This window comes from Streptomyces sp. NPDC002773 (genome assembly GCF_040295605.1).
In the GTDB taxonomy this organism is placed as follows: domain Bacteria; phylum Actinomycetota; class Actinomycetes; order Streptomycetales; family Streptomycetaceae; genus Streptomyces.
Map to the genome: position 1 here is coordinate 55,444 of NZ_JBEOVO010000023.1, position 56,533 is coordinate 111,976.

A 56,533-nucleotide genomic window follows, 5' to 3' on the forward strand; every position below is an offset into this window, starting at 1 on the left:
TCGGTCTGCACCAGACCGGCATCCCCGACGAGATCGAGCCCAGCCTCTCCGTCCGCTTCATGGGCATCGACGAGCAGGCGATCATCTCGTACCTGGTCACCGCCTACTACTCGGCCGCGGTCCTCGTCCCGGACGCGCTCGGCGTCCTGGAGAACGTCGAGGTCAGTCGCTGGCGCTGAGCCGACGACGTCCGGGGGCGGGGACCGAACCCTCCCGCCCCCGGGCGTTCCCGGCCCGTCGCCGGGCCGTATCCACACGGAGGACACGAAGGAAGTGACCGTCACCATGACCAGCGCGGACGCCGTCACCGACGGTCAGGGGGCCGTGATGCTCCTGGACCGGACGCGGACCACCGTCGATCCCCATCTGCGCTCGACCGTCGAGACCCTGCCCGGCTCCATGCGGCGGGTCGCCATGTACCACTTCGGCTGGGAGCACGCGGACGGCTCCCCGGCCACGGAGCGGGCGGGCAAGGCGATACGCCCGGCCCTGGTCCTCGCGGCGGCCCGCGCGCTCGGCGCCGACGAGGCCCGGGTCGTGAAGGCCGCGGCCGCGGTGGAGCTCGCGCACAACTTCACCCTGCTCCACGACGACATCGTCGACGAGGACGTGACCCGCAGGCACCGGCCCACCGCCTGGACCGTCTTCGGCGTCCCGGACGCGCTGATCGCCGGCGACGCGATGAGCGCCCTCGCCCTGCGGCTGCTCGCCGAGGACCCGCATCCGGCGTCGGCGGCGGCCTCCGCGCGCCTGGCGGCCTGCATCATCGAGCTGTGCGCGGGGCAGCAGGCGGACTGCGCCTTCGAGCAGCGCGGCCCGCGCGAGGTGTCTCTCGACGAGTGCCTGGCCATGGCCACCGCCAAGACCGGTGCTCTGCTCGGCTGTTCCTGTGCCCTCGGCGCGCTCTACGCGGGCGCGGGGGAGGAGCAGGTCGCGGCGATGGACGCCTTCGGCCGGGAGGCCGGCCTCGCCTTCCAGCTGATCGACGACCTCATCGGCATCTGGGGCGACCCCGACCGTACGGGCAAGCCGGCCGGGGCCGATCTCGTGGCCCACAAGAAGTCGCTCCCGGTGGTGGCGGCGCTCGCCTCGGGCACCCCGGCGGGCGAGGAGCTGGCCGAGCTGTACTCCCGTCCGGTCCTCGACGCGGGGGCCGCCCGGGCGGCCGCGGACGCGGTCGAGCGGGCCGGTGGGCGCGACTGGGCCCAGGCCCAGGCGGCCGAGCGGATGGGCCGCGCGGTCGAGTACCTGGCGCAGGCGGTCCCGGACCTGGAGGCGGCGGGGGACCTGCTGGCCCTCGCGGAGTTCGTCACCCGGCGTACACGCTGACGGACCGGGGTCGTACGGACCGGGGTCGTACGGGCCGGAGTCGTACGAGCAGGGCCGGAGTCCCAGGGCCCGGGGTCGTACGGCCACCGGGTCTTACGGCAGCGCGGGTCTCACGGCCCCGGGTCTCACGGCGGCGCCGGGTCTCACGGTCCGGGGACGATGCGGGTGACCACCGTCTCGATCAGGTCGTCCAGGTCCCGGTCACCGTGCAGACCCGGCACCGTGAAGTGGTCGAACAGCAGCCCGGTGAGGGCGAAGTAGAGCAGCCGGACCGTGTCGGCGTCCCCGGGCATCCCGGCCGCGAGGTGGATCCGGACGTTCTCGTCGAGGTCGGCGCGGAGCACCTTGGTGAGCTGGGTCCGCAGCTCGGGGCGGCGCACGGCTTCGAGGCGGAGCTCGAAGAGGCCGAGGTAGCAGGTGCGTTCGGCCGCGAGCCGCTGGGCGAGCCGGCGCATCAGCTCGACGACCAGCGCGCGGCTCGGCGGCGGCAGCAGGGCCGTGTCGATGTCCCCGGGCGCGGGGGTGAGGCGCTCGAAGATCCGGTCGGCGACCTCGGAGAGCACCTGGTCCCGGTCGCGGAAGTAGTTGGACGAGGTGCCCGTGGGGACACCCGCCCGGGAGTCGACGGCTCGGAAGGTGAGCCCACGGGCCCCTTCGTCCGCCAGGACCTGGATCGCGGCGTCGAGCAGCGCCGTACGGCGTTCCGGGTTTCTCGCCATGTCGAGCTCCTTTCTTGAAAATAGGTCTTGCGTAACCACTACAGGTGAAGCACTATAGCCGTCGTGGTTGCGATCGCAGCCGCGCTCCGAAGTAGAAGAGGACCGGCTTGCGCAAGCTCACGTACTACATCGCCTGCACCATCGACGGCTTCATCGGCGACCCCGAGGGCGACGCCACGTCGATGTTCAAGTACTCGACCGGCTCGTACATGCAGGAGATGAGCGCCGAGTACCCCGAGACCATCCCGACGCACGCTCGGGAGATATTCGGGATCGACGCGGAGAACAAGCACTTCGACACCATCGTCCAGGGCCGGAAGTCGTACCAGCTCGCCCTGGACATCGGCATCACGAGCCCCTACGGCCACCTGCGGGAGTTCGTCGCCACCCGCTCGCTGGCCGAGTCGCCCGACGCCAACGTGGAGCTGATCGCCGAGGACCTCGTCGGCCGCGTCCGCGAGCTCAAGGCGGAGGACAGCCCCCTCGGCATCTTTCTCTGCGGCGGCTCCACCATCGCCGGCGAGCTCATCGAGGAGATCGACGAGCTGGTCATCAAGACCTACCCCGAGGTCTACGGCACCGGCATGCCGATGTTCGGCGCCGGCTTCCAGCCCCGCGAGTTCGAGCTGGGCTCGGTGCGCGCCTTCGACAACGGCGTGATCGTCCGTACCTACACCAGGAAGCGGTAGCGGCGGGAACGGCTTCCGCGACGGCGCGCACGTCGCGAGCGCGCGCATGACGGGCGAGCCGTGCGCATGACGGGCGAGCCGTGCGCATGACGGGCGAGCCGCGCGGGTGACCGGCAAGAACGGCGAGATCGGGAGAAGTCCGGCCTCCGGGTGACCGGCCGCGCGCCGGAGCCGGTCATACCGCTACAGTCCGCGCATGTCATCGGAGTCGACGGAAGTCTGGACCGGCTGGTACCGGGACCGCAGCGGCGCGGAAGCGATCGTCATCACGGCCGACGGGCGGCACGTCGCCACCCGGATCAGGGGGATCGAGTACACAGGTGAGGGCTTCGCCGCGCTCAGTGCGCCCGACGAGGGCGGGCGGCCCCTCACCGGCTGCGTCCTGGAGTGGGACCTCCCGCTCCCGGTCGTCGTGGACGGCGCCACCCAGCCTGCCACGCTGAGCTGTCTGCTGACGCTCGGTGAGCGCGCGGACCTCAGTCTGACGCTGCACTGCGGGGGCGCCGCCTTCGAGTCGTGCGTCGCCGGGGGTGACTTCGAGGGAGCCCTGGAGCGGGTCAGGCGGCAGCTTCCGCCCGGCGCGGACTTCGCCCGCCGGCTCCTGCAGACGGCCTGAGACGAGGACGCCTGAGGTGAGTACGGCCTGAGACGAGGACGGCGGCCGCCCCCGGGAGAGGGGCGGCCGCCGCCGCGTGTCATCGTCCCGCCATCAGCCCTTGAAGGCCGAGGCGAGCCCGTAACGCCAGAGCTGGTCGACGCGGGACCGCTCCTGCGCGTTCGGCTGGGCGTTCTGGCAGGACGTGCCGGGGCCGCCGCCCGACATCAGCTCGCTGCACGGCCCGCTGTAGTGGTCCGGAAGCCCCAGGACGTGCCCGGTCTCGTGGGCGGTCACCCGGGTCGAGTTGTACTGCTGGTTCTGCCGGTAGTCGAGGAAGATGTAGCCACTGCCGTGACCGTCGGTGCTCGCGTACGAGCCACGGGAGTCGTTGCCCTCGTAGTAACGGAAGTCCGGGTTGCTGCCCTCGACGAGCCGGACGTTCACCACCGAGCTGTTCCATATCTGGGTGGAGCGAGCGATCTGGGTGCGGAAGCTCGGCGCGTTGGCGGCGCTGTAGACGACGGTGACGGCGGCCGCGCCGGGATTGGCGGCCCGCTTCTTCGCCACCGACTTCACGACGGCGTCGAAGAAGGCCTTGTTGGCCTTGGCATTCTCCGCCGAACCGGCGTACGCCGCGACGGTGTTGCTCGTGCGAGGGACACTCTCCGCCGCCGCCGGGGCCGCGCCGAGGGAGGCGGCGAGACCGAGACCGAGGGTGGCGGTCAGTACGGAGGTGAGGACCTTGGGGTGACGCATGGGGGGCTCCTCCTCTAGGGGACTGGAGAGAGTCTCGGGGCAGCCGGAGCCCACGGGGATGATGTCAACAGCCGATAGCTCCACCGCATCACCCTGCGTCGCCGGGCCCAACCGCCTTGAAAAGCAAGGTGGTTGCGGGCATCCGGCTATCTGGTGCGACTCAGGGAGCCGCCCTACCCTCGGGGCATGGAGCTGGAGGTGAGACACCTGCGCGCGCTCTGCGCCATCGCGGACGCGGGCAGCCTGCACAAGGCGGCCCGTCAACTCGGCATGAGCCAGCCCTCGTTGACCACCCAACTGCGCCGCATCGAGAACTCCCTCGGCGCCGAACTCTTCTCCCGCGGCCGCACCGGCTGCCTCCCCACCCCACTCGGCCGTTCCCTGCTCAGCCGGGCCCGCCCCCTCGTCGCCGACATGGCCGCGCTCGTCACCGAGACCCGGGCCGCCGCGGCCCGCACCGACGGCCCCGGACTCGGCGTCGGCTCCACCGCGAGCCGGGCGCTCCCCGGCTGGCTGCGCCGGCTCCGCCAGCGGCTGCCCGGCACGGACATAGGCCTCCGGATGGACGTCTCCGCGAGCGCCCTGCTGCGCACGGTCGCCGCCGGCGGGCTCGACGTGGCCTTCGTCCACGAGGTGGAAGGCTGCCCGCTGCGCGTCCCCGAGGGCCTGGAGCGCCGGGTCCTCGTCGCCCGCGAACCGCAGTTCGTCTCCATGGCCCGCGACCACCCGGCCGCCGCCCGGCCCGTCGTGGACCTCGCCGACCTGGCCACCGACCACTGGATGGTCGACCCGACCGTGGACGGCGAATGGGACGGCCTCCGCCGGGTCCTGGACGCCGCCGGCATCGACCCGCCCCTGCTGCACGGCGACTACCACACGGCCGCCTCCCTCATCGTCCTCGGCGAGGCCGTCGCACCCTGCCAGCCGACCTCGATCCCCCACGAGGACATGGCCGTCCGCCCCCTGCGGGGCGACCCCCTGGCGGTCCGGCTCCTGCTGTACGCGCGCCCCGGGGCGCCCCTGGACACGCTGTACGGGGAACTCGCCGCGGCCTACCGGGAGGTGGCCCTGCGCGCCGCCCCGTACCGCGAGTGGTTACGCCGCCAGGGAGCGGAGGCGGGGCTGTCGGTGGGGCCGTGCATGATGGCGGTATGAACGAACGTGAGGGCACGCGCGAAGGGGCGACGGTACGGCAGGCACGTCCCGAGGACCTCACCCGGCTCGTGGAACTGATCGACGAGCACGCGGCGTACGAGAAGGCGGCGCCCCCGGCCCCCTGCCTGGCGGACCGCCTGGCCCGCCTCCTCTTCGTCCCAGCCGAGCCCCGGCTCCGCTGCCTGCTCGCCGTCCTCCCCGACGGCACCGTCGCGGGCTACGCCACCTGCGCCCCGGAGCTCTCCACCTGGGACGGCACGGAGTACCTCCACATGGACTGCCTCTATCTCACGGAATCCAGCAGAGGCCACGGCCTGGGCCCCCTCCTGATGGCGGCGGTCCGCACCGAGGCCAGGATCCTGGGTCTCGACGAGATCCAATGGCAGACGCCGGCCTGGAACGAGAGCGCGATCCGCTTCTACGACCGCCTGGGTGCCACCTCCAAGGAGAAGCGCCGCTACACCCTCTCCACGGAGGACTGACCCCCGGGCCAGGGCCCGGCGAGCAGCCGCTCGGCCTCCCGGACGATCGCACCCGCGAGTTCCTCGCGGGCGTCGCCGCTCCGGACGGCGGCCCAGTCGTTGTACGCCTCGACGGCGTCGAACAGCGGTCTGAGCACCTGCGGCCGGGCCAGCGACGCCCAGCCGTCGTACGTGATCAGGTCGCCGCCGGCCCCCGGGTCCAGACTCCCGCGCACGATCAGCAGGAGCCACCACCGCACGAGCTCCCAGCGGGCCGCCTCCCACGGCACGTCGGTGTCATCGACGGGAAGGCCTTCGACAAGCCCCAGTTCGTCCAGGACCCGGTCGAAGAGCGCACCGGCCTGCTCGTGCTCGGCGCGCGTCAGCCCGGCGAGCAGCGGCAGCGACTCCGACTCGACATCGAGTACGAGCGCGGTGAGCCCTGCTTCGATCAACTGCTCCGGGAAGTGCCGCCGGCCGATCAGGCGCTCGACCGCCAGCATCCGAAGGCACTCGACGGCCTCCTGGGCGGTGACGGCATAGGGGGTGAACGGCGTGGGCGCGGTGACGTCGATGCCCGGACCGCCGTTCACGAAGTACGACCAGAAGTCGACGGTCGCGCGGGGCATGAGGCTGCTGGCCCCGCCGGTGAACTCGTGCCGGACGTAGTCGGCGAGGTCGTTCCCGTAGAAGATGATGTCGGTCTGGTGGACGGACAGCACGGGGTGGCCCCACTCGCCCGCGGTGCCGGGCAGGTAGCGGTGGCTGTAGACCGGGACCAGCTGGGGGACGGTCGCCAGCTCGGCCCGTGCGACCCGCAGCGCCTCGGCCGTCCCCGAGGGCTTCGGAGGCCAGGAGGGATGCCAGAAGCCGTTGCGCTCCACGTCGAAGAGCACCCCCTCGACCGGCCGCCGGAGCCGCTCGGCCAACTCCTCCGGGTCACCGTCCCGCCAGTCGGGCCACCCGCCCCCACGGGGCAGCCCGGCGCCGAGGAACACCCGGTGATCCGCCGCGAACGCGAACCCGAACCGCGCCTCGACCGCGTCGAGTTCCTTCTCGCTGAGCCCCGGCCCGACCTTTGCCCGCAGCATGCCCTGAAGGGCGCGGGCGTCTTCCGGAAGCAGCGGCGGGGACGAGGGCGTGATCATCCCGAAAGCCTACGACCACCCCGACCGGCCCCGGAACGGCATTTCACGAACGCCGAAGGGGCACGACCGCCAGGCGGCCGTGCCCCTTCGGACGGGGAACGAGAAGATCAGGCCTTCTTCGTCTCCCAGAAAATGCGGTCGATCTCGGCGATGAGCTCCAGCGCCTTCTCGCCCGTCTTCGGGTCCGTCGACGCCTTGGCGGCCGAGAGGGCCTTCAGGGTGTCGTTGACCAGCTGGTTGAGCTCGGGGTACTTCTCGAAGTGCGGGGCCTTGAAGTAGTCGCTCCAGAGCACCGAGACGTGGTGCTTGGCGAGCTCCGCGCGCTGCTCCTTGATGACCGTGGCGCGGGCGCGGAAGTGCGCGTCCTCGTTCGCCAGGTACTTCTCCTGGACAGCCTTGACCGACTCGGCCTCGATGCGGGCCTGGGCCGGGTCGTACACGCCGCACGGGAGGTCGCAGTGGGCGCTGACCTTCACCTTGGGGGCAAACAGGCGGGAGAGCATTGTGCCGTCCTTCCTCGTGATCGTCTTCTCAGGTGGGACATTACTCGGTGAGAAGGGCGTTTTCGCGGGCGCCCCCTGGGGCTTAGGTCAAAAGTCCAGGGTCACCATGGGACTCGTGTACGAGTGGACGAGTGGACGCGCGGGCGGATCGGGAGGTGCCGGATGACGGAATCGGGGCGGGAACGGGGTGCGGAGGCCGGGGCTCCGTTCGGGGTCGCCGAGGTCACGGGGGTGTCGATGGTGCCCACGCTGCTGCACGGTGACCAGCTGCTCGTGCAGTACGGGGGACGTTTGCGGGCCGGCTGTGTGGCTGTGCTGCGGCATCCGCTCCAGCAGGATCTGCTGATCGTGAAGCGGCTGATCGAGCGACGCGACGGCGGCTGGTGGGTGTTGGGGGACAACCCGGACGCCGAGGGGGACAGCCGGGTCTTCGGCGCCGTACCGCCCGAGCTGGTTCTCGGGCGGGTGCGGGCGCGGTACCGGCCGGTGACGCCGGGCCGTCAGCGGTCGGCCGGGGTGATGCTCTCCTGGCTGGTCTCGTCGGTCAGGCCCGTGCGGTCCGTCCGGTCGGCCTCCAGGCGCTTGCGGGCCCGGTAGGCGGCCACGTTGGCGCGGGTCGCGCAGCGGTCCGAGCAGTAGCGGCGGGAGCGGTTGGTCGAGGTGTCCAGGTAGGCGTTGCGGCAGGGCGGTGCCTGGCAGAGGCCGAGGCGGTCCGCGCCGAACTCCGTCAGGTGGAAGGCGAGGCCCATCGCGGCGATCGCCGCGTACCCCGCGGTCGCGTTCGAGGGGTGGTCGGCGAGGTGCATGTGCCACCGCGGCCGGCCGTCCTCGTCGAGGATGTCGTGGCCCGAGATCTGCGGGCTCACCGGGAACTCCAGGAGCAGGGAGTTCAGCAGGTCCACGGCTCCCGTGTGGTCGCCCTCGTCGGCCGCGGCGAAGACCGCCCGCAGCCGGGCGCGTACCGCGCGGAAGCGGGTGACGTCGGAGTCGGTCGCCCGGCGGGCCATCTGGGTCGCGGGGCCGAAGAGCTCCCGGATGACCTCGACGGAGGTGAGGGCGTCCTTGCTGCGGGCCGGCTCCTCGGTGTTGACCAGACGCACGGCGTAATCCGAGTAATAGGCCAGTTCCACTTGTAGTCCTTACTCCGGCGGGCTAGTGTCTCGGTCGAAAGGGGTAACGACTGTTATCCCTGTCAGGGTATTACGTGAGGGGGAGGAGCGGCGATGACCGGAACCGACTGGGCGGCCTGGCAGCAGAGCTGGGACCGTCAGCAGGAGTGGTACATGCCGGACCGTGAGGAGCGGTTCCGGGTGATGCTCGACATGGTCGAGGCCGTGGTGGGGCCGAAGCCCCGCGTCCTCGACCTCGCGTGCGGTACGGGAAGTATCACGGACAGGCTCCTCAAGAGGTTCCCCGAGGCGAGCAGCGTCGGCGTCGACCTCGACCCCGCCCTGCTCGCCATCGCCGAGGGGTACTTCGCCGGCGACGAGCGCGTCACCTTCGTGACCGCCGACCTCAAGGACCCCGCGTGGGTCCGCGAGCTGCCCCACGACTCGTACGACGCCGTCCTCACCGCCACCGCGCTCCACTGGCTCCACAGCGAGCCCCTGACCGCCCTCTACGGGCAGGTCGCCGGTCTCGTCCGCGACGGCGGCGTCTTCATGAACGCCGACCACATGATCGACGACGCCACCCCCCGTATCAACGCCGCCGAGCGGGCGCAGCGCCACGCCGTCATGGACCGCGCGAAGGCCGGCGGCGCCCTCGACTGGGCCGAGTGGTGGGCCCTCGCCGGCAAGGACCCCGTCCTCGCCGAGCCCACCGCCCGCCGCTTCGAGATCTACGGCGAGCACGCCGACGGCGACATGCCCTCCCCGCGCTGGCACGCCGACACCCTCCGCGCCGCCGGATTCGGCGAGGCAAGGGCCGTCTGGGCCTCGCCCTCCGACACCCTGCTCCTTGCCGTGAAGTAGACGCCGGGACAGGAGAAGGGGCGGTACGGGAATCCCGTACCGCCCCTTCCTCACGTACCGCCGCCTACAGCACCTTCGACAGGAACGCCTTCGTCCGGTCGTGCTGCGGGTTGCCCAGGACGTCCCGCGGGTTGCCGGACTCGACCACCACGCCGCCGTCCATGAAGACCAGCGAGTCGCCGACCTCGCGGGCGAAGCCCATCTCGTGCGTGACGACGATCATCGTCATGCCCGATTCGGCGAGGTCCCGCATGACGTCGAGGACGTCACCCACCAGCTCCGGGTCGAGCGCCGAGGTCGGCTCGTCGAAGAGCATCAGCTTCGGTTCCATCGCCAGCGCGCGGGCGATGGCGACGCGCTGCTGCTGGCCGCCGGAGAGCTGGGACGGGTAGTTCCCCATCTTGTCCCCGAGGCCGACCCGGTCGAGCAGCCGCACGGCCCGCTCGTGCGCCACGGCCTTGGACTCGCCCTTCACCTGGATGGGCGCCTCCATGACGTTGCCGAGGGCCGTCATGTGCGGGAAGAGGTTGAAGCGCTGGAAGACCATGCCGATGTCACGGCGCTGGACCGCGACCTCGCTGTCCTTCAGCTCGTAGAGCTTGTCGCCCTTCTGCCGGTAGCCGACCAGCTGGCCGTCGACCGAAAGGCGGCCGCCGTCGATCCGCTCCAGGTGGTTGATGCACCGGAGGAAGGTCGACTTGCCGGAGCCGGACGGGCCGACGAGGCAGAAGACCTCGCCGTTCTGCACTTCGAGGTCGATGCCACGGAGGATGTGGGCGGCGCCGTACGACTTGTGGACGCCCTCCGCCTTGACCATGGGCTGGCCGGTCATGCCGATGCCTCCGGGGAGCGCTTGAACGTGGTCATGTTCGTCTTGATCCGCTGCCACGGGGTGGGCGGCAGGCTACGGAGCGAACCTCGGGCGAATCGGCGCTCCAGGTAGTACTGGCCGACGCTGAACACGCTGGTCAGCGCCAGGTACCAGATGGAGGCGACGAAGAGCATCTCCATCACGGCACCGGCGGTGTTGCCGATGTTCGAGGAGGCCCGGAGCAGCTCGGTGTACTGCACGGCCGAGACCAGCGACGAGGTCTTCAGCATGTTGATGAACTCGTTGCCCGTCGGCGGCACGATCACCCGCATGGCCTGCGGAAGGACGATGCGGCCCATGGTCTTCGTCTGGGACATGCCGAGCGCGTGCGCCGCCTCGGTCTGGCCCTCGTCGACCGACTGGATGCCCGCGCGGACGATCTCCGCCATGTAGGCGCCCTCGTTGAGGCCGAGACCGAGCAGCGCCACCATGAACGGCGTCATGACGTCCACGGTCTCGTTCTTGTAGATCGGCCCGAGGTCGATGTACTCGAAGATCAGCGACAGGTTGAACCAGACGAGCAGCTGCACGTAGACCGGTGTGCCGCGGAAGAACCAGATGTAGAGCCAGGCGACCGCACCCGTCACCGGGTTCTTGGAGAGCCGCATCACCGCGAAGACGACGCCGAGGACCAGGCCCAGGGCCATGGACGCGACGCTGATGATGATGGTGTTCCACAGGCCGCTGATGACCGAGGTGTCGAACACCTTGTCCCACACCGTGTCCCAGAGGATGTTGCCCTGGGAGAAGGCGTAGACGAGCCAGCCGAGCAGGGCGACGACCACGACGGCGCTGACGTAGCGCCCGTAGTGCCGCACGGGGATGGCCTTGATCGCCTCGTACGGGTTGCCCGAGGCGCCGGGCCCGGCCGGAGCGGCGGCCGGGTCCTTGCTGATCTTGTCAGTCACGACGACTGCCCTTCAGTGGAGCGGGGAGGTCACTTGCCGGCGTTGACGGTGGCCGACTTGACGGCGCTGTCCTCGACGTCCCACTTCTTCAGGGCCTCGGCGTAGGTGCCGTCCTTGATGATGGCGTCGAGCGCCTCCTTGACGGCGTCGCGGAGCTGGGTGTTCTCCTTCGAGACGCCGATGCCGAAGAGGCCGACGTCGCTCTGGCTGCCGACGACCTCGAAGTCGTTGCCGCCGCCCGAGGTCTTCGCGATGTACGCGGCCACCGGGTAGTCGTTCAGGTCGGCCACGGCGCCGCCGGCCTTGACGCGGGTCTGGGCCTCGGCGTCGCTGTCGAAGGCCTGGATCGTCAGCTTCTTCGCGCCGCACTTCGTGGCCTGGGCCTTGAAGGTGTCCTCGTAGATCGTGCCGCGCTGGACGGCGACGGTCTTGCCGCAGAGGTCGTCGAGGGAGTTGACGTTCTGCGGGTTGCCCTTCTTGACCAGGAGGGAGACGCCGGAGCTGAAGTAGTCGACGAAGTCGATGCCCTTGCCGATCTTCTTCCCGCTGTCGTCCAGGCCCTCCTGGCGCTTCTTGTTGTCGGTCATCGAGGACATGATCAGGTCCTGGCGGCCGGTGTAGATCGAGGTGATCAGGCCGTCGAAGGTGCCCGAGGTGAACTTGAACTCGACGCCGAGCTGCTTGCTCAGGGCCTGGGCGATGTCGGGGTCGACACCGACGATCTTGCCGTTTTCGGTGAACTCCATCGGAGCGTACGAGGCGTCGGTGCCGACCTTGATGACACCGGCCTTCTGGATGTCGGCGGGCAGCTTCGAGAAGAGCGGGGCCGCGTTGGCGGAGCCGCCGTCCTTCGTCGGGGTCGCGGAACCGCCCTCGGTCTGGTCACCGCAGGCGGTCAGCAGCACGGAGCCGACGACCGCGGCGGCGGCGACCGCGGCAAGACGGGACGTGCGGGTCTTGGCGGTCGTACAGCGCGTGGAGCGTGCGGTCATGATCGGGTTCCTCCGGCGTGTGAGGGAGTTGCCAGCAGGCACGTACATCTCTTCGAGTGTCGTGACCTCGTGTGATTACGGCATCTTGCCATTCGGACCGCCCCAAACCGACGGCCTCGGATGTCAAAATCGGGTAACGGGTGACGGCCGAATGCCGACAGGCCGGTACATCAGGGCCGGATCTTCTCCTGGATCCCTTCCCCGCCACCGAAGAATCTTCTGTTGATCTCGCCATTCGGACGATCCGAAAACCGCCAATCGGGTGGGGGAAGCATCTATCGGGACATCGGGTGACGTGTCGTTCTCCGTCCCCGTCCGGATGCGCTCGGTATGAGTCGCGTCACCGAGCGGATATGGACTCGTCTGCGGTGCCGTCCGTCCGGTAAGAAGGATCCTTACACCCCTCATCCGGGGCTCAGGGCGCGTTGTGCGGCGCGCCCGAGCGGCTGCCAGACACGGCGGCCGCGGTGCCTCCCCACCCCTCCTCAACCAGGAGTGGCCACCCTCAAATGAAGCAGACTTAAGGGGTTCAACCCAATGGCAGCGGAGATCGTCAATCCTCGCAACGACAGTGGTACGGAAGGAGCTCCGGAGGAGCTCTTCGATCCTGTCTTCGCCCTCCACAGGGGCGGCAAGATGGCCATCCAGGCCACCGTCCCCCTGCGGGACAAGGACGACCTGTCCCTCGCGTACACGCCCGGCGTCGCCAAGGTGTGCACCGCGATCGCCGAGCAGCCCGAGCTGGTCAACGACTACACCTGGAAGTCCCAGGTCGTCGCGGTCGTGACCGACGGTACGGCAGTGCTCGGCCTCGGCGACATCGGCCCGGAGGCCTCCCTCCCGGTCATGGAGGGGAAGGCCATCCTCTTCAAGCAGTTCGGCGGCGTGGACGCGGTCCCGATCGCCCTCGCCACCACCGACACCGACGAGATCGTCGAGACCGTCGTCCGGCTCGCCCCGTCCTTCGGCGGAGTGAACCTGGAGGACATCTCGGCGCCGCGGTGCTTCGAGATCGAGCGCAAGCTCCAGGAGCGCCTCGACATCCCCGTCTTCCACGACGACCAGCACGGCACCGCCATCGTCACCCTCGCCGCCCTCCGCAACGCGGCGAAGCTGACCGGCCGGGGCCTCGGCGAGCTGCGCGCGGTCATCTCCGGCGCCGGCGCGGCCGGAGTCGCCATCGCCAAGTTCCTCCTGGAGGCGGGCCTCGGAGACGTGGCCGTCGCCGACCGCAAGGGCATCGTCAGCCGCGACCGTGAGGACCTCACGGACGTCAAGCGCGAGATCGCGGAGCTCACCAACAAGGCCGGCCTCACCGGCTCCCTGGAGAGCGCCCTCGCCGGCGCGGACGTCTTCATCGGCGTCTCGGGCGGTACGGTCCCCGAGGCGGCCGTCGCCTCCATGGCCCCGAACGCGTTCGTGTTCGCCATGGCCAACCCGAACCCCGAGGTCCACCCCGACGTCGCGCACAAGTACGCGGCCGTCGTGGCGACCGGCCGTTCGGACTACCCGAACCAGATCAACAACGTCCTCGCGTTCCCCGGCATCTTCGCCGGCGCGCTCCAGGTCCGGGCCTCCCGGATCACCGAGGGCATGAAGATCGCCGCGGCCAACGCGATCGCGGACGTCGTCACCGACCAGCTCGCCGCCGACTGCGTCATCCCGTCGCCGTTCGACGAGCGGGTCGCCCCGGCCGTCGCGGCCGCGGTCGCCGCCGCCGCCCGCGCCGAGGGCGTCGCCCGCCGCTGACGCGCGCGGACGGCGGTGTGCCCGGTGCGCGGGCACGCGCCTGGTGCTGTGCCTTGTGCGGGTACGGCGCCTGGTGGTGTCCTCGCGTCGGTACGTCTGCCGGTACGTCGAAGGGCCCTGTTCCGTACGTCGGGACGGGGCCCTTTCGTGTGGGGCGGGGCGGTGGGGGCGGGCTCCGGGCGACATGGGTCACACCGGGGCGTGGTTCCCCTCGCCGTCCGCGGCGCCCTAGGGTCGGGGCCATGTTCGCTGCCTACGCTGCCCGAATCGACCGCGACCAGCCGCTGAACGGCCTCGAATTGGGCGAACGCCCCGAACCCGAGGCGCGGCCGGGCTGGACCACCGTCACCGTCAAGGCCGCCTCGCTCAACCACCACGACCTGTGGTCGCTGCGCGGGGTCGGGCTGCCCGAGGAGAAGCTGCCGATGATCCTCGGCTGCGACGCCGCCGGCATCGACGAGGACGGCAACGAGGTCGTCCTGCACTCCGTGATCGGCCAGACGGGCCACGGCGTCGGTCCGGACGAGCCCCGGTCCATCCTCACCGAGCGCTACCAGGGCACCTTCGCCGAGCGGGTGACCGTGCCCCGCTGGAACGTGCTGCCCAAGCCGAAGGAGCTGTCCTTCGAGGAGGCCGCCTGCCTGCCCACCGCCTGGCTGACGGCGTACCGCATGCTCTTCACCAACGCCGGGGTACGGCCCGGGGACTCGGTGCTCGTCCAGGGCGCGGGAGGCGGTGTCGCCACCGCCGCGATCGTCCTCGGCAAGGCCGCGGGCCTGCGGGTCTTCGCCACCAGCCGCGACGAGGCCAAGCGCAAGCGGGCCGTCGAGCTGGGCGCCGTCGAGGCGTACGAGCCGGGCGCGCGGCTTCCGCAGCGGGTGGACGCGGTCATCGAGACCGTCGGCGCCGCCACCTGGTCCCACTCGGTCAAGTCGCTGCGGCCGGGCGGCACGCTCGTCATCTCGGGCGCCACGAGCGGTGACCGGCCCGCGCACGCCGAGCTGACCCGGATCTTCTTCCTGGAGCTGAAGGTCGTCGGCTCCACCATGGGCTCCAAGGACGAGCTGGAGGACCTGCTGTCCTTCTGCGCGGCCACGGGCGTCCGGCCGGTCGTCGACGAGATCCTGCCGCTCGACCGGGCCCGGGAGGGCTTCGAGAAGATGGCCTCCGGCGAGCTCTTCGGAAAGATCGTCCTGAAGACATCCTGAAGTCCTCGTGACAACCCCTTGATGACTCGTCAGTAGTACTGATGGGATCTCCGGCACGCGAAACATGAGCGATGTTCACCTCGTCGTGCCGGAGGTCCTCCTTGTTGCGAACCACCCTTGCCGTGGGCGCCGTCGTCGCCGCGCTGCTCGCCCCGACCGGCGCCGCCCACGCCGAGAGCCCCGGCGGTGACCGGATACCCGCCCTCACCGACGAGCACGGCCGCGCCCTCACCCTGCGCGGCTGGAACGTCGAGGACAAGGCGAACCGCGGCGACGCCGCCCTCTCCGCGATCACCGAGCGGCACTTCCGCGACATGCGGGCCAAGGGCTTCAACTTCGCCCGCCTCCTGGTCTTCTGGGACGATCTGGAGCCCCGGCCCGGCCAGTACAGCCAGGGTTATCTGCGGAAGATCGAACGGATCCTGGACTGGGCCGAGAAGCACGACGTCAAGGTCCTGATCGACGCCCACCAGGACGTCTTCGGGCCCGCGTTCGGCCACAGGGGCGTGCCCGCGTGGGCCACCAGGACCGACGGGCTGCCCTTCACCCCGCACCCGGACGACTGGTTCTCCGAGTACTTCGAACCCGCCGTCCAGCGCGCCTTCACCCACCTCTACGAGGACGAGGACCTCCGGCGCGCCCAGGCCCGCATGTGGCGGCTGCTCGCCGACCGCTTCGAGGACCACCCGGCCGTCATCGGCTACGACCTGATCAACGAGCCGATGGGTGAGGTGCGGGAGGGCGAGGACCTGGCGACGGCGGCCCGGCGCATCGAACGGGACCAGCTCACCCCGATGTACAACCGCCTCGCGGACGCGGTCCGTTCCGTCGACCCGTCCACCTGGGTCTTCGTCGAGCCGACCCCGATCGTGGGCGAGGGCGTGCCCACCGGCCTCGGTCGCATCGACGACCCGAAGATCGTCTACGCGCCGCACTTCTACAACACCGGCATGGAGGCGGGCGCCGACTACGACCCCGCCGCCCGCTGGATCGAGACCTACGAGCAGGCCGTCACCCAGTACCCCCAGGAGTACAAGGTGCCCGTCGTCGTGGGGGAGTGGGGGCCGCTCAACAACTCCCTTCCGCTCATGAACCGCTTCTACCGCGAGGCCATGGCCTCCCTGGGCCGCTACGGCTCGGGCTGGGCGGGTTACGTCTGGTGCTACGGCGGCGGCTACTGCGCCGTGGACGGCGCCGGGGCCTTCCGTACGAACAAGGAGCTGACCGCGGAGCCGTACGCCGAGGCCGTCGCCGGGACGGTCCGCTCCGCCGTGTACGACGCGGGGACCGGGACCTATCGCCTGTCGTACGACTCCGCCGGGCGGCGCGGCCCCCGGGCCACCGAGCTCTCCCTGCCGCCCGGCACCTGGCGGGTGACGGCCGGGACCGGGGCGCTCGTGCTCCGCACGTCCCCGGGCAGGGCCCTGGTCCTCGCGGCCCCTGGCACCCGGGTGACGGTGACGGCCACCCGAGGCTGAGGCCCAGCGCCTGCGGTCATGCGGAGCGGCGCGGGGCTCGGCAGCCCCGTGACGCCGACCGCCGCCGCCCCTCCGGCTCACGCCGAGGGGCGGCGCGACCCCAGCAGGCCGGTGATTCTGATGGCCGCCGTGGACAGCTGGTCGCGGGCCTCGGCCAGCTGGTCCCGGCTCACCCCGTGGTCCCGGGCCGCGTCCCGGATCTCGTCGCGGAAGCGGTCGAGGAGCCGGTCGAGGTCACGGGCCGGGTCGCCCGAGCCGTCCGTGTCCCGCGCCCACTCCGGCACCTCGCCGACCGGGGCCGTCGTGAACGGCGGCTCCTGACCGGCGGCCTTCGGGTGGGTCGTGCCCGTCACGAGGTCGCCGAGCTGGGCCGTGATGCCGGAGAGACCCTCCCAGACGCCCTTGGGCCAGTCGCCCCGCGAGAAGCGGTCCTGGACCTCCTCCTGCACCTGCTGGGCGATCCGCTGGAACTCCTTCGCCTGGTGGCGGGCGGACTTCGCCTCGGCGCGGGCCTGGCGGGCCTGCTCCTTCCACTCCTGCCCGACCCGGCGCAGCTCCTCCTTGGCGTCGGCGAACGAGGTGGACTCCGCCGTCCGGGTCCGGCCCGCCGCCGCGCGCATCTCGCTGCGCACCCGGCCGGCCGCGCCGCGCACGTCGTCGCGGATCTCCGCCGCGAGCTCCGACACCGATTCGCGGATCTCCCGCTCCAGGTCGTCCAGTTCGGCGCCGCGCCCGGCCAGCTCGGCGCGGCCGGCGTCGGTGATCGAGTAGACCTTCCGGCCTCCCTCGCTCGCGTGGGTGACGAGGCCCTCGGCCTCCAGCTTGGCGAGGCGCGGGTAGACCGTGCCCGCGGAGGGCGCGTAGAGCCCCTGGAAGCGCTCCTCCAGGAGGCGGATCACCTCGTAGCCGTGGCGCGGGGCCTCGTCGAGCAGCTTGAGCAGATAGAGACGGAGGCGGCCGTGCGCGAAGACGGGCGGCATGTCAGAGCACCTTTCCGGTCGCGGAGGGGGTGGGGGAGGAGGGGGAGTCGGTGTCGCCGTCCGGCTCGGGGCGCCGGAGCAGGGCGATGGAGCCGGAGACGGTCGTCGCCTTGAGGGTGCCCCGGCCTGAACCGAGGGTGCCGGTGACGGACTTGGTGCCCCACTGGCCCCCGACCCGCAGGTCGTCGAAGGCGGTCGCCAGGGAGCCGCTCGTGGTGCTCGCCTCGACCCGGGCGTCCCCGGAGTGCGGGAGTCGGATGGCGACCTCGCCGGAGACGCTGGCGAGCCGGATGTCGGCCGGCGGCCCGTCGAGGTCGGCCGGGTCCAGGTCGATGACCATGTCGCCGCTGACCGTCTCCGCCTTCACTGAGGCGCCCGCGCCCTCGATCACCGTCACGTCCCCGGTCACCGAGTTGACCCGGAGGGCGCCGGTGACCGACTGGGCCTCCAGGTTGCCCGAGACGCTCTCGGCGCGGACCGGGCCGGAGAGGCCGAGGAGGGTCGTGTCGCCGGTGACGCCGCGCACCTCCGTACGCCCTCTGATGCCGGTGACGACGGCCTCGGCGCCGACCACTCCCACCTCGACGTCGACGCCCGCGGGGACGGCGACGGAGACGACGGCCCGGCGCCGGTACTCCTTGCGGTCGAGCCACTTGAGGATGCTCTTCCACTGCAGGTCCTCGTAGCTCACGGTCAGGGTGGAGCCGTCCTGCGACACGATCAGCGGCGGGCCCTCGATCTCCGAGATCTCCACGCGGGCGGAACTCTCGTCCGTCCCCACCACGTTCACCGTGCCGTTGACGATGCGGACCTGGAGGCGGGTCACGGGGTCGGCCGGTGCCAGCTTCGTCGGCTCGGTGACGGACCACTCTGTCATGGTGCTGACCTCCCGTTTCGGCAACGCAACATATCGCGTATCTCGCTAGACACGATATATCGCGCCAAAGGGAAGTCAACCCTGACTCTCCCCTGACCGGCCCCCTGACAGGGTGCGTAATCACCAACGAATGCGGACAAACTGCCCTAGCGTGGGGGCCATGAACGCGACATCCGGACCGAGCCCCGCCGGCGCGCTGCTGCTCTGCCGCGCCGATCCCCCCGCGGTCCGCCCGTCCGCCCAGCTGCTCGGGGAACAGCTCCTCCTCGCCCCGGCGGGCGACGGCTGGAGCGTGGTCGTCCCGGAGGGGAAGCCCTGGCTCCACGGCGGCGAGGCCGTCGAACAGGTCGTCACCGGCTGGGCCACCGCCCTCGCCGTGTCGGCCGCGACCTGGCCCGTCGTCGCGTTCTGGTGGGACCGGGACAGGGCCGGGCTCACGCTCGCCGCCGGCTTCCGCCGTACGGTCGGCTACACCTGGCTCGCGGACGGCACACCCGTCGGCGAGGACGAGGCCATGCGCACCTTCGCCGCCCGGCTCGCCCTCGACCCCGTTCTCGACGTACAGGCCCTGGAGCCGCTCATGGCGCCCGACCGGGACGCCGACGCCCCCAGCCGGCTCCTCGGCGTCATCGCCGTCCTCGGCCGCACCGGGCTCACCCTGCCGACCGGCCTCCGCCCCGGCGAGAGCCCCGACCGGCTCCGCTCCGCCGCCCTGGCCCACGGCGCCGAGCAGCTCGAAGAGTCCGGCGGGCGAAGCGTCGTACGCGCCGAACTCGACGCGGTGGAGGCCGGCCCCCTCGGGCCGTACCTGCGCGGCCCCAAGGCGCGCGTACTCGGCGGCGCGCAGCTCGCGGCGGGACTGCCGCTGCTGCTCTGGGGCTGCGGCCGGCGCAGCGGCGGCTGGGCGACGGCCGGGGCGCTGCTCGTCGCGCACGGAACACTCGGACTCGCCTACGACCGGCTACGGGAGGCGTGACCCGGGACGGACCGGGCGGGAGGCGCGTACGGGGGCGAAGGGCGCGCGTACGGGGGGCGGGGACGCGCGCGGGAGGCCTGACCCTCGCACGCGCGTGCGGCCCGGCTTCCCGCTCCTACTCGTCCTCGTCCTCGTCGTCGTCCAGACGCGCGAGCCAGGTCGCGAGGCGCTCGACCGGCACCTCGAAGTCGGGGTTGAGGTCGACGAACGTGCGCAGCTGCTCGGCGAGCCACTCGAAGGTGACCTCCTCCTCGCCTCGCCGCTTCGCCAGTTCCTCGATGCCACGGTCGGTGAAGTACATGCGCTCAGGATAGGCCGTACCTCTCCCGTCCCCTGTCGCCCGTCAGTCCCACCGACTAGCCTTCCCCATCATCGTTTCGGGGAGCGGGGGGCGCTGTGGCACACGGGATCGCTCGAATTCGGCTGGACGACGGGACGCCTGTGTGGGCCCGGGTCGGCGACGTGCAGGAACTCGGCGGGGGAGGCGGGTTCCAGGACACCGGCGTCAGGGACCGCGTGGTCTCGATGGCCGGAGGGCTCACCGACGTCGTGCGCGGCGTGGTCGGCTCGCTGCGCGCCGGACTCGACCCGCAGGGGCCGGTGGAGGTCGCCGTCAGCTTCGGCATCGAACTGTCGGCGCAGTCCGGGAAGGTGATCGGGGTCCTCGCGGACGGCTCGGGCACGGCCTCCGTGAACGTCTCCCTCACCTGGACCGAACCGGGCCCGGCACCCGCGGACGAGAGCCCCGCACCCGCGGACGAGAGCGCCGGAAGCAACCCGGCCGCCCGCCCCGAACCGGCCCCGGACGCCCACCCCGCCCCGGTCCCACGCGCGCGTCCGGCGGCCGACGGGACCGCATGAGCGCCATGAGCGCCCTCGACGCTCTCGTGCGCCCCGCACTCGTACGCATCGCGGCTCCCGGCTGCGGGTATGACCCGCACGGCGACCGGTACTGGGGCACCGGCTTCTTCATCGCCCCCGGCTGGGTGCTGACCTGCGCCCATGTCGTGGCCGAGGGGGGAAGCGCGGTGTGGAGGAGCGAGCCGGCCGTCGGCATCACCTGGGAGGACGGCACGACCACCCGGGAGACCACCGGCACCGTCGTGCTCGCCCTGCCGCGCCCCGACCGGCCCGACGACCCGCCGGACCGGTGGGCCTTCCCCGACCTCGCGCTCGTTCGGGTCCCCGGCGCGCAGAAGGCGTCCTGCGTGCGCCTCAGCGAGCGCCCGCCCGTGCCCCCGACCCCCGTCGGACTGCACGGCTGGTCCCGTGAGACCGGCGAGCTCGGCATCCGGCACGTCCACGGCACCCTGATCGGAAGCGACGGGAAGGCCCTCATCACCGACTGGGTCATGCCCGTCGCGGGCTGCTCGGGCGGGCCCGTCGTCGACCACCAGCAGAACGCCGTCGTCGGCCTCAACAAGGGCCGCGGGCGCGACGGCGGCGCGGTCGTCCCCGTCACCGCCCTGCGCGGGCTCCACGACCTCCCCGGCGGCGAGGCCATGGGCGAGGCGCTGCGCGCCCACGACCGGTACCACCTGGCCCGCTACAGCCTGCTCGACGACCGGCCCGACTGGACCCGGGCCCAGCGGAAACTGTCCGGCGCCGAGGGGGTCAGCCCCGGCCACCGCACCCAGCTGTACGGGCACTTCGCCGAACTCCCCGCGCCCACCGCACCCGGCGAGATCATGGACCTGATCGACCAGGTGAAGGCCTGGATCAGGGACGACGACCTGCCGGACGCCCTGGAGGACGACCCGCGCACCTGGAGCGAGGGCGCCGGACTCCTGCGCGGCCTGCGGGCGCCCCGCAGGGACGGCGTCCGCGACCTCGACCTGGACGCGGTGCTCCTGTACGCGGCCCATGTCGCCCGGCACGTCGGCGCGAGGTACGGCGACCGGGCCGACACCACGGCGCTCACCCGCTGGATCGTCGACAAGTCGGGCGACGCCGACCGGCACCTGCGGCGCGAGATCGACCGGCTCATCGGCCCGGGCAGGCAGGGTCCCCTCTCCGTACGGGAACCCCGCGCGCGTGCCGACGTCCTCCTGGAGATCGACACCCCCCGCTGGGGCCAGCACTACCCGTGGCGGGTCAAGCTCCTCCTCGACGGACACACCGTCAGCCCGCTCCACTGCGACGACCGGGGCGTCGAGCGGGCCCGCCTCAAGGAGACCCTGCGCGCACCGCTCGCGGACGCCCTGCGGCGCGGCGACAGCGGACCGCACCTGGCCGCCGTGGAGGCGGTGCTGCCGCGCGAGCTCTTCGACCTGCCCCTCGACACCTGGCGGCTCGAAGCCCCGCTCGGCCCCGAGGAGGCCTGGGCGACCACCCTCGGCCAGCGCCGCATCGTCGTCATCCGCGACGCCCGCCGCCACGACCGGGAACCGGCCCCCGAATGGCGCGAGCGCTGGGAGGCGGGGGAGCGCGGCCCGCTCCGCGCCACCCCGCTGCGCGCCGAGGTGCCGGGCGCCGGCCCGGACGCCCACACCGCGCGCGTGCGCCGGGAGACCTGGGCGGAGACGTACGACCGGCTCCGCGACTCCGAGCCCGGCACCGTCCCCGTCTACTGCGGCCATGTGGGCAGCGGCGACGGGCTCATGGCGATGAACGCGGCCCTCGCCGCGGGCCATCCGCTCGCGCTCTGGCGGACCGGCGCCCACGACCACACCGACTGCGCGGAGTTCCACGAGCGCGCCGACCAGCTGCTCACCACCGCCCTCACCGCCTGGGGCGTACGCGGACCCGTCCGCTCCCTGCGCACCCGCGCGACGGACCGGGCGGCCGGACCCGAGGCGCGGGCCGCGCACGCGTGGGCCGAGACCGTCGCGGTCCTGCTCGACCCGCCCGACCGGCCCCCGCACGGCGGGCGCCTGGAGGCCCCACCCCTGCTCGGGGAGGGGGAGCAGTGACCGGAGCGGCCACCGGGACGACACTCTCGCGATCCGTCCGGTTACGGCATCGGCAGGCCCCGGCCCCGGGCGGTACCTTCGACGGGCCCGGCATCGACACCACAGCCAGGAGGAGTCCATCGTGAACGATTGGCGGATCTACCGTGGTGCCGGTCTTCCGCACGACGAGATACAGCGGCTGCCCGCCCCGCCGCCCTGGCGCGACTTCTCGTCGGGCAGCCCGGACGACACCCTGGCCGGGTCCGACCGGCGCCTCGGCGTCAAACGCAGACTCGTCCAGAACCACCACCCCCGGCCCGCGGAGACGGACGCGGTCAACGCCGCCCTGTACCTGCGGCGTCCGCTCCTCGTCACCGGCAACCCCGGCACCGGCAAGTCGACCCTCGCCCACGCCGTCGCCCACGAACTACGCCTCGGGCGGGTGCTCCGCTGGCCGATCGTCAGCCGCACCACCCTTCAGGACGGCCTCTACCGGTACGACGCCATCGGCAGGCTCCAGGACGTCCAGCTGGAGCGCGCCCAGACCGGATCGCCCGGCTCCGCCGCCGCGGCCCCGGCCGGCATCGGCTCGTACATCAGGCTCGGACCGCTCGGCACCGCGCTGCTCCCCTCCGAGCAGCCCCGGGTGCTGCTCATCGACGAGCTCGACAAGAGCGACCTCGACCTGCCGAACGACCTCCTGAACGCCCTGGAGGAGGGCGAGTTCGCCATTCCGGAGCTGGAGCGGCTCGCCGACCGCGAGCCCGTCGTCGAGGTGCTCAGCGACGACGGCCGCAAGGTGGCGGTGCTCGGCGGCCGGATCCGCTGCACCACCTTCCCGTTCATCGTGCTCACCTCCAACGGCGAACGGGACTTCCCCGCCGCCCTGTTGCGCCGCTGCATCCGCCTGGAACTCGAACCGCCCGGCGAGGAGCAGCTCCGCGCCATGATCGAGGCCCACCTCGGGACCGACGCGGCCGGAGGGGAGGGGGAGCAGGGCCTCGTCCAGCGGTTCCTCAACCGCGAGCCCGGCGAGGTGATCGCCACCGACCAGCTCCTCAACGCCCTCTATCTGACCCAGCACGCGTCCCGCGCCGAACGGGTCACCAGGGAACGCATCGCCGACATGCTCATGCAACCGCTCGATCAGCCGAGGTGACGGTCGGATGCACCGGATGCATCTGGAGGAACTCACCCGCAGACTGCGGGCCGGTGGCCAGGACCCCACCGCCGAGGACATCGCGGACGCCCTCTGGCTGGCCCGGTGGCTTCCCGGCCCCGTCCCGCGCGAGCAGGACGGGCCGGGAAGCCCGGACACCGGCCCGCCGGAGGAGACGGCCGAGGACGCCTCCGACGGTCCGCGCCGCGCCGCCGGACACCGGGACCCGACCCGCACGGGCGGGACCGGGGCCGTAACCGAGGGCCGGGGAACGGAAGGGGCGGCAGGGACGGAAGGGGCCGCGGGCCGGCCGGCCGGGTCCGGCGTCCGCGAGTCCGTCTCCCTGCACATGGCGACCGGACTGCCCGGAGCCGGCGGCGGCGCACGGCGTACGGAGCGGGGCGCGACGCTGCCCGTCCGCGCCCCCGGCGCCAACGCCCTGCCCGGACTCCTGGGCCTCCAGAAGGCCTTACGCCCCCTGCGCGACTACGCCCTCGCCCCGCACCGCCCCGGCGAGGGCACCCTCGACGAGGAGGCCACGGCCGAACGCAGCGCCGCCGCCGGCATCCTCACCCCCGTCCTGCGGCCCACCGCCGGACGCCGTCCCGACATCCAGCTCCTCATGGACACCGGACCCGCCATGGTCGTCTGGAGCCGGATGGTCGAGGAACTCCGCCAGGCCTGCCAGCAGTCCGGTGCCTTCCGGGACGTCCAGGTGCACCGCCTGTACGACACCGGCGAAGGCCCCCCGCTCGTCACCACCACTTCCGGCGCCGACGGCAGGCCCCGGCTGCGCCCCGTCGACCAGCTCCACGACCCCGCCGGCCGCCGGTTCACCCTGGTCGTCAGCGACTGCGTCGGACCCCTCTGGCAGCGCGGCGCCGCCCAGCGCTTCCTGAGCCGGTGGCCCCGCCGCTCCCCGCTCGCCCTCGTCCAGCCCCTGCCGCCGCGCCTCTGGCCCCGTACCGGACTCCCCGCCGAACCCGGCACCTTCCAGCGGTCCGCGACCCCCGGCGGCCACACGGTCTTCCGCTCCGACGACGAACCCTGGGGACCCCGGGCCCCCGGCCGCCGGGCCGTCCCCGTGCTCACCCCGACGCCCGAGGCCTTCGCCTCCTGGACCCGGCTCCACACCGGGCACGGCGGCAACGCCGTACGCGGCTGGGCCGCCTGGCTCACGCCCGAACCGCCCGAACGGCCCGCCCCGCCCGCCCCGCCCGCACCGGTCGAGCAAGTAGAGCCGTCCGCACCGGTCGAGCCGCGCGCGGCCAGAACCCCCCGCGCCCCCCGGAGCGACGAGGACCTCCTGCGTGCCTTCCGGGCCGGCGCCTCACCCGGCGCGCTCCGGCTCGCCGTCCATCTCGCGGCGGCCCCGCTGACCCTGCCCGTCATGCAGCTCGTCCAGCGCGCCATGCTGCCCGACACCGGGCCCATGGAGCTGGCCGAGGTCCTGCTCAGCGGCCTCCTGCGACGGCTGCCGGGACCCACCCCGTACCCCTGCTTCAGCTATCCGCCCGGCATCCAGCAGCACTTCCTCGGCTCGCTCGACCCCAGCGCCGCCGCCCTCGTCCTCAAGCACTGCTCCGCGTACGTGGAGCGCAATTTCGGCCAGGGCATGCGCAACTTCCCCGCGCTCGCCGCCGCCCGCCTCGCGGGAGCGGAGCCGGAGACCGGGAGCGGGACCGTCCCGGACCCGGAGCGATGGACCGGACGGCACCCCGCGACCGGAACCGGCCACGCCGGCCTCCCGGGCGAGACCACCCGCAGCACCCACGACACCGACGAGACCGACGAGCCCCTCGGGCCGGACGGCGCCGAGACCGAACTCTTCGCCCGTATCCCCGCGCGCGTACTCCGCTTCTACCACCCCGACCTCATCACCCCCGACCCGCTCACCGAAGCCCGCCGCCTCCTCGCGCAGGGCCGGGGCCAGTCCGACCCCGCCCTCCTCGCGGGCGCCCGCGAACGCGCCGAGGCGGCGCTCCCCGCCGAACCGGTCGAGGCCAGGATCGTCCTCGCCCGCGCCCTGTACGCCGAGGCGGGCACCGCCGCCGCCCGGCGTACGGGCCGCCGCCCGGAACTCCTCGGCGAGGCCGCCGACACGCTCGTACGCGCCGGGGAACTCGCCCCTCCCGGCGACGAGGCCTGGGCCGAGGCCCGGCTCGAACTCGCCGTCGTCCACCACGCGCTGTGGCGCGACACCGAGGAGACCGGCCACCTCGACGCGGCCCTCACCGCACTCGCCGAGGACGCCGACCGCTGGCCTGAAACCGCCCGCCACACCCTCCACCTGCGCCGCGGCCGCCTGCTCCTCGCCCGAGGCGACGGCGACGCGGCCGCCGGGGAGCTCACCGCCGCCCTCACCCTCCACGAGAGCGCCCCCGCCCTCCTCGACCTCGCCGACGCCCTCCGCCTCGCCGAGGCCGAACCCGGCCGCATCGGCCCCGTACTCGACCGCGTCGAACCCCTCCTCGGCGACGGCCGCGCCCTCCGGCTGCGGTTCACCACCGCGCGCGCCCGGTTGTACGACACGGCGGGCGACGGGGCCGCCGCCGACGCCGCGTACGAGGAGGCGACCCTGCTCGCCCCCGCCGACAGCGCCCAGCGCGGCCCGCTCCTGCTCACCTGGGGCGGATCGCTGCTTCGGCGGGCGGCGGCCGGCACCGGCACGGCCCCCGTCGACCGGGCCGAGGGCGTCCTGCGCGAGGCCCTCACCCGGCTGCCCGCGGGGGCGCCCGAGCGGCCCAGGGCGCGGACCCTGATCGGCAGCGTCCTCGCGCTCCGCTTCCACCGCGCCGGTTTCCTGCCCGACCTCTTCGAGAGCCGCCACCTGCTCGAACAGGCGCTCCGGGGCACCGGCGACCCGGCGGAGCGCGCCGAGGTGTGGCTGCAACTGGGCCGGGTCCGGCTCGAACTGGCCGAGACGGCACGGGACGGGGTGATCGGCGACGCGCTCACCGCCTACCGCAACGCCGGGGAGGAATCCCGTACCGCCCACGGCGACACCCCGGGCACGGTCACCGGCGCCCGCGCGTCGCACGCCCAGGGGGCCGTCCTGTGGCTCATGGGCCGACCGGGCGGGGCCAGAACCGCGCTGCTCGCCGCGGCCGAGCAGTGGCGGCGGCTCACCGGGCGGCTCGTGGAGGTGGACTGGGCGGACGTTGAGCGGACCAGAGCCCTGCTGCGGGAGGTGGAGAGCGCGGCGGAAACCGGTCACGGCAGGCTCTCCGCGGAGGAGCGGCGCAGGATCACACCACCCTGGTGGACCTGGAGCGGGACCACCGGATGAGCTTCTCTTCGACCGGCCGGATAACGGGGGCGTGAATGGGCGCAGTTGAATCGAATGGGTTTCCGGTCTCCCGGGGTCGGGAAGAACCGCTGCGCCGCTACGACCGTGGGGGACAGCGTCGGTGAGGAGGAGCCGAGAGTGTTCGAGCGTACGGAGTGGGCGACCGGTGTCGGCCGGCGAGCCGGCCGGTCTCCGCGTCTGCCCGATCTCGCGGCCGTTGACCTGCGGACCTTGCGCGTCATGGACGACGCCGTCGTCGGCGCGGCGGTCGAGAGAGTGCTGCGCGACCCCTCGGATCTTGTCGTCTCCTGGCCCGAGGACGCCTTCGTCGACTGACGTACGAGCGGCCCGCGCCGCCCGCCCGACGCCACCCCGCCCCCGGACCGGCCGCTCGGTTCCAGCCGTATCCCGCCGCCGGAAGCCCGTGGCGCGTTCCGGGAGTCGGGAGTGATCGCCGCGCCGCCGCGGCCCGCGGCCTTCGCGGCACTCGCGGCCACCCGGCCCGCCCCGGCCGGCGCGTCCTTCCTGCGGTCCGGGGTGCACGCCCGGCGGCTGCTGCTGCTCAAGGCCCTCCTCGTGCGGGTGCGGCGCCACCGCGACGAGGTCGCCCCCGAGACCCTCCGCGGCTTCGGGACCGCCTGGCGTCTCCTGGAGCGGACCGAGCGCGGTGCCCCCGGCGCGGTCCGCGCCGTCCTCGACTACCCGACCACCGGGGCATGGCTCGCCGCCGCCCTCACCGAGCCCGTGGGCCCCGCCCTCGACCGGCATCTGACCCGCCTGGAACTGGTCGCCGCCACCGCCGCCCTCCGGGCCGGCCGGCCGCTCGACCTCGTCGTCCAGGCTCCCGCCGGCGTGCTCTCGCTCCCGGGCGCCGGGAGCGTCCTGGTGGCCCCAGGACCGGTCCGGCTCACCTCCCGCTCCCAGGTCGTACGGGTCCACTCCGACGGCGCCCGAGGGGCCCCGGCGGCGCTCCTCCGGCTCGTCGACGGCCGCACCGGCGCCGTGACCGGCAGCGGCCCCGGCTGGCGCGGCCTGCGCGGACTGCCCGGCGGAGCCGCCCGCCTGGAGGACCTGGACCCGTACCGGGTGCCGCCGGGCGGCGTCGGCACCCCGGCCCGGGTCGCCGCCGAGCGGCCCGACATCGACCACGCCGCCTGGTCCGGCCACTGGCGGACCGCCCGGGAGCTGCTGCGCCGGACCGACCGGGAGCGGGCGGCCGAGGTGGGCCGGACGGTCGGCGCGCTCGTACCCCTGCGCCCGCAGGGCCCGCGGTCCGTCGGCGCCACCCTCAGCGTCGCCCCCGGCGCCGTCCTGATGACACCGTCGGCCGGGGCCTTCGACATGGCCGAGACACTCGTCCACGAGGTGCACCACAGCAAGCTCTCCACGCTCCACGAGCTCGTCCCGCTCTACCGCCCCGGCGCCGCCGCCGCGCTGTACCGGGTCGGCTGGCGCACCGACGCGCGTCCGGTCGCAGGCGTCTTCCAAGGGGCGTACGCCCACCTGGCGTTGGCCGATCTGTGGCGGAAGGCGATGGATGCCCCGGGTGTGCCGGGCCCGTGGAGCGCGCGGGCCGGGCAGCAGTTCGACCATGTCCACGATCAGGTGGGTGAAGCCTTGGCGATGCTGCTTGAATCCGATGAACTGACCAATGAGGGCCGGGAGTTCGCCCGGCAAATGAGGCAGCTCCATGCGAGCCTCGGCGCGAGCCCCCGGGCCGGTGCGTAACACTGTGCCCACGGCACATGACACTGCGTTGCACATGACACTGCGTTGCGCGTGAGCGGGACGGGAGACGTACAGATGGCGGAACAGCGGTCGGGCGGAGGCGCGGACAGCCACGGGGGCAGGGCCGCGCCCGAACACGTCCTGGTGGTCTTCCCCGGATACCACCGGCCCTGGGCGGCCTGGATCAACCAGCGCCTCGAAGCCCACGGCGTACGCGCCACCCTCCAGCGCTGGGACCCGCCCCGCGAGGTCCCCCTCGAGGACTCCCTCGGCGACCTGCTCCTCGCCCGCGGCCAGGTCCTCCTCGTCCTCAACGACTGGTTCTTCGAACTCGGCCCCCGGCCGGCCGGCGAATGGAACGACGTCCTGCGCGGCTTCGTCGCCGCCCACGCCGAACGGTTCGCCGCCGTCAACCTCACCAACCGCACCCTCCTCCCCTCCACGGCCGTCCTCGAACCCGTCAGCCTCTGGGGCGTCGGCGAGGAGGAGGCCGAGGCGCGGCTCCTCAGCAGGCTCGCCATCGAACCCCGCAGGAACGCCGGCCGCCGCCTCCCCGCGAGCGCCCTCGCCCGCTACCCCGACACCCCGCCGGAGATCTGGGGCGACGTCCCCCGCCGCAACCCCCGGTTCACCGGCCGCGACGACCTCCTCACCGAGCTCCAGGAACGGCTCATGGACGCCGAGCGCGGCAACGCCGCCTGCACCCTGCTCGGCATGTCCGGCATCGGCAAGACCCAGATCGCCGCCGAGTACGCCCACCGCTTCAGCCCCGACTACGACGTCATCTGGTGGGTCAACTCCGACGACCGCAACATCCAGCGCGACCGCTTCGGCGAACTCGCCGTCGAACTCTCCCTGCCCACCGGCAGCGAACCCGGCGAACGCATCCGCGCCGTCCGGGAAGCCCTCCGCCGCGGCGACCCGCACGGACGCTGGCTCCTCGTCTTCGACGGCTGGGACGACACCGACGGTATCGACGTCATGCTCCCGCAGGGACCCGGCCACGTCCTCATCACCTCCCGCAACCGCGGCTGGCGGGAACACACCGACGTCCTGGAGATCCCCAGCTTCGACCGGGCCGAGTCCACCGGCTACCTGATGCGCCGCGCCCCCCAGATCAACGCCGCCGAGGCCGACGAGGTCGCCGCCGAGTTCGGAGACGTACCCCTGCCGCTCGTCCAGGCCGCCGCCTGGCTCGGCGAATCCGGCATGGAGGCCCCCGAATACCTCCGCATGGTCCGCGACGGCCGGCTCTCCACCGTCGACGAGCCCTCCGCGGGCGACGGCATGCCCAACGCCTCCCTCACCTCCTGGTCGATACTGATCAACCGACTCCGCCGCGCCCAGCCGCAGGCCATCGACATCCTCAGCCTGTGCGCCTCCTTCGCCCCCGGCCGCATCCCCCTCGGCATCGTCCGCGCCTACCCCCAGGCACAGCTGCCCGAGGACCTCCGCTGGATGGCCACCGACCTGCCCGCCTGGACCCGGGCCCTCGACACCCTCGTCAACTACTCGGTGCTCACCCGCGAGACCCGCGGCCCCCTGACCACCGACGAGGTCGGCCCGCACCAGGAGTCGATCCACATGCACCGGCTGGTGCACGACATCGTCGCCCGGCTCACCGACGGAGAACACCGCGACGCCCACCGCAAAGCCGTCCGCACCCTCCTCGCCGAGGCCGACCCCGGCAACCCCACGGACAGCAGGCACTGGCCCCGCTACTCCGAACTCCTCCCGCACCTGGAGCCGTCCGGAGCCCTCCGCAGCACCGACCCGCGCATCCAGGTCGCCGTCCTCAACTGCCTGCGCTTCTGCGACCGCAGCGGCGAGTACAAGGCCGGCATCCGGCTCGCCGGACGCATCCGCGACGAGTGGACCTCCTTCATGGAACCGCTCGCCCCGCACATGCAGGAACTCACCACCCTCGAAGGCGACATCCTGCGCCGCTACGGCCGGTTCCGCGAGGCGTACGACCTCGACCTCGCCCAGCGCGAGCGGCTGACCGCCGCCGACAGCACCGACCGGCTCGGCGAACTCCAGACCAAGGTCTCCATCGCCCGCGACCTGCGCTTCCTCGGCCAGTACCAGGAGTCGGAGAAGCTCCAGCGGGAAGCACTCGCCGAGGCCCGCGGCCTCCTCGGCGAGACCCAGTTCCTCACCCTCGTCGCCCGCCACAACCTCGGCGTGGTGCTGCGGATGCTGGGCCGCTACCAGGAGGCGTACGAGCAGGACACCGACACCCTCTCCCGCTGCGAGAGCGTCCTGCGCCCCCACCACGCCTCCACGCTCAACTCCAACAACGCCGTCGCCCAGGACCTCCGGCTGCTCGGCCGCTACCGCGAGGCGCTCGGCCGCCAGGAGGCCAACGTCAAGCTGCACGTGAAGATCCTGGGGCCGCAGCACCTCCACACCCTGTACGCGCGCAGCCAGCTGGCGCTCTGCCGGCGCCGCGAAGGCGGCTTCAAGGAGGACATCGGCACGATGATGGCCAGCGTCCTCGACCACCTGGAGCAGGCCTACGGACGCGACCACTACGTGACCCTGTCGGCTGTCACCAACTACGCCAACTTCCTCCGCGAACACGGCGACCTCGACCTCGCGCGGGAACTCATCACCGAGGCCGAGGCCGGCTACCGCTCCCTCCTCGGCCCCGCCCACCCCGTCTCCACCGGCGTCCTCGCCAACACCGCCCTCGTGATGCAGGCCTCCGGCGACCGGGCCTCCGCCCTCACCATGCTGGAGTCGGCGCTCGCCGGACTCACCGCGACACTCGGCTCCGACCACCCCTGGGTCCTCGGCTGCGCCCTCAACGCCACCGCCGCCCGCAACTTCAACGGCAGGGTCGTCGAGGCCGCCGAACTCAGCCGCGACACCCTGCGCAGGGCCCGGCACGTCCTCGGGAACGAGCACCCGCTGACCCTCTCCTGCCAGGTCGCGCTCGCCACCGACCTGCGCGGCCTGCGCGAGACCGACGAGGCCGGGAAACTGGAGGAGGACGCACTGCTCACCCTCACCAGGACCCTCGGCGCCCAGCACCCCCACACCCTGTCGGCCCGCCAGCGCAACCGCCCCTACTGGGACTTCGAGGCCAACCTCTGAGCCGTACGGGAGAACGCCGGAGGCCCGGCACCCCTGGTGGGGTGCCGGGCCTCCGTACGTGGAACTCGGGCCGTACGACGATCAGGCGTCGAAGACCTCGTTGACCAGCTGCTGCTGCTCCGCCTGGTGGCGCTTGGCCGAGCCGACCGCCGGGGAGGAGGAGTGCGGACGCGAGATCCGGCGCAGGCGCTCGCCCGCCGGGATGTCCGCGCCGACCGCCAGGTCCAGGTGGTCGATCAGGTTGAGCGCGATGAACGGCCAGGCACCCTGGTTCGCCGGCTCCTCCTGCGCCCAGATGTACTTCGCGGCGTTCGGGTACTTGGCGATCTCGGCCTGGATCTCGGCACCCGGCAGCGGGTACAGGCGCTCCAGACGGATGATCGCGGTCTCCGTGTCACCGCGCTTCTGACGCTCGGCCTCCAGGTCGTAGTAGACCTTGCCGGCGCAGAAGACGACCTTGCGGACGTCCGCCGCGTTGACCGTCGTGTCGCCGATCACCGGGCGGAAGCCGCCGGTGGTGAACTCCTCCACCTTGGACGCCGCGGCCTTCAGACGCAGCATCGACTTCGGGGTGAAGACGATGAGCGGCTTGTGGTGCGGGTTGTGCACCTGCCAGCGCAGGAGGTGGAAGTAGTTCGACGGCAGCGTCGGCATGGCGACCGTCATGTTGTCCTGGGCGCACATCTGGAGGAAGCGCTCGGGGCGCGCGGACGAGTGGTCCGGGCCCTGGCCCTCGTAGCCGTGCGGCAGGAGCAGCGTGACGCCTGAGGTCTGGCCCCACTTCTGCTCGGCCGAGGAGATGAACTCGTCGACGACGGTCTGCGCGCCGTTGACGAAGTCACCGAACTGGGCCTCCCAGATGACCAGGGAGTCCGGACGCGCCAGCGAGTAGCCGTACTCGAAGCCCATCGCCGCGTACTCGCTGAGCAGCGAGTCGTAGACGTTGTAGTGGGCCTGGTCGTCGGTCAGGTAGAGCAGCGGGGTGTAGTCCTCGCCGGTCTCCTGGTCCACCAGGACCGCGTGCCGCTGGCCGAAGGTGCCACGGCGGGAGTCCTGGCCCGAGAGGCGGACCGGGGTGCCCTCCATGAGGAGCGAGCCGATGGCGAGGGTCTCGCCGAAGCCCCAGTCGATGGTGCCGTCGTCGATGGACGCGGCACGGCGCTGCATCTGCGGCAGCAGACGCGGGTGGACCGTGATCCGCTCCGGGACGGTGACCTGCGACTCGGCGATCCGCTTCACGACCTCGGCGGAGACCGCGGTGGTGACGCCGACCGGGAACTCGGCGCGGGCGTCCGGGACGTGCGCCGGGGCCGGGGCGGTGGTGGCCTCGCGGACCTCCGCGAACACCTTCTCCAGCTGGCCCTGGAAGTCCTGGAGCGACTGCTCCGCCTCTTCCAGGGTGATGTCGCCGCGACCGATGAGCGACTCGGTGTACAGCTTGCGCACCGAACGCTTCTTGTCGATCAGGTTGTACATCTGCGGGTTGGTGAACGAGGGGTTGTCGCCCTCGTTGTGACCGCGGCGGCGGTAGCAGATGAGGTCGATCACGACGTCCTTGTTGAACGTCTGGCGGAACTCGAAGGCGAGCCGCGCGACGCGGACCACGGCCTCCGGGTCGTCGCCGTTCACGTGGAAGATCGGCGCCTCGATCATGCGGGCCACGTCGGTCGCGTACATCGAGGAACGCGAGGACTCCGGGGCGGCGGTGAAGCCGACCTGGTTGTTGATGACGATGTGGACCGTGCCGCCGGTGCGGTAGCCGCGCAGCTGCGACATGTTCAGCGTCTCGGCGACGACACCCTGGCCGGCGAAGGCCGCGTCACCGTGCAGGGCGACGGGCAGGACGGTGAAGTCCGTGCCGCCCTTGTTGATGACGTCCTGCTTGGCGCGGACGATGCCTTCGAGGACCGGGTCGACCGCTTCGAGGTGCGAGGGGTTCGCGGCCAGGGAGACCGTGATCTGCTCGCCGTCGAGACCGGTGAAGGTGCCCTCGGCGCCCAGGTGGTACTTGACGTCGCCGGAGCCGTGCATCGACTTCGGGTCGAGGTTGCCCTCGAACTCGCGGAAGATCTGCGCGTACGACTTGCCGACGATGTTCGCCAGGACGTTCAGCCGGCCGCGGTGGGCCATGCCGATGACGACCTCGTCGAGGCGCGACTCGGCGGCCGAGTCGATGACCGCGTCGAGCAGCGGGATGACGGACTCGCCGCCCTCCAGGGAGAAGCGCTTCTGGCCGACGTACTTCGTCTGCAGGAAGGTCTCGAAGGCCTCCGCCGCGTTCAGCCTGCGCAGGATCCGCAGCTGCTCCTCGCGCTCCACGCGGGAGTGCGGGCGCTCGACGCGGTCCTGGATCCACTTGCGCTGCTTCGGGTCCTGGATGTGCATGAACTCGACGCCGGTGGTGCGGCAGTACGAGTCGCGGAGCACGCCGAGGATGTCGCGGAGCTTCATCATCGACTTGCCGGCGAAGCCACCGACCGCGAACTCCCGCTCCAGGTCCCACAGGGTGAGGCCGTGCTCGGTGATGTCCAGGTCGGGGTGCTTGCGCTGCTTGTACTCCAGCGGGTCGGTGTCGGCCATGACGTGGCCGCGGACCCGGTAGGAGTGGATGAGCTCGAAGACCCGCGCGGCCTTGGTGACGTCGTCGTCGTGCGAGGCGTCGATGTCCTTGAGCCAGCGGACCGGCTCGTAGGGGATGCGCAGGGCCTTGAAGATGTCGTCGTAGAAGCCCTGCTCGCCGAGCAGGTAGTTCGCGACGACGCGCAGGAACTCGCCGGAGGCGGCGCCCTGGATGACCCGGTGGTCGTACGTCGAGGTCAGGGTCATGACCTTCGAGATGCCCAGCTTGTTCAGGGTGTCCTGGGAGGTGCCCTGGAACTCGGCCGGGTAGTCCATCGAGCCGACGCCCATGATGACCGACTGTCCGGGCATCAGACGTGGCACGGAGTGGACGGTGCCGAGGCCGCCGGGGTTGGTCAGGGAGACCGTGACGCCGGTGAAGTCCTCCATCGTCAGCTTGCCCACGCGGGCGCGCTTGACGATGTCCTCGTACGCCTGCCAGAACTCGAAGAAGTTGAGCGTCTCGGCCTTCTTGATGCCCGCGACGACGAGCTGGCGGTCGCCGTTGGGCTTCACCAGGTCGATCGCGAGACCGAAGTTCACGTGCTCCGGCTTGACCAGGGTCGGCTTGCCGTCCTTCTCCGCGAAGGAGTAGTTCATCGACGGCATGGCCTTGATCGCCTGCACCATCGCGTAGCCGATGAGGTGCGTGAAGGAGATCTTCCCGCCCCGGGCGCGCTTCAGGTGGTTGTTGATCACGATCCGGTTGTCGAAGAGCAGCTTCACCGGGACGGCGCGGACGGACGTGGCCGTCGGCACCTCCAGGGAGGCGTTCATGTTCTTCGCGACCGCGGCGGCGGGGCCGCGCAGCGTGATCAGCTCCGGGCCGGCGGGGGCCGTGGTGGCCTCCTGGGCCTTCGCCGGGGCCGGTGCGGCCTTGGCCGGGGCCGGCGCGGCCGCGGCGGGCTTCGCCGGGGCAGGCGCGGCGGCGGCGGGCTTCGCGGCGGCCGGGGCGGCAGGAGCCACCGCGGGCTTCGCGGGAGCCGGGGCCGCTACCGGAGCGGGCGCGGGAGCCGGAACAGCCGCGGGAGCGGCAGGCGCGGCCTGTGCGGGGCCCGCCTGCGGCGCGGCGGGCGCGCTCTGCTGAGTGGTGGGTGCCGGGGCGGTCGGGGTCTCCGACGCTCCGGGCTTGTAGTCGGCGAAGAAGTCCCACCAGGCACGATCGACCGAATTCGGGTCCTGGAGGTACTGCTGGTAGATCTCGTCGACGAGCCACTCATTGGCACCGAAGGCGGTTGCAGGGTTCTGGCCCTGCCCGTCTTGGTCGGTCGGGGAGCTCGGGGTACTGGGGGACTGAGACGACACGGCGGCAACCGCCCTCTTCCGCTTCACAAGGTGATGGACAGCGGAAATAAAGGCTACGCCTGTCCGGCCGAGAGGTGCAGGCCGGGCGCACCAACGTCGCGCAAGTCACACTTGACGACGTGTTTCGGAGCCGTGAATGGCGGGAAACAAGCGTGGTTCCGCTGCTGTGAGGGTACGGAAAAGCGCAGGCACGGCCCGCTTCGGCCGCACCCCTGATCACGTCCCGCTCACTTGCACGGAGGTCTCCCCCACGTACACGCAGAACGAGCTCTTCCGGTTCGAACCCTACGTCAATCCCTCGCGGGAAGCCTGCCCGGAAGAGTGACTCTGATGCGGCATCCACGTGATGATTCGGCCACACCGATCCCGCCGCCGTGCAGATCCACCGCCCAGCGGGCGATCGCGAGACCGAGTCCCGTGCCGCCGTCGCTCCCCGGCCCCGGCCGGTGCGGCGCCGAGCCCCGGTTGAAGCGCTCGAAGACCTTGTGCCGCTCCGACTCCGGGATGCCGGGACCCTCGTCCTCGACCTCCAGCTCCAGCGAGTCCGGGTAGGGGCCGCGCCGGGCCCGCACCGTGACCCGGCCGTGCGGCGGCGAGTGCTTCACCGCGTTGTCGATCAGGTTCGCCATCACCTGGTGCAGCCGCTCCGCGTCCGCGTGCGCGACCAGCTCCGGCGGCGACACGTCCAGGTGCAGATGCACGTCCGTGCGGTTGTGCAGCCCCGAGGTCGACGAGAGACCGCGCTGCGACGCGGCCAGGTTCGCCTCCCGCAGCACCCCCGACAGATACGGCCAGACCTCGAAACGGCTCGCCCTCAGCGCGACGACACCGTTGTCAAGACGTGACAGGTCCAGCAGCGTCTCCACCAGCCGGCCGAGCCGCTCGGTCTGCTTCAGCGCCGACCGCATGGTCTCCGGATCCGCCTCGGACACCCCGTCGACGACGTTCTCGAGTACGGCCCTGAGCGCGGCGATCGGGGTCCGCAGCTCGTGCGACACATTGGCGACCAGCTCCTTGCGGTGCCGGTCCACGGCCTCCAGGTCGTCCGCCATGCGGTTGATCGTCGAGGCGAGGTCGCCCAGCTCGTCCCGCCGGTCCGCGCCCCGCACCCGGCGGCTGAAGTCACCGCGCGAGATCGTCCCCGCCACCGTCGTCATCTCGTCGAGCGGCGCCGTCAGGGACTGGGCAACGAACTGCGTGATCAGCAGGGTCGCGATCATCGCGAAGATCGTGATGTACCGGAACTCCGTGGACGTCCGGATCGCGACCAGGGCCAGGCAGGAGGTCAGGAGCACGGCGCCGACGACCAGCGCGCCCAGCTTGGTCTTGATCGAGATCACGATCCGGCGCGGCCTGCGCGCCCGGCCGTCCGGCCCCCGCCGGCTCACAGCGCCGGGGTCTCCAGCGCGTAACCGACGCCGTGGACCGTGCGGATCCGCTCGGCCCCGATCTTCCGGCGCAGCGCCTTGATGTGGCTGTCCACGGTCCGGGTGCCCGAGGCGTCCGCCCAGTCCCACACCTCGGCGAGGAGCTGCTCCCGGGAGAGGACCGCCCGGGGTGTGCTCGCCAGGCAGACGAGCAGGTCGAACTCGGTCGGCGTCAGGTGCACGTCCTCGGCCCGCACCCGGACCCGGCGCTGCGCGTGGTCGATCTCCAGCTCGCCGAGGCGCAGGATGCCGCTGCGCGGGGTGACCGCCGCGAGCGCCGCCCGCTCCACCCGGCGCAGCAGGACGTGCACCCGGGCCGCCAGCTCGCGCATCGAGAACGGCTTGGTCATGTAGTCGTCCGCACCGACGCCGAGACCCACCAGCATGTCGGTCTCGTCGTCGCGGGCGGTCAGCATGAGGACCGGGACGGGGCGCTGGGCCTGGACCCGGCGGCACACCTCCAGGCCGTCGAAACCGGGCAGCATCACGTCCAGGACCATCAGGTCCGGCTGCCAGGCCTCCGCCGCCTCCACGGCGGCGGGACCGTCGGTCGCGGTCTGGACGAGAAACCCCTCGGCGCGCAGCCGCGCGGAGATCGCCTCCACGATCGTCGCGTCGTCCTCGACCACCAGGACACGTCGCTGAGCCCCCGGAGTGGCCGCCGCACCGTGGTGAGTGGTGTGTGTCTGCTCCATTGCCCCGCCTCGCGTCGCCGATGTCGGTGCAGCAGCCTAGAGGTACGTGTGGCGTCCCGGCTATCCAGGAGCTGCTCAGGCGCTATCCGGGACGGACGCCGAGGTGGATCACGTCGGGGACGCCCCGGGCAACGGGGACCTCTTCCGTCCGTACCCCGCTGAATCCGGCATTCCGCAACGACTCTTCGAAATCGCCGGACGGCCGGGCGGACCACACGGCGAGTACCCCGCCCGGGTTCAGGCGGTCCGCGCAGGCCGCCAAACCCCCGGCCGCGTACAGGGATTCGTTGTCCTCGGTGACCGTCCAGTCGGGCCCGTTGTCGATGTCCAGGCAGAGGGCGTCGTAGGTGTCCGTGGAGGTGCGCAGGTACTCCACGAGGTCCGTGTGCAGGATCACCGTCCTCGGATCGGCGAGCGCCCTCCCGGAGATCGCGGCGAGCGGCCCCTGCCGGTGCCAGTCGATGATCGCCTCCTCACGCTCGGCGACCGCGATCCGGCTCCAGCCGGGGTCGGCGGCGGCATGCGCGAGGGAGAAACCGACCCCCAGACCGCCGATCAGGACGGAGGGGCCGACCCGGGCCTCCTCGGGCAGGGCGTCCCGCGCCGCGTCGATCAGGAGCCGCTCGGAGCGCCCGTCGGAGGTGTCCATCAGGAAGGTGCCGTTGGCGATGATCTCGTAGTGCTCGTGGCGGCGGCGCAGCACGACCTCTCCGTACGGTCCTTCACGGCGGTCGAGGGTCACGGGTTCTGCCATCGTTCGTCACTCCGTTCTTCGTCGGCTCGGCAGACGGTCCCCGCCATCCTCGCGGGGCGGGGGCGGCGGGGACAAACACGTTACGGAGTCACGGGGTTACGCGGAGGGGTTCGCCGACTCCCCGGTTCCTCAGGACTCGCCGGTCATGTGCCGCGCGCCCCGCCACGCGTACCCGCCCGCGCCCGTCACGAACGCGATCACCGCCACCGTCCACGCGCCGGCCTGCGGGCCCGGCTGCATCACCCAGGCCCACCACTGCGCCGCACCACCCCCCTCGGACGGGGCCGCGAGATAGACCGCGCCCACGAAGAAGACCGGCGGCAGCCAGCTCAGCCGGGCGCCGGCGAGCGCGGCGGAAGCGGCCGCCACCCCCACGAGCCCGAGCGTGTTCCGTACGGCGGCGGGCGCCCCGTACGCCTCCGTGTGGCCCGGCAGCGCCAGGGCGAACAGGGCGGCGGCGAGCACGGTCGGGGCGAGTACGTGGGCGAGCCGCCGGGGCCACCACGCGCGGACCGCCGTACGGTCCAGCTCGTCGCTCGGGGTGTGCAGGCTCGCGCCGACCGCGGCCGCCGCGAGCAGCGGGCCGAGGACGACGACCGGGAGGCGGGCCGTGTGGTCGAAGTCGGGCAGCGACACCAGCCACCGGGCCGCCCAGGCGGCGACGGACGCCGTCCCGACGAGCGCGGCGAGCGCGGCGGGCAGCGCACGGGAGCGCAGATAGAGCCTCACGGGACAGGCACCTCGTCCGGGTGGCAGATGTCCGCCGCCAGGTAGCGGGCGAGGTAGTCGCGCTGGGCGGCGGGGGACTTGGCGTCGAGCCGGTCGATGTACGGCCTGGCGGCGGTGGGGTCGGGGCCGTAGCCGTCCGGGGTGGGGGCGAGCCACTCGGCGACGGCGAGGTGGATGACGCTCGCCCGCTCGGCGTTCGGTCCCATGCCGTCGCCCGGCTCGCAGCTGTCCGAGAGCAGCCAGTTCACGGCCGCGTTCAGATACAGGTCGGGGCGTACGAGCCGGCCGCGCACCGCCTCCTGATCGGTGTGAGGCAGCCCGACGTCACCGGGACGGGTGGCACCGCCCGGCCCGCTCACCCAGCGGACCGGGGCGCCGGGGAGGCCCTTGAGGCGGGCGTTCAGCGGGGCGAGCGCCGCCGACACCTCCGGCAGGAGTCCCGCGTCGACGGCCGTCAGGCACACCTGCGGGGTGCCGTCGTCGCAGACCTCCCGCGCCAGGGCCGGGTCCGGGCGCCATGGCCCCTCGTCCACCGGCAGGCGCAGGATCAGGCCGGCGGCGGCGACCGCCGCGGCCAGCGGGACCAGGGCGAGCGGGAGCAGCCGGGACCGGCGCAGCCCGTACGCGAGGAGAGCGGTGAGCGCGATCCCCGCCGTCCACGCCATCGACACAGGACCGAACCACCACACCGGCCCGTCCCAGAAGAACTGGTGCTCGGCGGCCGGGCCGAGCCAGCGCGCCGATCCGTCCGCGTACGCGGTCATGATCATGACCGCGTACCCGACGACCCCCAGGAGCGGAGCGGTCAGTCGCCAGGGGACCACCTGGCCGACGACATGGCCGAGCGCGCCGAGGGCGGCGACGGCGACCACGTCCGCGGCGACCAGTTCCAGGTAGGGCCGGCCGGCGGAGACGTACGGCCAGGTCGCGAGGAGGCAGACGGCGGCGGCGAGGAGCAGCCCGGCGGCCGGCCAGAGCGCGGAGGGGGCGACGGCGACGAGCAGGCGGCGCAGGGGCGAGCGGGACACGGACTCCCACAGGTCCGTCGTCCCGCGCCGCCGGTCACGGCCGCCCTGCCAGCCGCCCGCCGCGAGCGCGAGCGACCCGGCGAACAGCCCGGCGACGACGTGCAGCATGTTCGTGGCGTCGGCCCAGCGGTCCTGCCAGCCGGGCCCCTTGTTGTACATCGTGACCAGGACGGCGACGGCGACGGCGGCGCCGGTCCAGGGCCCGAGCCCGCGCCGCAGTTCGGTGCGGAGCGGGGAGGGTCCACGCGCGGGCGTGGCTCCGCCGGTACGGGGCGGCGGGACGAGGGTGGTGGTCACCGGAGCGCCTCCTTCGGGTGGGCGCCGGACGCCCGGACGGCGGACGCCCGGTGGGCGCGCAGGGCCGCCGTGTAGCCGCGTTCGACGGCGTGGGTCGTGGAGTCGGCCGGGCCGTCGGACGTTCCGCCGAGCGCGGTCAGTTCGGCCGTGGAGCCCTGGAAGGCGAGCCGTCCCGCCTCGATGAGGGCGACGCCCGTGCAGGCGGCGGCGACGTCCTCCACCAGGTGCGTGGAGACCACCACCGTCGCCTCCGTGCCCAGCTCCCGCAGCAGCTCGCGGAAGTCGACCCGCTGCTCCGGATCGAGTCCTGCGGTCGGCTCGTCGAGCAGCAGCAGGTCCGGCTCGTTCACGAGGGCCTGGGCGATCCCGGCGCGCCGGACCATGCCGCCCGACAGCGTCTTCATCTTCGCGTCGATCCGGTCGGCGAGCCCGACCCGCCGCACCGCGCGCTCCACCGCCGCCGGGACCCGGTCGGCGGGCAGCTCCTTGAGCCAGGCGACGTACGCGACGAACTCGCGCACCGTGAAGGCCGGGTAGTAGCCGAACTCCTGCGGTAGATACCCGAGCCGGCGCCGGATCCCGGTCCGGTCGCGGTGGTCCGTGGCGTCGCCGCCGAGCAGCTCCACCCGGCCTGAGGTGGGCGCGGCGACGGTCGCGAGGACCCGGATCAGGGAGGTCTTCCCGGCTCCGTTCGGGCCGAGCAGGCCGTGCACGCCGGGCCCCAGGGTCAGGTCGAGGCGGTCGAGCGCGACGGTACGGCGGTGACGGACGGTCAGTCCGGTCACCGCGACGGCGGCCGAGGTGTTCAACGGGGCTCCAGGTGGTCGAAGGAACGGCGTCGCAGCGCGAGGAGGGCCGCGCAGGCGAGTGCCGCCGCGGCCCACCCCCCTTGCGCGGCGGAACCGGAGAAGTACGGGGCGAGCGCGGCGGCTCCCGAACCGGAGCCCGCGCCCGCGTCCGGCCCGTCGAGGAGCGGGCCCGTCACGGCGAGCAGCCATCCGCCGCCGAGCGTCGCGGCCGCCGCACGGCAGCCGACGAACGAGCCGAGCGCGAGGGCGGCCAGGGTCAGCGCGAGGCCGGGAAGCAGCCAGGCGGCGGCCCCCGGGGCCCCGGCCGCCCGGGGCAGCAGCGCCCCGCCCGCGGTCAGCAGCGGTACGCACACGGCGAGTACGGCGGCGGTACGGGTGAGCAGCAGCCGCAGCCCGCCCGAGGGGCTGGCGGCGGTGATCTCGTACAGCGGGTCGGCGTGCCGTCCGTACGAGACGGCGACACCGGCGAGCGGAAGGACGGGGGAGACGGCGAGCAGCAGCCCCCCCGCGCCCCGGAACCCGGCGCCGTGGGCGAGACCGAAGGCCCCGCCGACGACGAGGAACACGGCCACCAGCCAGGACCCGCGGAGGGCGGGCCCGACGGCCCACCAGAGCCGCGCCCACCGTCCGAGGGGGCTTCCGGCGGCCGCGGCGGGTGCGGGCCGGTGTCCCAGGGAGGCGAGGAGTTCGGTACGGACGGCCGCGAGGGCGTGGCCCGCGGCACCGGCGCGTACGGCGGCCGAGACGCGGACCGCGCAGGCCGTGCAGGACTCGACGTGCTTCTCCAGGGACCAGGCGTCGGGCTCGGGGGCGGTTCCGTCCGCGTATTGGAGCGCCAGGGCGTGCGTGACGTGCCAGGGGGGACGGGGGGACCGGGGCGGGGGTCGGTGCTCGGGCCGGTGTACGGATCGGGGCGCGGGGCTGTGGTCGGGTGTGGGCGCGGGTCGGGGCGCGGCGGGCCCACGGCCGGGTTCGGCTGCGGGTCGGGGTGCGGGGCCGTGGTCGGGTCCGGGTACGGCTGCGGATCGGGGTCCATGGCCGGGTCCGGGTCCGGGTCCAGGTCCGGGTCCGAGTCCGGGTCCAGGTCCGGATCCGTGGCCGGATCCGTGGCCGGATCCGTGGCCGGATCCGTGGCCGGATCCGTGGTCGGGTCCGTGGCCGGGGCCGGGGCCGGGGTTGCGGTCGGGTCCAGGTCCGGATGCGGGGCGGGGTGCCGTCATGCGGTGCCTCCCAGGGCGTGCGGGCCGCCGGGGTTCCCGGCCGCGAGGGCGGCGCGCAGCTCTCGGCGGGCGCGCAGGGCGCGGGTCTTGACGGTGCCTTCGGGTATGCCGAGGAGCCGGGCGGTCTCACGGGTCGTCAGGCCGTCGACGACGGTCGCCCGCAGGACCTCCGCCAGCTCGGGCGAGATCCGGTCGAGGGCGGCGCCCACCTCCCCGTACTCCAGGCCCGCGAGCACCCGCTCCTCGGCGGAGGGCGCGGTGCCCGGTGACTCGGAGGGCACGGCGGCGGCGTGCGCGGCGGCCCGGTCGGCCCGGGCGCCGGCCCGCTGGGCGTCCACCAGGCGCCGGGCGGCGATCACCCAGAGCCAGCCGCCGGCCTCACCGCGGCCCCGGTGGCCGCCGGCCGAGCGCCACACGGTGACGAAGGTGTCCTGGAGGACCTCCCGTACGGTCTCGCCGTCGGGGCAGCGCCGGGTGAGGCGGGCGTGCAGCCAGCCGGCGTGCCGGTCGTAGAGGACGGCGAGTGCCTCGGTGTCCCCCCGGGCGACCGCGCGCAGCAGCTCCGTGTCGTCGACGGCGTCGGCATCGTCGCCCCCGGAGGGGCCTCCCCCTGTGGGGCGCGACAGTCTCACGCCCTCTCTATCGCCGTTCGGGCCCCGTGCGGTTCACGCGCTCAGGGACGGGTGGGCGGGCCGCCGTCGGGGAGGGCGGCGAAGACGCGCTGGAGGGCGGGCGGGCGCTCGCCCTCGCCCGCGACGACGAGCCGGTGGCGGTGGGTGACGGAGTACTGGAAGCCGTCGGGGACCGGGTCGCCGGTCGGACGCGTGGGCACGCGCGCGTAGGCGGGGTCTTCGAGCGCGGCCCGCAGTTCGGCGGCCTCAGCGGGGGGCATCCGGCCGGTGCGGGGCGGCTTCGTGCCGGAGCGGCTGGTCCAGGTGCCGTCGTAGTGGACGATCAGCTGGTTGCGGACCCCGGCGAGCCCGCCGCTGACGACGACCTCGACGAGCACCTCCTGGCCTCGCGGCTCTCCGGTGGGCGCGACCGTCCCGGGCGGGGCGCTCGTGGCCGGGGCGGTCGGGGTGGTGGGCCCGGTCGGCGCGCTCGTGGCCGACGCCGGGCCACCGGGCGCCGGAGGTGCCTCCGGCCCGCATCCGCTCGCGCCGACGGCCCCGCAGGCGCCGAGGGTGAGGGCAGCCGCGAGGAGCAGCGCCCCACGCCGAGTCCGTACGCCGTGCCCCGCGTCCCACCCGCCGTGCCCCGCGTCCCGCCCACCGCGCCCCGCGTCCCGTACCCCTCGCCGAGTCATCCGTACGCCTCGCACCATGGACCGAGCATGCCCCGTCCGGGCTGCCCCGCGCAGCCGGACGCCCGGGGTCCCGGGGTCCGGCGGTCAGGTCTCCGCGGGGGTCTCCATGGCGGTCTCCGTGGGGGTCGCCGCGCGGACGATGCCGGTGAGCGGCCCCCGGTAGCGCCAGTCGAGCGAGTCGTACAGCGCGAGGCCGTCCGTGGTCGCGGAGAGCACCCCGGTCTCCGCGCCCGCCTGGGCGGCGGCGGCCTCAAGGGTGAGCATGACGTTGGCGCCGAGGCCGCGCCGCCGGTGCGCGGGGTCGGTCTCGATCTGGTCGGCGACGGCGGTCGAGCCGGTCGGGGCTATCTGGCCGCGCGCGGCGAGGGTGCCGTCGGGGGCGAGGACCCGGACCCGGATGACGCCGTCCCGGACCTCGGTGGTCCTGGCGTACCCCTCGGGCGGCGCGGGCCGGGCCCCGGCGTCGAGTGGCTTGACCATCATGAAGCCCGGGTCGTCGGGGACCGTCCACCCCTCGGTGATCCACGGCTCCACGTCCTCGGGCGCCGCCATGACCTTGAGCCAGCTGTACGGGGCGGTGAGCCGGGTGCAGAGCGCCCCGACGGAGGCCGCGTCGGGGGCGGGCAGGACGTGCCGTACGACATGCCGGGGGAGGCCCACGTCGATCCGGTAACCCCACGGCTGGGCGACGGCGGCGGGGGTTCCCCGGGAGACCGTCCACCCCGCCACCCACGCAGATGTAATAGACGCCATATCCATGGAGGCATTACAGCCGTTGAGCCTCGCAGACGGGAGGGGTGATCGCTCAGAGCGAACTGCCCGGCGAAGTTTCCAGCTCGCTCAGTCGGCGCTGACCCGGTCGGCGACCGAGAAGTCGGTTTCGCAGTCCGGGCAGGTCGCGTCCCCGAAGACGTAGGTCAACGCGTGGGCGACTTCCTGTCGGCCGTCGGCGAGCGCGATGCCGTGGAGACGCGCGCCGATGCCCTCCAGCTGTGCGGGGCTCGCCGGGCGGAGCGGGCGGGTGTCGATGGTGTCGTCCGACGATCCGTAGTCCTCGCTGGTGCAGAAGAACCCGTGTTCACCGAAGACGATGAACAGGTCGCTTTCGCAGTCCGGGCAGGCGACCTCGTACTCCTCGTTCCCGAGCCCCCAGGCCAGGTCCTCGCTCCATCCCGCGACGCCCTCGAAGCCGAGCATGGATTCCAGGAGGGCGATGTACTCGGTGCGGCCGGTCGCGGTGCGGAGACGGCGCTTCACCGACGCCAGCAGGGCCGCGATCTCCGCCGCGTGCCGTGCGCGCACATCCCCCGCTCCGTGCGGCTGATCGGCGCCCGCCATGATGGCCCCCGCCAGGCCCAGGGCGCTCACGGCTCGTCCCCGGTCCTCGCTCTCGGCCATGTCGGCCAGCCAGGGCAGCGCCGCGAAGCTGGCCGAGTAGACGCTGCCCTGATGGCAGAGCGCGGACCACAGGTCGTTCCAGAGCCCTGACTCGGGCTCGGACGCGATGCGCGCCAGCAGGGTCGGTATGTCCTCGGCGGAGCCGTAGGCGTGAGTGAGTCGCGGCCAATCTGTCATGGCGTGGATCCCATCACGGCCGCGAACGGCCGCGGCGGGATCCCCGTCGCGGGACGGCGGGGGTGATCGCTCAGAGCGAACGAGCGTCCGGGAACATCCAGGGGCTCACATGCATTGAGTCGGCATAGCTCAACTTGACTGCCGAAGGGGAGATCATGGCTTCTGAGTCCAAGGCGTCCGTGCCGCTCACTCTGCCCGTCCTGCCGCTCGACGACGAGGTCGTGCTGCCCGGAATGGTGGTGCCGCTGGACCTCTCCGACAACGACGTACGGGCCGCCGTCGAGGCCGCCCAGGCCGCCGCCCGGCCCGGCGGGGGCAAGCCGCGGGTCCTGCTCGTGCCGCGCGTCGACGGGACCTACGCCGCGACCGGCGTCCTGGGCACCGTCGAGCAGGTCGGCCGGCTCTCCGACGGCGACCCCGGCGCGCTGATCCGCGCCCTCGGCCGCGTCCGCATCGGCGCCGGTACGACCGGGCCCGGCGCGGCGCTGTGGGTCGAGGGCGGCACCGTCGAGGAGACCCTGCCCGACCCGCTGCCCGGTCAGGTCACCGACCTGGTCAAGGAGTACAAGGCACTCGCCACCAGCTGGCTCAAGAAGCGCGGCGCCTGGCAGGTCGTCGACCGCGTCCAGCAGATCGACGGCGTCGGCGCCCTCGCCGACAACTCCGGCTACTCGCCCTTCCTCACCGTCGAGCAGAAGGTCGCCCTCCTGGAGACCGCCGACCCGGTCGCCCGCCTCAAGCTCGCCACCGCCCAGCTCCGCGAGCACCTCGCCGAGCAGGACGTCGCCGAGACCATCGCCAAGGACGTCCAGGAGGGCGTCGACAAGCAGCAGCGCGAGTTCCTGCTCCGCCGCCAGCTCGAAGCCGTCCGCAAGGAACTCCGCGACCTCAACGGCGAGGCGGAGGGCGACGAGTCCGACGACTACCGCGCCCGCGTGGAGGCGGCCGACCTGCCCGAGAAGGTCCGCGAAGCGGCCCTCAAGGAGGTCGAGAAGCTGGAGCGGTCCAGCGACCAGTCCCCCGAGGGCTCCTGGATCCGCACCTGGCTGGACACCGTCCTCGAACTCCCCTGGAACGAGCGGACGGAGGACCGGTTCGACATCCGCGGCGCCCGCGCCGTCCTCGACGCCGAGCACGCGGGCCTGGACGACGTGAAGGAACGGATCACCGAGTACCTGGCCGTCCGCAAGCGGCGCTCCGAGCGCGGCCTCGGCGTCGTCGGCGGCCGCCGCGGCGGAGCCGTACTCGCCCTCGTCGGCCCGCCCGGCGTCGGCAAGACCTCCCTCGGCGAGTCCGTCGCGCACGCGATGGGACGCGAGTTCGTCCGGGTCGCCCTCGGCGGCGTACGGGACGAGGCGGAGATCCGCGGCCACCGCAGGACCTACGTCGGCGCCCTCCCCGGCCGGATCGTCCGCGCCATCAAGGAAGCCGGGTCCATGAACCCGGTGGTCCTGCTCGACGAGATCGACAAGGTCGGCTCCGACTTCCGCGGCGACCCCGCGGCGGCGCTCCTCGAAGTCCTCGACCCGGCGCAGAACCACACCTTCCGCGACCACTACCTGGAGGTCGAGCTCGACCTCTCCGACGTCGTGTTCCTCGCCACGGCCAACGTCCTCGAAGCCATCCCGGAAGCCCTCCTCGACCGCATGGAACTGGTCAGGCTCGACGGCTACACGGAGGACGAGAAGGTCGTCATCGCCCGCGACCACCTGCTGCCCAGGCAGCTGGAGCGGGCCGGCCTCGAACCCGGCGAGGTCGTCCTGGAGGACGCGAGCCTGCGCAAGCTGGCCGGCGAGTACACCCGCGAGGCGGGCGTCCGCACCCTGGAGCGGGCCGTCTCCCGGCTGCTCCGCAAGGTCGCGGCCCAGGCGGAACTGGGCGACCGGAAGCTGCCGTTCACGGTCACCCCGGACGACCTGCGGGACCTCATCGGACGACCGCACCACGTGCCCGAGTCGGCCCAGGACCCGGCCGAGCGCCGCACCGCCGTGCCGGGCGTCGCCACCGGGCTCGCCGTGACCGGCGCGGGCGGTGACGTCCTCTTCGTCGAGGCGTCCCTCGCCGACCCGGAGACCGGCGCCGCGGGCCTCACCCTCACCGGCCAGCTGGGCGACGTGATGAAGGAGTCGGCGCAGATCGCGCTCTCCTTCCTCCGCTCGCACGGCGCCGAACTGGAGCTGCCCGTCACCGGCCTGAAGGACCGGGGCGTGCACATCCACTTCCCGGCGGGCGCGGTCCCCAAGGACGGGCCGAGCGCGGGCGTCACCATGACGACCGCACTCGCCTCGCTCCTGAGCGGCCGACAGGTCCGCACGGACGTGGCCATGACCGGCGAGGTCTCCCTCACCGGCCGGGTCCTGCCGATCGGCGGGGTGAAGCAGAAGCTGCTCGCCGCGCACCGGGCGGGCATCACGACGGTCGTGATCCCCAAGCGGAACGAGGCCGACCTGGACGACGTCCCGGCCGAGATCCTGGAGAAGCTGGAGGTCCACCCGGTGACGGACGTCCGCCAGGTCCTGGAGATCGCCCTGACACCGGCGGCGGTGCCGGTGGGGGTCGCGGCCTGACCGGACGGCTCCCCGGCGCCGGAGCGGGACGTCCTTCGCGGACGCCCCGCTCCGGCGTGCCGGGGGAGACGCGTACCCGGAAGTAATTGGCCACCCGGATGTCAGTCGGGGCTGGCATGCTCGTATGCATGAACGACGACGCCTTCTGGGCTCTCATCGACGAGTTGAGCCGCCGACCCGGTGACCGGGACGAGCGGCTGGAGTGGCTGCGGGCGGAGCTGCTCCGGCGACCGGCGACCGAGAGCGTGGTCTTCCAGGTGCGGCTCGAGGACGCGTGCGGGACCGCCGACACGCGCGCGGTGTGGCGGGCGGCGAACCGGGTCGAGGGCGGCGCCTGCACCGACGACGGCTTCCACTACTTCACGCTGTGGCTGGTGGGTCAGGGACGCAAGGTGTACGAGTCGGTCGTCGCCGATCCGGACGCGCTGGCCGACCTGCCCGGGATACGGGCCCTCGCGGGGCGCCACCGGAACGAGTGGGGCGACGACGAGTGGCCGGAGTGGGAGGAGCTCGACTACGTCGCCCAGGACGCGTTCGACGAGCTGACCGGCCAGGAGGACGACGACGGCGAGGAGTTCCTCGACGCGGTGGAGGAGGCGGCCGAAGAGCTCGCGGACGAGCTCTCGGCGGAGTGGGAAGAGGACGACGAGCCCCGCGGGTCCCGCCCGGAGGGGGAGGCGATACCCCGGCTCACCGCCCTCTTCCCGGTCAAGGCGTCCGGCTCCTAGGAGGCGGACGGGTTACGGCGGCGGCCGAGCAGCAGGCTGCCCGCCGCGAAGACGGCGAGACCGCCCGCGCCCGCGAGGGCCAGGGGGAGCGGTGAGGACGGGGCCGCGGCGGCGTCGGTGGAGAGGGCCGGCGCCTGCTCGTCGCCGCCGTGGCCCGCGTGGCTCACGGTGGACAGCGCCGCACCCGCCGCGATCTTCGCCTCGGTCGGGGCCTCGGCCTGAGGCTGGGTCTGTGCGTGGGTCTGCGCCTCGGCCTGGGCCTTGGGCTGTGCCTGGGTCTGCGCCTCGGGCTGTGCCGCCGGGCCGCCGAAGGTGACGTCCGAGCAGCTGTAGAAGGCCTCGGGGCTGTCGTGGCGCTGCCACACCTTGTAGACGATGTGGCGGCCGGTACGGGCGGGCAGGTTGCCGGTGAAGGTGTAGTAGCCGTCGGTGGCGGTGCGGGTGGTGTTGTACACGGCGACGGGGGTCTGGTCCAGGTCCGACCACTTCAGGGGCTGCGTGGGGTCGAAGCCCGGCTTGGTGACGTAGACGGTCATGGTGCCGGAGTGGGCGGCCGTGACCCGGACCTTGAAGTCGAAGGAGCCCGCGGCGACCGCCGTCGCCGGCCAGTCGGTGCGCGCCCAGTCCAGGGCCCGGTACTTCTCGCGGTTCGCCGAGCAGAGCTTGCCGTCGGGGATGAGGGCCTGGTGCTGCCCGGCGGCGTTCGCGATGTTGACCTCGTTCCAGTCGTAGAGCGGCTGGGTGCCGGAGTCGGCGACGAGGTCCTTGCACACCTGCGACCTGGGCGTCTCGGGGCCTTCGGCGTAGCAGGCGGCCACCCTGCTGACGGGGTTGAAGACGGCTCCGTGGGCGCTCGCGGTGGTGGGGGTGAGGCTGACGAGTGCGGCTGCGGCGGACAGGGCGGCGACGCCGGCGGCGGTGCGGCGGGAGGACGGCATGCGGGGGCTCTCTCTCGTGCGTGGGGAGGACGGGACGAGCAACGCGCGCTGGACGTACGGAAGTTGAATCCCGTGCGATCCGCCGTAGAGCCTCGCATTGGTCCATACCAATGGGCAAGGGGGTGTACGGAAAAAGCGGCGGCGGCCCCCGGGGTGCCGCACCGCACACCCGGGGACCGCCGTGCTTGGACGGTGATGTCAGCCGTTCGCGAGCGCCTGCACGCGCGACAGATCACCGTTGAAGTGGTTGTGGTCGCCGACCGTCGGGCCGGACGAGGTGTACTGCCACATCGTGTAGTACTGCCAACCGGCGGGGAGTTCGCCCACCGTGGAGGCGTACCGCGCGACCCACAGCGGGTTGGTCGACCCGAAGCCCGCGTAGTTGCCGGTGCACTGGGTCCACCAGCTCGTGGCCGTGTAGATCACGGCGTCCCGGCCGGTCCGGTACTTGTAGCGGTTCACGAAGTCACGGATCCAGGCCACCATCCCGGCCTGGGTCTTGCCGTAGCAGGTCGCCCCGTACGGGTTCCACTCGATGTCGAGCACGCCCGGCAGCGTCCTGCCGTCCTTCGACCAGCCGCCGCCGTTGTTGACGAAGTAGTCGGCCTGGGCCGCGCCGGTCGTCGTGTCCGGGGTGGCGAAGTGGTACGTGCCGCGGATCATGCCGACGTTGTACGAACCGGTGTACTGCTGGTTGAAGTAGGTGTTCTTGTAGTAGGTGCCCTCCGTCGCCTTGACGTAGGCCCACTTGACGCCGCTGTTCCACAGCGTGGACCAGGCGACGTTTCCCTGGTGGCTGGAGACGTCCACGCCCTCCGTCTGGGTGGCCTGGATCGATATGCCGCCGGGCGCGCCGTCGCGCCCGTCGTGCTTGAGCACGCCCATGCCCATGCTGGCGGAGCCCCGCGCGGGCACCTGGTGGGCGCCCGGGTCCTGGGCGGCGCCGGCGGGCCCGGCGAGGGGGAGAAGGAGGGCCAGCGCCGCGAGGGCGGCGCCGGCGAGGGTCGTTCCGGGTCTGTGCGCACGCATTCCGTGCCTCCGAAAGGATCGGTGGGGGGAGCGAGGTCGGCGGCCCCTGGTGTGAACATGTCAGGGATGGCTGCCGGGGACGACGCTACGCACGTAGACCCGGCACGCGGAAGGGGGCCCGGGCACCGCCGTTGGTCTACGCCTGCGAAACTCTGAAGGAGCTGCGGCGATGGCCTCGGCCGGAAGAAACTTTCAGCGGCCGGAAAGCTGCCGGAGGGTCGCCGGAGAACGCGTGGGAGGTGCTGACGTGCACGGAAGCGGTACGGGAAGTGAAGGCCGGGTCCCGCCGCCGCCCGGCGGTACGGTGCCTGCCGTCGACCGGGTCTTCCTCGCGCTCGAGCGCGAGCTGGCCGTCTTCCTGCGCCGGGCCCGCGCCCAGTCCGGTGAGATGGCCCGCGAGGTCCACCCCGAGCTGGAGCCCGCCGCCTACGGGCTGTTCGTACGGCTCGACGACGCCGGGCCGCAGCGGGCCACCGAGCTCGCCGGGTACTTCGGGGTCGGCAAGGCGACGATGAGCCGGCAGCTCCGGGCCCTCGAGGACCTCGGGCTCGTCGCCCGCGACCCCGACCCCGCCGACGGCCGCGCCTCCCTGGTCCGGCTCACCGAGGAGGGCCGGAACCGCTTCCGGCACGTACGGGACGCCCGGCGCGAGCGGTACGTCCGCAAGCTCGCCGACTGGGACCGCGCGGAGGTCGCCGAACTCGCCCGCCTCCTGAACCACTTCAACGTCCGGTTCGAGGGCTGACGCTCAGAGGTTGGGCAGTTCCACGTAGGCAGCGGTCGCGTCGTCGTGGAGTTTCCCGCGAGGCACCCCGCCCGTCCGCCCCGCCGCCGTCTCCAGGGCCCGCACCCGGTGCAGCAGGCCGAGCGGGCCCTCCTCGCGCAGGACGCCGAAGCAGTCCGCCCAGGTGCCCTCGGCGAACAGGTCCACCCAGCGGCTCGCCCCGTCCGTGAGCGCGGCCAGGGACCGTACCTCCGCGCGCGGGGTCGTCCCGGTCGCCGCCCGCTCCGCGACCGCCGGATCGGCCGCCGCGGTGAAGAAGCCGCCCTCCTGGTTCCGGAGCCGGTCCGTGGCCGCCCGGGACCGCAGGATCTCGTCCGGCACCCGGTCGAGCCGGTCGTCGAGCACCGCCCGTACCGTCCCGTCCGGTGATTCCAGGAGAAGGGCGGAGTCGGAGAGGACGAGGTGTTCGACCGAGGTCTCGCCCCAGCGGGCGAGGACCACCGTCGCCTGGGGCGTACGTACGTGAGAAAGGTCACAGGTGTCGCGGTGGGCGTCCGCGGTGCGCCGGATTGCCCGCGACAGGATCCCGGACAAGGGCATGTCCGGGCGGGAAGCGGACAGTTCGGTCAAAGCCCCGCCCAGCCGCGCGGTGAACCACGGCACGGTGTGCACACAACCGACATCACCGACGGGGGGTGTGACGCCGTCGAGGAGGACCACGGTTCCGCCGCTGCCCGAGGCGGGCAGGACGGCGGCCACCCAGTCCTCGTTGGGGCGTTCGGGGGTGCCGGGGAGGGAGGCGACATCGCTGCGCATGGCGACCAGTGTGCCCGGCCCGGCGAACTGCCCGGCGTACTCCTTCACCGGACCTGCAAATGACCGGAAAAGGCCTGTACCAACCTGGCGGACGCGGCCCGAGAGGCGGAACGGCCCCCTCCGAGGAGCTGCGGGCGGGCATCCTGCCAAAGCCCGCGCGGAAGATCCAACCGGGGGCCCGTCGGGGGCCTCGGACCCCGCCCGGAGAAGTTGTTCGCCAACTCAGGAGTGTTGTTCACTCGTTCGGGTGGCGGAGCGGCCGATGCGCGCCCCCTTCCCAGAAGCGCTGGAATGGTCGGAAGCCGTACCAGGGGTGGGGGCGCTCCATGTGACCGGCCGTCACCTCTGCTTTGTGGGCGGACGAGTCAAGAATGCGAGCACCGGTGCAGATGAAGCGGCCTCGGAGCAAGAACGGCGCGCGGAGCCAGACCCCCGGTGTGACTCCGACCCCGGACGACGGTGCCGCGACGGCGCCCGCCGGGGGCACCACCGCGCCCGGAGCGACGACCGGCGCCCCCACCGGCACCCCCACGGGCAGCGCCCCCGCCGGCCGCCCCAAGCGCGTCCGCAACCGCCTGGTCGCCGGTGTCGCCCTCGTCGGCATCACGGTCCTCGCCGCCGGAGCCCCCGCGGTCCTCGCCGCCTCCACCACGCTCACCGACTCCCAGAGCCTGGTCACCCTCGCCGAACTCGACCGGCAGGCCGTCACCCTGGCCCACTCGCTCGCCGACGAGCGCGACGAGGTCGTCGCGTTCATCGCCGCGGGCCGCGACGCCCAGAGCGGCGACGCCAAGGACAAGCGCCAGGTCACCAGCACCCGCTCCACCCGCGTCGACCGGCAGATCGACGAGATCCGCCCCGCCGCGTCCGCCGAGCTCCGCCGCGACCTCGCGGGCGTCCCCTCCGTCCGCCGCGCCGCCCTCACCGGCAAGGGCACGGCCCTGGAGGCCCACCGGGCGTACTCGGAGGTCATCACCAAGCTCCAGGCCCTCGCCGACGAACTGGCCGACCAGACCCCGCCCCGCGCCGCCGACACCGCGCTCACCGAGACCACCCGCGCCCCCGCCGCCCTCGGCCGCGCCGTCGAACAGGCCTCCGCCACCCGCGGCCTGCTGCTCGCCGCGCTCTCCGTACCGCGGCCCGAGCCCACCGGGGACGTCGTCTACGACCCCGAGACCGACACCTACGTCCCCGAGGTGCCCGAGGGCACCGCCGAGGCCGACCGCGCCCGCGACATCCTCACCGCCGCCGCCCAGCAGGCCCGGGTCCGCGAACTCGCCGCCCTCGGCGACTTCGACCAGGCCGCGGGCTCCGCCGCCCGCGACTCCCTCGCCGCCACCGTCGCGGGACCGGACGTCAAGAGCGCGGAGCGTTCCCTCGCCTCCCTCACCGACCAGCCCCGGCTGACGGAGACCGAGCGCGCGACCGACCGGGCCGGCTTGGAAGCCGCCCTCTCCGCCCGCATCGAGCAGATGCGGGGCGTCGAGTCCGCCCTCGCCGCCGAGCGGGTCGAACAGCTCGGCGCGCTCCGCGACGACGACGTCACCGCCCTCGAACTGCGCATCGCCTTCCTCGGCGGCTGCCTGCTCCTCGCGATCGGCATCTCCACCTACGTCGCCCGCACCCTCACCCGGCCGCTCGCCGTACTCCGTCTCGGCGCCGCCCGGCTCGCCGGCGCCCCCGCGCCGCACGCCGAGGAGCCGGTCCGCTTCACCGGCCGCAACGACGAGTTCGCCCAGGTCGTCCGCTCCCTCAACACCCTGCACGGCAAGCTCTCCGGCCTCGCCGCGCACACCGAGCGGCTCACCGAGGGACAGGCCGACCTCGCCGCCGCCAAGGAAGCCCTCGGCGCCGAACTCGCCACCCAGCGCGCCGAACTCCAGGGCCGGGTCGCGCTCCTCACCGCCGACCTCGAACGGCTCAGGAGTACCGTCCACCACACCTTCGTCAACCTCTCGCTGCGCAGCCTCGGGCTCGTCGAGCGGCAGCTCGGCGTCATCGAGAAGCTGGAGGAGCGCGAGCAGGACCCGGACCGACTCGCGACCCTCTTCAAGCTCGACCACATGGCGACCGTCATGCGCCGCCACAGCGAGAACCTCCTCGTCCTCGCCGGACACGAGCACGTCCACGGCCACGCCGGGCCCGTCCCGCTCGTCGACGTGCTGCGCGCCGCCGTCAGCGAGATCGAGCGGTACGAGCGGGTCACCATCCAGTCCCTGCCGCCGCACGCCCAGATCGCCGGCTTCGCCGCGGACGACCTGAGCCACCTGATCGCGGAACTCCTGGAGAACGCGACCTCCTTCTCGCCGCCCGACGCCGAGGTCCAGCTCTCCGGCTGGCTCCTGGAGTCCGGCGAGGTGATGCTCTCCGTGCAGGACGCGGGCATCGGCATGACGGCGTCCCGCCTCGCCGAGCTGAACGCGCGCCTGGCCGACGCCGACCCGGCCGCCTTCGAGGGCGAGGGCCTCGGCATGCGGGTCATCGCCCTGCTCGCCGCCCGCCACGGCGTCCGCGTCGAGCTGCGGGAGCAGAGGCCGGGCGGCACGGCGGCGGTCGTGGTCCTGCCGGAGCCCCTGCTGCCCACCGCCCCGCCGACCACCGTGACGGAGCCCGTACGGGTGGCTGGCGCGGCGCCCGCGCTCCAGCTGCCCGGCTCGGCCGCGGAGGCCAACTCCAACGCCCTGCCGTCCCGGAACCGCGAACCGCTGGTGGACCCGCTCGTGGAGGCGGCGGAGCGGGCGTTCCTGGCGGCGGAGGTGAACGCGGCGAAGGAGCAGCGGGAGCCGGAGCCGGCACCGGAAGCTCCGTACGAGGCCGGGACCGCCCCCGAAGAGCCCGCGTACGACGAGCCCGGGACCGTACCCGAAGAGCCCGTCCGCCTCGGGGAGTCCGTCTCCGAGACCACGCTCCAGGTCCGGCTGCCCGACCCGCCGCCGGAGCCGGACACCCACGAGCGCGCCGCCGACCCCGACGCGTACGCCGAGCCCGTACACGCGGAGCCCGTACACGCCGAGCCCCAGGTCCCGGCCGAGCCCGACCCGGAGCCGGTCACCGACCAGCCGGTCACCGACCAGCCGGTTCCCGGCCCCCGCTCCGCCCCGTGGGAGCGGGTCACGGACAAGGGCCTGCCCAAGCGCACCCCCCAGGTGGTCCGCCCGGCCGGCCCCGCCACCGCGCCCCGCCAGGGCGGCGTGGACGCGGAGGCCCTGCGCCGCCGGCTCGGCGGCTTCCACAAGGGCGCCGAGGCAGGACGCCGTGACGTCGAGGCGGAACTGGACCCGGCGCGGATAGAAGACGTAAAGCCTGCACGTACAGAGGAGATGACGGGGGACACAGTCGAGGAGGCACGCAGTTGACTGCGACGGGAACGTTCGGACTGAGCACGGAAGCCCGCAACCTGCAATGGCTGCTGGGGAACCTGGTGGAGGAGGTACCCGGGGTCCGCTCGGTGGCCGTCGTGTCCTCCGACGGCCTGCTGCTGCTCTCGTCCGACCCGGCCATCCAGCAGAGCACGACGGCCGCCGCCGACGCCGGCCGTCCCGACGGACCGCGCGGCTCCAGCGCCGACCTGGCCACCATCGTCTCCGGCATCGGCAGCCTGACCATCGGCGCGGCCCGGCTGATGGACGGCGGCGGGGTCAAGCAGACCATGGTGGCGATGGAGGAGGGCAGCGTCTTCGTCATGTCGATCAGCGACGGCTCGCTGCTCGGCGTGCACGCCACGCCCGACTGCGACATGAGCGTCGTCGCGTACCACATGGCGCTCTTCGTGGGCCGCGCCGGTCACGTACTCACCCCCGAAGTCCGCAGTGAGCTGCGCAAATCGATGGAGAGCACCCAGTGACGTCAGCATCCCCGGCGTTCCACGCCCATCGCCTGCCGGTACGCGGAGACGGGCGGCGCCCCGCGCGCGTACGCCCGTACTCGCTGACCGGCGGTCGTACCCGCTTCGGCCACGTCCTGCTCGTCGAGACCTTCGTGGCGGCGCTCGAAGCGCCCGCCGTGCGCAAGGTCCTGACGGACGGCGGGCCCGGCGCCCGCGGTCTGATGCCGGAGATGCGGGCCATCGTCGAGCTCTGCCGCCGCATGCGGACCGTCGCGGAGATCTCGGCGCTTCTGAAGATGCCGCTGGGAGTCGTCAGGGTGCTGCTCAGCGACCTGGCCGACCAGGGAAAGATCCGTGTGTACGGGACCGGTCACGGCACCGGGCAGCCCGACCGCGCGCTCCTCGAAAGGGTGCTGAGTGGACTCCGTCGTCTCTGACGCCTCCGCCGTCTCCGATACGCCGACGGCGGCGGCCGCCATCCCCGCGCAGCCCCAGGTCGACCTCTTCCAACGGGATACCGACGGCCCCACGGCCGAGGACGGCGCGCAGGACTGGCAGCTCGACCACACCCGCGCCCCGATCGCGACGAAGATAGTCGTCGCGGG

Annotated in this window: 52 protein-coding genes (2 of these 52 running past the window's edge); 26 read left to right on the forward strand and 26 right to left on the reverse strand. The window is 73.0% G+C overall.

What is annotated here, in order from left to right; translation table 11 throughout:
• Together ABT034_RS24960 and ABT034_RS24965 are read left to right on the forward strand one after the other, a co-directional pair.
• Positions 1-179 carry the end of a family 2B encapsulin nanocompartment shell protein gene (locus tag ABT034_RS24960; RefSeq protein WP_351218811.1) on the forward strand. 1,237 nt of this gene lie to the left of the window's left edge, so only the last 179 of its 1,416 coding nucleotides appear in the window; the start codon falls outside the window, past its left edge; it ends in the stop codon at positions 177-179.
• Between the two features lie 106 nt (positions 180-285).
• A complete protein-coding gene (locus tag ABT034_RS24965; protein WP_351218813.1) occupies positions 286-1,329 on the forward strand; it encodes a family 2 encapsulin nanocompartment cargo protein polyprenyl transferase in 1,044 nt (347 codons plus the stop codon).
• A gap of 143 nt (positions 1,330-1,472) precedes the next feature.
• Here ABT034_RS24965 and ABT034_RS24970 read toward each other — a convergent pair whose 3' ends face one another.
• Entirely contained in the window at positions 1,473-2,048 is a 576-nt protein-coding gene (locus ABT034_RS24970; RefSeq protein ID WP_351218815.1) for a TetR/AcrR family transcriptional regulator, read from the reverse strand.
• A 107-nt stretch (positions 2,049-2,155) separates the two neighbouring features.
• On the opposite strand from ABT034_RS24970, the gene ABT034_RS24975 reads away from it, so the two are divergent.
• Positions 2,156-2,737: a dihydrofolate reductase family protein gene (locus ABT034_RS24975; protein ID WP_351218817.1), complete on the forward strand. Its 582-nt coding sequence runs from the start codon at positions 2,156-2,158 to the stop codon at positions 2,735-2,737.
• A 196-nt stretch (positions 2,738-2,933) separates the two neighbouring features.
• On the forward strand, positions 2,934-3,353 hold the full coding sequence (locus tag ABT034_RS24980; protein WP_351218819.1) for a DUF6304 family protein: 420 nt from the start codon (positions 2,934-2,936) through the stop codon (positions 3,351-3,353).
• A gap of 93 nt (positions 3,354-3,446) precedes the next feature.
• Here ABT034_RS24980 and snpA read toward each other — a convergent pair whose 3' ends face one another.
• Entirely contained in the window at positions 3,447-4,091 is a 645-nt protein-coding gene (gene snpA, locus ABT034_RS24985) for a snapalysin (RefSeq protein WP_351218821.1), read from the reverse strand.
• A gap of 186 nt (positions 4,092-4,277) precedes the next feature.
• Between snpA and ABT034_RS24990 the strand changes: the two genes are divergently transcribed.
• A complete protein-coding gene (locus ABT034_RS24990) occupies positions 4,278-5,246 on the forward strand; it encodes a LysR family transcriptional regulator (RefSeq protein ID WP_351218823.1) in 969 nt (322 codons plus the stop codon).
• Positions 5,243-5,728, forward strand: a complete 486-nt coding sequence (locus tag ABT034_RS24995) for a GNAT family N-acetyltransferase (RefSeq protein ID WP_351218825.1) — start codon at positions 5,243-5,245, stop codon at positions 5,726-5,728. Before ABT034_RS24990 ends, ABT034_RS24995 begins: the two co-directional genes overlap by 4 nt.
• Here ABT034_RS24995 and ABT034_RS25000 read toward each other — a convergent pair.
• Both ABT034_RS25000 and sodN read right to left on the reverse strand, forming a co-directional pair.
• Positions 5,704-6,855 carry a hypothetical protein gene (locus tag ABT034_RS25000; protein ID WP_351218827.1) on the reverse strand — a complete coding sequence of 384 codons (1,152 nt, stop codon included), beginning with the start codon at positions 6,853-6,855 and terminating at the stop codon, positions 5,704-5,706. The genes ABT034_RS24995 and ABT034_RS25000 overlap by 25 nt on opposite strands.
• Before the next feature lie 107 nt (positions 6,856-6,962).
• Positions 6,963-7,358: a superoxide dismutase, Ni gene (gene sodN, locus ABT034_RS25005; RefSeq protein WP_015036129.1), complete on the reverse strand. Its 396-nt coding sequence runs from the start codon at positions 7,356-7,358 to the stop codon at positions 6,963-6,965.
• Positions 7,359-7,520: 162 nt separating this feature from the next.
• On the opposite strand from sodN, the gene sodX reads away from it, so the two are divergent.
• On the forward strand, positions 7,521-7,955 hold the full coding sequence (sodX, locus tag ABT034_RS25010) for a nickel-type superoxide dismutase maturation protease (protein WP_351218829.1): 435 nt from the start codon (positions 7,521-7,523) through the stop codon (positions 7,953-7,955).
• Here the strand turns inward: sodX and ABT034_RS25015 are convergent.
• Entirely contained in the window at positions 7,859-8,488 is a 630-nt protein-coding gene (locus tag ABT034_RS25015; RefSeq protein ID WP_351218831.1) for a CGNR zinc finger domain-containing protein, read from the reverse strand. The genes sodX and ABT034_RS25015 overlap by 97 nt on opposite strands.
• A gap of 93 nt (positions 8,489-8,581) precedes the next feature.
• Here ABT034_RS25015 and ABT034_RS25020 point away from each other — a divergent pair, with 93 nt between their 5' ends.
• Positions 8,582-9,331 carry a class I SAM-dependent methyltransferase gene (locus ABT034_RS25020; protein ID WP_351218833.1) on the forward strand — a complete coding sequence of 250 codons (750 nt, stop codon included), beginning with the start codon at positions 8,582-8,584 and terminating at the stop codon, positions 9,329-9,331.
• 64 nt (positions 9,332-9,395) lie between these two features.
• Here the strand turns inward: ABT034_RS25020 and ABT034_RS25025 are convergent, their stop codons facing one another.
• Genes ABT034_RS25025 through ABT034_RS25035 form a run of 3 tightly spaced genes read right to left on the reverse strand, consistent with a single transcriptional unit; the run spans position 9,396 to position 12,102 of the window.
• Positions 9,396-10,163, reverse strand: a complete 768-nt coding sequence (locus ABT034_RS25025) for an amino acid ABC transporter ATP-binding protein (protein ID WP_351218835.1) — start codon at positions 10,161-10,163, stop codon at positions 9,396-9,398.
• On the reverse strand, positions 10,160-11,110 hold the full coding sequence (locus ABT034_RS25030) for an amino acid ABC transporter permease (protein ID WP_351218837.1): 951 nt from the start codon (positions 11,108-11,110) through the stop codon (positions 10,160-10,162). Before ABT034_RS25030 ends, ABT034_RS25025 begins: the two co-directional genes overlap by 4 nt.
• A 29-nt stretch (positions 11,111-11,139) precedes the next feature.
• On the reverse strand, positions 11,140-12,102 hold the full coding sequence (locus ABT034_RS25035) for an ABC transporter substrate-binding protein (protein ID WP_351218839.1): 963 nt from the start codon (positions 12,100-12,102) through the stop codon (positions 11,140-11,142).
• A gap of 537 nt (positions 12,103-12,639) precedes the next feature.
• Between ABT034_RS25035 and ABT034_RS25040 the strand changes: the two genes are divergently transcribed.
• The 3 genes from ABT034_RS25040 (at position 12,640) to ABT034_RS25050 (ending at position 16,537) form a co-directional block, all read left to right on the forward strand.
• Positions 12,640-13,851 (forward strand): NAD(P)-dependent malic enzyme, encoded by a 1,212-nt coding sequence (locus ABT034_RS25040; RefSeq protein ID WP_351218841.1) that lies wholly within the window; start codon positions 12,640-12,642, stop codon positions 13,849-13,851.
• Between the two features lie 242 nt (positions 13,852-14,093).
• On the forward strand, positions 14,094-15,059 hold the full coding sequence (locus tag ABT034_RS25045; protein ID WP_351218843.1) for a zinc-binding dehydrogenase: 966 nt from the start codon (positions 14,094-14,096) through the stop codon (positions 15,057-15,059).
• Between the two features lie 71 nt (positions 15,060-15,130).
• Positions 15,131-16,537, forward strand: a complete 1,407-nt coding sequence (locus ABT034_RS25050; RefSeq protein WP_351218845.1) for a cellulase family glycosylhydrolase — start codon at positions 15,131-15,133, stop codon at positions 16,535-16,537.
• A gap of 77 nt (positions 16,538-16,614) precedes the next feature.
• Here ABT034_RS25050 and ABT034_RS25055 read toward each other — a convergent pair whose 3' ends face one another.
• Positions 16,615-17,517, reverse strand: coding sequence for a helix-turn-helix transcriptional regulator (locus ABT034_RS25055; protein ID WP_351218847.1), 903 nt, complete (start codon positions 17,515-17,517; stop codon positions 16,615-16,617).
• A 1-nt stretch (position 17,518) separates the two neighbouring features.
• Positions 17,519-18,394 carry a DUF4097 family beta strand repeat-containing protein gene (locus tag ABT034_RS25060; protein WP_351218849.1) on the reverse strand — a complete coding sequence of 292 codons (876 nt, stop codon included), beginning with the start codon at positions 18,392-18,394 and terminating at the stop codon, positions 17,519-17,521.
• Positions 18,395-18,554: 160 nt separating this feature from the next.
• On the opposite strand from ABT034_RS25060, the gene ABT034_RS25065 reads away from it, so the two are divergent.
• Positions 18,555-19,370, forward strand: coding sequence for a hypothetical protein (locus ABT034_RS25065; protein WP_351218851.1), 816 nt, complete (start codon positions 18,555-18,557; stop codon positions 19,368-19,370).
• Between the two features lie 115 nt (positions 19,371-19,485).
• Here the strand turns inward: ABT034_RS25065 and ABT034_RS25070 are convergent, their stop codons facing one another.
• Entirely contained in the window at positions 19,486-19,671 is a 186-nt protein-coding gene (locus ABT034_RS25070; protein ID WP_351218853.1) for a DUF6104 family protein, read from the reverse strand.
• Between the two features lie 95 nt (positions 19,672-19,766).
• Here ABT034_RS25070 and ABT034_RS25075 point away from each other — a divergent pair, with 95 nt between their 5' ends.
• From ABT034_RS25075 to fxsT, 7 genes are all read left to right on the forward strand, one after another.
• Positions 19,767-20,231, forward strand: a complete 465-nt coding sequence (locus tag ABT034_RS25075) for a CU044_2847 family protein (protein ID WP_351218855.1) — start codon at positions 19,767-19,769, stop codon at positions 20,229-20,231.
• Positions 20,228-22,282, forward strand: a complete 2,055-nt coding sequence (locus ABT034_RS25080; protein ID WP_351218857.1) for a VMAP-C domain-containing protein — start codon at positions 20,228-20,230, stop codon at positions 22,280-22,282. The genes ABT034_RS25075 and ABT034_RS25080 overlap by 4 nt, the downstream gene beginning before the upstream one ends.
• A 121-nt stretch (positions 22,283-22,403) precedes the next feature.
• Positions 22,404-23,420 (forward strand): AAA family ATPase, encoded by a 1,017-nt coding sequence (locus ABT034_RS25085; RefSeq protein WP_351218859.1) that lies wholly within the window; start codon positions 22,404-22,406, stop codon positions 23,418-23,420.
• A 7-nt stretch (positions 23,421-23,427) separates the two neighbouring features.
• Positions 23,428-26,709: an SAV_2336 N-terminal domain-related protein gene (locus tag ABT034_RS25090; protein ID WP_351218861.1), complete on the forward strand. Its 3,282-nt coding sequence runs from the start codon at positions 23,428-23,430 to the stop codon at positions 26,707-26,709.
• A gap of 138 nt (positions 26,710-26,847) precedes the next feature.
• Positions 26,848-27,045, forward strand: a complete 198-nt coding sequence (locus ABT034_RS25095) for a hypothetical protein (protein WP_351218863.1) — start codon at positions 26,848-26,850, stop codon at positions 27,043-27,045.
• A 111-nt stretch (positions 27,046-27,156) separates the two neighbouring features.
• The gene (locus ABT034_RS25100; RefSeq protein WP_351218865.1) at positions 27,157-28,437 is read left to right on the forward strand and encodes an HEXXH motif domain-containing protein; all 1,281 of its coding nucleotides are present in this window, start codon (positions 27,157-27,159) and stop codon (positions 28,435-28,437) included.
• A gap of 75 nt (positions 28,438-28,512) precedes the next feature.
• Positions 28,513-31,536, forward strand: a complete 3,024-nt coding sequence (gene fxsT, locus ABT034_RS25105; RefSeq protein WP_351218867.1) for an FxSxx-COOH system tetratricopeptide repeat protein — start codon at positions 28,513-28,515, stop codon at positions 31,534-31,536.
• An 81-nt stretch (positions 31,537-31,617) separates the two neighbouring features.
• Here fxsT and ABT034_RS25110 read toward each other — a convergent pair whose 3' ends face one another.
• The 12 genes from ABT034_RS25110 to ABT034_RS25165 all read right to left on the reverse strand — a co-directional run bounded on the left by ABT034_RS25110 (position 31,618) and on the right by ABT034_RS25165 (position 45,300).
• On the reverse strand, positions 31,618-35,460 hold the full coding sequence (locus tag ABT034_RS25110; RefSeq protein WP_351218869.1) for a multifunctional oxoglutarate decarboxylase/oxoglutarate dehydrogenase thiamine pyrophosphate-binding subunit/dihydrolipoyllysine-residue succinyltransferase subunit: 3,843 nt from the start codon (positions 35,458-35,460) through the stop codon (positions 31,618-31,620).
• A gap of 290 nt (positions 35,461-35,750) precedes the next feature.
• Positions 35,751-36,848: a HAMP domain-containing sensor histidine kinase gene (locus tag ABT034_RS25115; RefSeq protein WP_351218871.1), complete on the reverse strand. Its 1,098-nt coding sequence runs from the start codon at positions 36,846-36,848 to the stop codon at positions 35,751-35,753.
• Complete coding sequence (locus ABT034_RS25120) at positions 36,845-37,582, reverse strand: response regulator transcription factor (protein ID WP_351218873.1); 738 nt, start codon at positions 37,580-37,582, stop codon at positions 36,845-36,847. The genes ABT034_RS25115 and ABT034_RS25120 overlap by 4 nt, the downstream gene beginning before the upstream one ends.
• 82 nt (positions 37,583-37,664) lie before the next feature.
• On the reverse strand, positions 37,665-38,336 hold the full coding sequence (locus tag ABT034_RS25125) for a spermidine synthase family protein (protein WP_351218875.1): 672 nt from the start codon (positions 38,334-38,336) through the stop codon (positions 37,665-37,667).
• Positions 38,337-38,465: 129 nt separating this feature from the next.
• The gene (locus ABT034_RS25130; RefSeq protein ID WP_351218877.1) at positions 38,466-39,065 is read right to left on the reverse strand and encodes a hypothetical protein; all 600 of its coding nucleotides are present in this window, start codon (positions 39,063-39,065) and stop codon (positions 38,466-38,468) included.
• Entirely contained in the window at positions 39,062-40,390 is a 1,329-nt protein-coding gene (locus ABT034_RS25135) for a hypothetical protein (protein ID WP_351218879.1), read from the reverse strand. Before ABT034_RS25135 ends, ABT034_RS25130 begins: the two co-directional genes overlap by 4 nt.
• A complete protein-coding gene (locus tag ABT034_RS25140; protein WP_351218881.1) occupies positions 40,387-41,199 on the reverse strand; it encodes an ABC transporter ATP-binding protein in 813 nt (270 codons plus the stop codon). The genes ABT034_RS25135 and ABT034_RS25140 overlap by 4 nt, the downstream gene beginning before the upstream one ends.
• Entirely contained in the window at positions 41,196-42,038 is an 843-nt protein-coding gene (locus ABT034_RS25145) for a zf-HC2 domain-containing protein (RefSeq protein WP_351218917.1), read from the reverse strand. The genes ABT034_RS25140 and ABT034_RS25145 overlap by 4 nt, the downstream gene beginning before the upstream one ends.
• Positions 42,039-42,415: 377 nt before the next feature.
• Positions 42,416-43,051: an RNA polymerase sigma factor gene (locus ABT034_RS25150; protein ID WP_502973044.1), complete on the reverse strand. Its 636-nt coding sequence runs from the start codon at positions 43,049-43,051 to the stop codon at positions 42,416-42,418.
• Between the two features lie 41 nt (positions 43,052-43,092).
• Positions 43,093-43,725 carry a hypothetical protein gene (locus ABT034_RS25155; protein WP_351218883.1) on the reverse strand — a complete coding sequence of 211 codons (633 nt, stop codon included), beginning with the start codon at positions 43,723-43,725 and terminating at the stop codon, positions 43,093-43,095.
• 84 nt (positions 43,726-43,809) lie between these two features.
• On the reverse strand, positions 43,810-44,484 hold the full coding sequence (locus ABT034_RS25160; RefSeq protein WP_351218885.1) for a GNAT family N-acetyltransferase: 675 nt from the start codon (positions 44,482-44,484) through the stop codon (positions 43,810-43,812).
• Positions 44,485-44,565: 81 nt separating this feature from the next.
• Positions 44,566-45,300, reverse strand: coding sequence for a hypothetical protein (locus ABT034_RS25165; protein ID WP_351218887.1), 735 nt, complete (start codon positions 45,298-45,300; stop codon positions 44,566-44,568).
• 155 nt (positions 45,301-45,455) lie between these two features.
• Here ABT034_RS25165 and lon point away from each other — a divergent pair, with 155 nt between their 5' ends.
• On the forward strand, positions 45,456-47,867 hold the full coding sequence (lon, locus tag ABT034_RS25170) for an endopeptidase La (protein WP_351218889.1): 2,412 nt from the start codon (positions 45,456-45,458) through the stop codon (positions 47,865-47,867).
• A gap of 128 nt (positions 47,868-47,995) precedes the next feature.
• A complete protein-coding gene (locus ABT034_RS25175; RefSeq protein ID WP_351218891.1) occupies positions 47,996-48,595 on the forward strand; it encodes a DUF4240 domain-containing protein in 600 nt (199 codons plus the stop codon).
• Here ABT034_RS25175 and ABT034_RS25180 read toward each other — a convergent pair.
• The gene (locus tag ABT034_RS25180; RefSeq protein ID WP_351218893.1) at positions 48,592-49,533 is read right to left on the reverse strand and encodes a lytic polysaccharide monooxygenase auxiliary activity family 9 protein; all 942 of its coding nucleotides are present in this window, start codon (positions 49,531-49,533) and stop codon (positions 48,592-48,594) included. The genes ABT034_RS25175 and ABT034_RS25180 overlap by 4 nt on opposite strands.
• 198 nt (positions 49,534-49,731) lie before the next feature.
• Positions 49,732-50,562: a lysozyme gene (locus ABT034_RS25185; protein ID WP_351218895.1), complete on the reverse strand. Its 831-nt coding sequence runs from the start codon at positions 50,560-50,562 to the stop codon at positions 49,732-49,734.
• Positions 50,563-50,809: 247 nt separating this feature from the next.
• Here ABT034_RS25185 and ABT034_RS25190 point away from each other — a divergent pair, with 247 nt between their 5' ends.
• A complete protein-coding gene (locus ABT034_RS25190; RefSeq protein ID WP_502973048.1) occupies positions 50,810-51,307 on the forward strand; it encodes a MarR family winged helix-turn-helix transcriptional regulator in 498 nt (165 codons plus the stop codon).
• 3 nt (positions 51,308-51,310) lie between these two features.
• Here ABT034_RS25190 and ABT034_RS25195 read toward each other — a convergent pair whose 3' ends face one another.
• Complete coding sequence (locus ABT034_RS25195; protein WP_351218897.1) at positions 51,311-52,102, reverse strand: hypothetical protein; 792 nt, start codon at positions 52,100-52,102, stop codon at positions 51,311-51,313.
• A gap of 383 nt (positions 52,103-52,485) precedes the next feature.
• Between ABT034_RS25195 and ABT034_RS25200 the strand changes: the two genes are divergently transcribed.
• The 4 genes in view from ABT034_RS25200 to ABT034_RS25215 are tightly spaced (each overlapping or abutting the next) and all read left to right on the forward strand, a layout consistent with a single transcriptional unit that may run on beyond the window.
• Positions 52,486-55,458 carry a sensor histidine kinase gene (locus tag ABT034_RS25200; RefSeq protein WP_502973049.1) on the forward strand — a complete coding sequence of 991 codons (2,973 nt, stop codon included), beginning with the start codon at positions 52,486-52,488 and terminating at the stop codon, positions 55,456-55,458.
• The gene (locus ABT034_RS25205; RefSeq protein ID WP_351218901.1) at positions 55,455-55,946 is read left to right on the forward strand and encodes a roadblock/LC7 domain-containing protein; all 492 of its coding nucleotides are present in this window, start codon (positions 55,455-55,457) and stop codon (positions 55,944-55,946) included. The genes ABT034_RS25200 and ABT034_RS25205 overlap by 4 nt, the downstream gene beginning before the upstream one ends.
• Entirely contained in the window at positions 55,943-56,365 is a 423-nt protein-coding gene (locus ABT034_RS25210; RefSeq protein ID WP_351218903.1) for a DUF742 domain-containing protein, read from the forward strand. Before ABT034_RS25205 ends, ABT034_RS25210 begins: the two co-directional genes overlap by 4 nt.
• Positions 56,346-56,533: the beginning of a GTP-binding protein gene (locus ABT034_RS25215; protein ID WP_502973045.1), read on the forward strand. Its footprint extends 514 nt past the window's final position; 188 of the gene's 702 nt are visible here — the first part of the coding sequence; its start codon is at positions 56,346-56,348; its stop codon lies off the right edge, out of view. The genes ABT034_RS25210 and ABT034_RS25215 overlap by 20 nt, the downstream gene beginning before the upstream one ends.

Bases quoted from the DNA above. Each gene is read 5' to 3' on its own strand.
- ABT034_RS25035 (WP_351218839.1), bottom strand. From the start codon at position 12,102: ATGACCGCACGCTCCACGCGCTGTACGACCGCCAAGACCCGCACGTCC.
- ABT034_RS24980 (WP_351218819.1), top strand. From the start codon at position 2,934: ATGTCATCGGAGTCGACGGAAGTCTGGACCGGCTGGTACCGGGACCGC.
- ABT034_RS24995 (WP_351218825.1), top strand. From the start codon at position 5,243: ATGAACGAACGTGAGGGCACGCGCGAAGGGGCGACGGTACGGCAGGCA.
- ABT034_RS25160 (WP_351218885.1), bottom strand. From the start codon at position 44,484: ATGGATATGGCGTCTATTACATCTGCGTGGGTGGCGGGGTGGACGGTC.
- snpA (WP_351218821.1), bottom strand. From the start codon at position 4,091: ATGCGTCACCCCAAGGTCCTCACCTCCGTACTGACCGCCACCCTCGGT.
- ABT034_RS24965 (WP_351218813.1), top strand. From the start codon at position 286: ATGACCAGCGCGGACGCCGTCACCGACGGTCAGGGGGCCGTGATGCTC.
- ABT034_RS24990 (WP_351218823.1), top strand. From the start codon at position 4,278: ATGGAGCTGGAGGTGAGACACCTGCGCGCGCTCTGCGCCATCGCGGAC.
- ABT034_RS25175 (WP_351218891.1), top strand. From the start codon at position 47,996: ATGAACGACGACGCCTTCTGGGCTCTCATCGACGAGTTGAGCCGCCGA.
- sodN (WP_015036129.1), bottom strand. From the start codon at position 7,358: ATGCTCTCCCGCCTGTTTGCCCCCAAGGTGAAGGTCAGCGCCCACTGC.
- ABT034_RS24970 (WP_351218815.1), bottom strand. From the start codon at position 2,048: ATGGCGAGAAACCCGGAACGCCGTACGGCGCTGCTCGACGCCGCGATC.
- ABT034_RS25180 (WP_351218893.1), bottom strand. From the start codon at position 49,533: ATGCCGTCCTCCCGCCGCACCGCCGCCGGCGTCGCCGCCCTGTCCGCC.
- ABT034_RS25060 (WP_351218849.1), bottom strand. From the start codon at position 18,394: ATGACAGAGTGGTCCGTCACCGAGCCGACGAAGCTGGCACCGGCCGAC.
- lon (WP_351218889.1), top strand. From the start codon at position 45,456: ATGGCTTCTGAGTCCAAGGCGTCCGTGCCGCTCACTCTGCCCGTCCTG.
- ABT034_RS25090 (WP_351218861.1), top strand. From the start codon at position 23,428: ATGCACCGGATGCATCTGGAGGAACTCACCCGCAGACTGCGGGCCGGT.
- ABT034_RS25020 (WP_351218833.1), top strand. From the start codon at position 8,582: ATGACCGGAACCGACTGGGCGGCCTGGCAGCAGAGCTGGGACCGTCAG.
- ABT034_RS25045 (WP_351218843.1), top strand. From the start codon at position 14,094: ATGTTCGCTGCCTACGCTGCCCGAATCGACCGCGACCAGCCGCTGAAC.
- ABT034_RS25120 (WP_351218873.1), bottom strand. From the start codon at position 37,582: ATGGAGCAGACACACACCACTCACCACGGTGCGGCGGCCACTCCGGGG.
- ABT034_RS25025 (WP_351218835.1), bottom strand. From the start codon at position 10,163: ATGACCGGCCAGCCCATGGTCAAGGCGGAGGGCGTCCACAAGTCGTAC.
- ABT034_RS25070 (WP_351218853.1), bottom strand. From the start codon at position 19,671: ATGTACTTCACCGACCGTGGCATCGAGGAACTGGCGAAGCGGCGAGGC.
- sodX (WP_351218829.1), top strand. From the start codon at position 7,521: ATGACGGAATCGGGGCGGGAACGGGGTGCGGAGGCCGGGGCTCCGTTC.
- ABT034_RS25080 (WP_351218857.1), top strand. From the start codon at position 20,228: ATGAGCGCCATGAGCGCCCTCGACGCTCTCGTGCGCCCCGCACTCGTA.
- ABT034_RS25050 (WP_351218845.1), top strand. From the start codon at position 15,131: ATGTTCACCTCGTCGTGCCGGAGGTCCTCCTTGTTGCGAACCACCCTT.
- fxsT (WP_351218867.1), top strand. From the start codon at position 28,513: ATGGCGGAACAGCGGTCGGGCGGAGGCGCGGACAGCCACGGGGGCAGG.
- ABT034_RS25185 (WP_351218895.1), bottom strand. From the start codon at position 50,562: ATGCGTGCGCACAGACCCGGAACGACCCTCGCCGGCGCCGCCCTCGCG.
- ABT034_RS25040 (WP_351218841.1), top strand. From the start codon at position 12,640: ATGGCAGCGGAGATCGTCAATCCTCGCAACGACAGTGGTACGGAAGGA.
- ABT034_RS25165 (WP_351218887.1), bottom strand. From the start codon at position 45,300: ATGACAGATTGGCCGCGACTCACTCACGCCTACGGCTCCGCCGAGGAC.
- ABT034_RS25000 (WP_351218827.1), bottom strand. From the start codon at position 6,855: ATGATCACGCCCTCGTCCCCGCCGCTGCTTCCGGAAGACGCCCGCGCC.
- ABT034_RS25065 (WP_351218851.1), top strand. From the start codon at position 18,555: ATGAACGCGACATCCGGACCGAGCCCCGCCGGCGCGCTGCTGCTCTGC.
- ABT034_RS25125 (WP_351218875.1), bottom strand. From the start codon at position 38,336: ATGGCAGAACCCGTGACCCTCGACCGCCGTGAAGGACCGTACGGAGAG.
- ABT034_RS25195 (WP_351218897.1), bottom strand. From the start codon at position 52,102: ATGCGCAGCGATGTCGCCTCCCTCCCCGGCACCCCCGAACGCCCCAAC.
- ABT034_RS25155 (WP_351218883.1), bottom strand. From the start codon at position 43,725: ATGACTCGGCGAGGGGTACGGGACGCGGGGCGCGGTGGGCGGGACGCG.
- ABT034_RS25055 (WP_351218847.1), bottom strand. From the start codon at position 17,517: ATGCCGCCCGTCTTCGCGCACGGCCGCCTCCGTCTCTATCTGCTCAAG.